Source organism: Paraburkholderia lebeckiae, from assembly GCF_014201005.1.
Taxonomy (GTDB): domain Bacteria; phylum Pseudomonadota; class Gammaproteobacteria; order Burkholderiales; family Burkholderiaceae; genus Paraburkholderia; species Paraburkholderia tuberum.
Genome location: NZ_JACHDK010000016.1, coordinates 56,289 through 113,471, shown reverse-complemented (window position 1 = coordinate 113,471; position 57,183 = coordinate 56,289). Strand labels below are relative to the sequence as shown.

At 65.3% G+C, this 57,183-nt stretch carries 48 protein-coding genes (1 of these 48 cut by a window edge); 26 read left to right on the top strand and 22 right to left on the bottom strand.

Annotation, left to right across the window (positions count from 1 at the left end):
* The first annotated feature begins 158 nt into the window (after positions 1–158).
* Complete coding sequence (locus HDG39_RS25505) at positions 159–1,016, top strand: FecR family protein (RefSeq protein WP_260328254.1); 858 nt, start codon at positions 159–161, stop codon at positions 1,014–1,016.
* A gap of 3 nt (positions 1,017–1,019) precedes the next feature.
* On the opposite strand, the gene HDG39_RS25500 is transcribed toward HDG39_RS25505, so the two are convergent.
* Entirely contained in the window at positions 1,020–1,952 is a 933-nt protein-coding gene (locus tag HDG39_RS25500) for a recombination-associated protein RdgC (protein WP_184009663.1), read from the bottom strand.
* A 295-nt stretch (positions 1,953–2,247) separates the two neighbouring features.
* Here HDG39_RS25500 and HDG39_RS25495 point away from each other — a divergent pair, with 295 nt between their 5' ends.
* Positions 2,248–2,574, top strand: coding sequence for a hypothetical protein (locus tag HDG39_RS25495; protein ID WP_184009661.1), 327 nt, complete (start codon positions 2,248–2,250; stop codon positions 2,572–2,574).
* Positions 2,575–2,616: 42 nt separating this feature from the next.
* Here the strand turns inward: HDG39_RS25495 and HDG39_RS25490 are convergent, their stop codons facing one another.
* Positions 2,617–3,462: a glycosyltransferase family 2 protein gene (locus tag HDG39_RS25490; protein WP_184009659.1), complete on the bottom strand. Its 846-nt coding sequence runs from the start codon at positions 3,460–3,462 to the stop codon at positions 2,617–2,619.
* Positions 3,463–3,753: 291 nt separating this feature from the next.
* Between HDG39_RS25490 and HDG39_RS25485 the strand changes: the two genes are divergently transcribed.
* A complete protein-coding gene (locus HDG39_RS25485; protein WP_184009657.1) occupies positions 3,754–5,043 on the top strand; it encodes an O-antigen ligase family protein in 1,290 nt (429 codons plus the stop codon).
* Between the two features lie 57 nt (positions 5,044–5,100).
* Here the strand turns inward: HDG39_RS25485 and HDG39_RS25480 are convergent, their stop codons facing one another.
* Positions 5,101–6,207 (bottom strand): glycosyltransferase family 4 protein, encoded by a 1,107-nt coding sequence (locus HDG39_RS25480; RefSeq protein ID WP_184009655.1) that lies wholly within the window; start codon positions 6,205–6,207, stop codon positions 5,101–5,103.
* Positions 6,208–6,388: 181 nt separating this feature from the next.
* Here HDG39_RS25480 and HDG39_RS25475 point away from each other — a divergent pair, with 181 nt between their 5' ends.
* On the top strand, positions 6,389–7,405 hold the full coding sequence (locus HDG39_RS25475; protein ID WP_184009653.1) for a glycosyltransferase family 2 protein: 1,017 nt from the start codon (positions 6,389–6,391) through the stop codon (positions 7,403–7,405).
* A gap of 43 nt (positions 7,406–7,448) precedes the next feature.
* On the opposite strand, the gene HDG39_RS25470 is transcribed toward HDG39_RS25475, so the two are convergent.
* Both HDG39_RS25470 and msbA read right to left on the bottom strand, forming a co-directional pair.
* Entirely contained in the window at positions 7,449–8,501 is a 1,053-nt protein-coding gene (locus tag HDG39_RS25470; protein ID WP_184009651.1) for a glycosyltransferase family 2 protein, read from the bottom strand.
* A 176-nt stretch (positions 8,502–8,677) separates the two neighbouring features.
* Complete coding sequence (msbA, locus tag HDG39_RS25465; protein WP_184009649.1) at positions 8,678–10,471, bottom strand: lipid A export permease/ATP-binding protein MsbA; 1,794 nt, start codon at positions 10,469–10,471, stop codon at positions 8,678–8,680.
* Between the two features lie 241 nt (positions 10,472–10,712).
* Between msbA and HDG39_RS25460 the strand changes: the two genes are divergently transcribed.
* Entirely contained in the window at positions 10,713–11,474 is a 762-nt protein-coding gene (locus tag HDG39_RS25460; RefSeq protein WP_184009647.1) for a glycosyltransferase family 2 protein, read from the top strand.
* 48 nt (positions 11,475–11,522) lie between these two features.
* Here HDG39_RS25460 and dnaE read toward each other — a convergent pair whose 3' ends face one another.
* Positions 11,523–15,089, bottom strand: a complete 3,567-nt coding sequence (gene dnaE, locus HDG39_RS25455) for a DNA polymerase III subunit alpha (RefSeq protein ID WP_184009646.1) — start codon at positions 15,087–15,089, stop codon at positions 11,523–11,525.
* 303 nt (positions 15,090–15,392) lie between these two features.
* Between dnaE and HDG39_RS25450 the strand changes: the two genes are divergently transcribed.
* Together HDG39_RS25450 and gluQRS are read left to right on the top strand one after the other, a co-directional pair.
* Positions 15,393–16,256, top strand: a complete 864-nt coding sequence (locus HDG39_RS25450; RefSeq protein WP_184009644.1) for a sulfurtransferase — start codon at positions 15,393–15,395, stop codon at positions 16,254–16,256.
* 52 nt (positions 16,257–16,308) lie between these two features.
* Positions 16,309–17,199, top strand: a complete 891-nt coding sequence (gluQRS, locus tag HDG39_RS25445) for a tRNA glutamyl-Q(34) synthetase GluQRS (RefSeq protein WP_184009642.1) — start codon at positions 16,309–16,311, stop codon at positions 17,197–17,199.
* 107 nt (positions 17,200–17,306) lie between these two features.
* On the opposite strand, the gene HDG39_RS25440 is transcribed toward gluQRS, so the two are convergent.
* The 6 genes from HDG39_RS25440 to purT form a co-directional block, all read right to left on the bottom strand.
* Positions 17,307–18,773, bottom strand: a complete 1,467-nt coding sequence (locus tag HDG39_RS25440; RefSeq protein WP_184009640.1) for a DEAD/DEAH box helicase — start codon at positions 18,771–18,773, stop codon at positions 17,307–17,309.
* Positions 18,774–19,155: 382 nt separating this feature from the next.
* Entirely contained in the window at positions 19,156–20,592 is a 1,437-nt protein-coding gene (locus HDG39_RS25435; protein WP_184009638.1) for an aldehyde dehydrogenase family protein, read from the bottom strand.
* Between the two features lie 32 nt (positions 20,593–20,624).
* On the bottom strand, positions 20,625–22,277 hold the full coding sequence (locus tag HDG39_RS25430) for an acetolactate synthase large subunit (RefSeq protein WP_184009636.1): 1,653 nt from the start codon (positions 22,275–22,277) through the stop codon (positions 20,625–20,627).
* Positions 22,278–22,534: 257 nt separating this feature from the next.
* A complete protein-coding gene (locus HDG39_RS25425; RefSeq protein ID WP_184009634.1) occupies positions 22,535–22,918 on the bottom strand; it encodes an MliC family protein in 384 nt (127 codons plus the stop codon).
* Positions 22,919–23,043: 125 nt separating this feature from the next.
* The gene (locus HDG39_RS25420) at positions 23,044–23,256 is read right to left on the bottom strand and encodes a DUF6726 family protein (RefSeq protein ID WP_184009632.1); all 213 of its coding nucleotides are present in this window, start codon (positions 23,254–23,256) and stop codon (positions 23,044–23,046) included.
* A 107-nt stretch (positions 23,257–23,363) separates the two neighbouring features.
* Positions 23,364–24,578 carry a formate-dependent phosphoribosylglycinamide formyltransferase gene (gene purT, locus HDG39_RS25415; protein ID WP_184009630.1) on the bottom strand — a complete coding sequence of 405 codons (1,215 nt, stop codon included), beginning with the start codon at positions 24,576–24,578 and terminating at the stop codon, positions 23,364–23,366.
* A gap of 247 nt (positions 24,579–24,825) precedes the next feature.
* Between purT and HDG39_RS25410 the strand changes: the two genes are divergently transcribed.
* Together HDG39_RS25410 and HDG39_RS25405 are read left to right on the top strand one after the other, a co-directional pair.
* Positions 24,826–25,362 (top strand): META domain-containing protein, encoded by a 537-nt coding sequence (locus HDG39_RS25410; protein WP_184009628.1) that lies wholly within the window; start codon positions 24,826–24,828, stop codon positions 25,360–25,362.
* Between the two features lie 112 nt (positions 25,363–25,474).
* A complete protein-coding gene (locus tag HDG39_RS25405; RefSeq protein ID WP_184009626.1) occupies positions 25,475–29,539 on the top strand; it encodes a DNA translocase FtsK in 4,065 nt (1,354 codons plus the stop codon).
* Between the two features lie 104 nt (positions 29,540–29,643).
* On the opposite strand, the gene HDG39_RS25400 is transcribed toward HDG39_RS25405, so the two are convergent.
* The gene (locus tag HDG39_RS25400; RefSeq protein WP_260328253.1) at positions 29,644–31,035 is read right to left on the bottom strand and encodes a lactonase family protein; all 1,392 of its coding nucleotides are present in this window, start codon (positions 31,033–31,035) and stop codon (positions 29,644–29,646) included.
* Between the two features lie 267 nt (positions 31,036–31,302).
* Between HDG39_RS25400 and HDG39_RS25395 the strand changes: the two genes are divergently transcribed.
* The gene (locus tag HDG39_RS25395; protein WP_013088853.1) at positions 31,303–31,455 is read left to right on the top strand and encodes a DUF3096 domain-containing protein; all 153 of its coding nucleotides are present in this window, start codon (positions 31,303–31,305) and stop codon (positions 31,453–31,455) included.
* A 316-nt stretch (positions 31,456–31,771) separates the two neighbouring features.
* Here HDG39_RS25395 and HDG39_RS25390 read toward each other — a convergent pair whose 3' ends face one another.
* Positions 31,772–32,017 carry a hypothetical protein gene (locus HDG39_RS25390; RefSeq protein WP_184009621.1) on the bottom strand — a complete coding sequence of 82 codons (246 nt, stop codon included), beginning with the start codon at positions 32,015–32,017 and terminating at the stop codon, positions 31,772–31,774.
* Positions 32,018–32,261: 244 nt separating this feature from the next.
* Between HDG39_RS25390 and HDG39_RS25385 the strand changes: the two genes are divergently transcribed.
* Entirely contained in the window at positions 32,262–34,151 is a 1,890-nt protein-coding gene (locus HDG39_RS25385) for a glycoside hydrolase family 15 protein (protein ID WP_018419894.1), read from the top strand.
* A gap of 179 nt (positions 34,152–34,330) precedes the next feature.
* Positions 34,331–35,608: a polyhydroxyalkanoate depolymerase gene (locus tag HDG39_RS25380; protein ID WP_018419893.1), complete on the top strand. Its 1,278-nt coding sequence runs from the start codon at positions 34,331–34,333 to the stop codon at positions 35,606–35,608.
* A gap of 124 nt (positions 35,609–35,732) precedes the next feature.
* Here the strand turns inward: HDG39_RS25380 and HDG39_RS25375 are convergent, their stop codons facing one another.
* On the bottom strand, positions 35,733–36,365 hold the full coding sequence (locus HDG39_RS25375; protein WP_013088849.1) for a TetR/AcrR family transcriptional regulator: 633 nt from the start codon (positions 36,363–36,365) through the stop codon (positions 35,733–35,735).
* Between the two features lie 240 nt (positions 36,366–36,605).
* Between HDG39_RS25375 and rsxB the strand changes: the two genes are divergently transcribed.
* The 3 genes from rsxB (at position 36,606) to HDG39_RS25360 (ending at position 38,778) form a co-directional block, all read left to right on the top strand.
* The gene (gene rsxB, locus HDG39_RS25370) at positions 36,606–37,511 is read left to right on the top strand and encodes an electron transport complex subunit RsxB (protein WP_184009619.1); all 906 of its coding nucleotides are present in this window, start codon (positions 36,606–36,608) and stop codon (positions 37,509–37,511) included.
* 43 nt (positions 37,512–37,554) lie between these two features.
* Positions 37,555–38,199 (top strand): endonuclease III, encoded by a 645-nt coding sequence (nth, locus tag HDG39_RS25365; protein ID WP_018419891.1) that lies wholly within the window; start codon positions 37,555–37,557, stop codon positions 38,197–38,199.
* Positions 38,200–38,343: 144 nt separating this feature from the next.
* Positions 38,344–38,778: a DUF1841 family protein gene (locus HDG39_RS25360; RefSeq protein ID WP_018419890.1), complete on the top strand. Its 435-nt coding sequence runs from the start codon at positions 38,344–38,346 to the stop codon at positions 38,776–38,778.
* A gap of 126 nt (positions 38,779–38,904) precedes the next feature.
* On the opposite strand, the gene HDG39_RS25355 is transcribed toward HDG39_RS25360, so the two are convergent.
* Positions 38,905–39,285 (bottom strand): c-type cytochrome, encoded by a 381-nt coding sequence (locus tag HDG39_RS25355; RefSeq protein WP_184009617.1) that lies wholly within the window; start codon positions 39,283–39,285, stop codon positions 38,905–38,907.
* Positions 39,286–39,331: 46 nt separating this feature from the next.
* On the bottom strand, positions 39,332–39,700 hold the full coding sequence (locus HDG39_RS25350) for a c-type cytochrome (protein WP_184009615.1): 369 nt from the start codon (positions 39,698–39,700) through the stop codon (positions 39,332–39,334).
* A gap of 316 nt (positions 39,701–40,016) precedes the next feature.
* Between HDG39_RS25350 and HDG39_RS25345 the strand changes: the two genes are divergently transcribed.
* The 5 genes from HDG39_RS25345 (at position 40,017) to HDG39_RS25325 (ending at position 45,183) form a co-directional block, all read left to right on the top strand.
* Positions 40,017–40,859, top strand: coding sequence for an AAA family ATPase (locus tag HDG39_RS25345; protein ID WP_018419887.1), 843 nt, complete (start codon positions 40,017–40,019; stop codon positions 40,857–40,859).
* Positions 40,860–40,887: 28 nt separating this feature from the next.
* On the top strand, positions 40,888–42,063 hold the full coding sequence (locus tag HDG39_RS25340) for a vWA domain-containing protein (RefSeq protein ID WP_184009613.1): 1,176 nt from the start codon (positions 40,888–40,890) through the stop codon (positions 42,061–42,063).
* A 61-nt stretch (positions 42,064–42,124) separates the two neighbouring features.
* Positions 42,125–43,342, top strand: coding sequence for a benzoate/H(+) symporter BenE family transporter (locus tag HDG39_RS25335; protein ID WP_184009611.1), 1,218 nt, complete (start codon positions 42,125–42,127; stop codon positions 43,340–43,342).
* Between the two features lie 214 nt (positions 43,343–43,556).
* Entirely contained in the window at positions 43,557–44,510 is a 954-nt protein-coding gene (gene tal / locus HDG39_RS25330) for a transaldolase (RefSeq protein ID WP_184009609.1), read from the top strand.
* 253 nt (positions 44,511–44,763) lie between these two features.
* Entirely contained in the window at positions 44,764–45,183 is a 420-nt protein-coding gene (locus HDG39_RS25325; RefSeq protein ID WP_184009607.1) for a VOC family protein, read from the top strand.
* A gap of 31 nt (positions 45,184–45,214) precedes the next feature.
* On the opposite strand, the gene HDG39_RS25320 is transcribed toward HDG39_RS25325, so the two are convergent.
* The 4 genes from HDG39_RS25320 to HDG39_RS25305 all read right to left on the bottom strand — a co-directional run bounded on the left by HDG39_RS25320 (position 45,215) and on the right by HDG39_RS25305 (position 49,488).
* The gene (locus HDG39_RS25320; protein ID WP_184009605.1) at positions 45,215–46,285 is read right to left on the bottom strand and encodes an FUSC family protein; all 1,071 of its coding nucleotides are present in this window, start codon (positions 46,283–46,285) and stop codon (positions 45,215–45,217) included.
* A 135-nt stretch (positions 46,286–46,420) separates the two neighbouring features.
* The gene (gene mctP, locus HDG39_RS25315) at positions 46,421–47,971 is read right to left on the bottom strand and encodes a monocarboxylate uptake permease MctP (RefSeq protein ID WP_184009603.1); all 1,551 of its coding nucleotides are present in this window, start codon (positions 47,969–47,971) and stop codon (positions 46,421–46,423) included.
* Positions 47,968–48,210, bottom strand: a complete 243-nt coding sequence (locus HDG39_RS25310) for a DUF3311 domain-containing protein (RefSeq protein WP_184009602.1) — start codon at positions 48,208–48,210, stop codon at positions 47,968–47,970. The genes mctP and HDG39_RS25310 overlap by 4 nt, the downstream gene beginning before the upstream one ends.
* A 342-nt stretch (positions 48,211–48,552) precedes the next feature.
* Entirely contained in the window at positions 48,553–49,488 is a 936-nt protein-coding gene (locus HDG39_RS25305) for a class I SAM-dependent methyltransferase (protein ID WP_184009600.1), read from the bottom strand.
* 428 nt (positions 49,489–49,916) lie between these two features.
* Between HDG39_RS25305 and HDG39_RS25300 the strand changes: the two genes are divergently transcribed.
* The 3 genes from HDG39_RS25300 (at position 49,917) to HDG39_RS25290 (ending at position 52,727) form a co-directional block, all read left to right on the top strand.
* Positions 49,917–51,167 (top strand): cyclic nucleotide-binding domain-containing protein, encoded by a 1,251-nt coding sequence (locus HDG39_RS25300; RefSeq protein WP_184009598.1) that lies wholly within the window; start codon positions 49,917–49,919, stop codon positions 51,165–51,167.
* A 64-nt stretch (positions 51,168–51,231) separates the two neighbouring features.
* Positions 51,232–51,996, top strand: a complete 765-nt coding sequence (locus HDG39_RS25295) for a flagellar motor protein (protein ID WP_184009596.1) — start codon at positions 51,232–51,234, stop codon at positions 51,994–51,996.
* 44 nt (positions 51,997–52,040) lie between these two features.
* Complete coding sequence (locus tag HDG39_RS25290; RefSeq protein ID WP_184009594.1) at positions 52,041–52,727, top strand: OmpA family protein; 687 nt, start codon at positions 52,041–52,043, stop codon at positions 52,725–52,727.
* A 90-nt stretch (positions 52,728–52,817) separates the two neighbouring features.
* Here the strand turns inward: HDG39_RS25290 and HDG39_RS25285 are convergent, their stop codons facing one another.
* The gene (locus HDG39_RS25285; RefSeq protein ID WP_184009592.1) at positions 52,818–55,058 is read right to left on the bottom strand and encodes an NADP-dependent isocitrate dehydrogenase; all 2,241 of its coding nucleotides are present in this window, start codon (positions 55,056–55,058) and stop codon (positions 52,818–52,820) included.
* A gap of 413 nt (positions 55,059–55,471) precedes the next feature.
* Between HDG39_RS25285 and HDG39_RS25280 the strand changes: the two genes are divergently transcribed.
* The 3 genes from HDG39_RS25280 to HDG39_RS25270 form a co-directional block, all read left to right on the top strand.
* The gene (locus HDG39_RS25280) at positions 55,472–56,299 is read left to right on the top strand and encodes an AraC family transcriptional regulator (protein ID WP_184009590.1); all 828 of its coding nucleotides are present in this window, start codon (positions 55,472–55,474) and stop codon (positions 56,297–56,299) included.
* A gap of 81 nt (positions 56,300–56,380) precedes the next feature.
* A complete protein-coding gene (locus tag HDG39_RS25275) occupies positions 56,381–56,782 on the top strand; it encodes a cupin domain-containing protein (protein ID WP_184009588.1) in 402 nt (133 codons plus the stop codon).
* A protein-coding gene (locus HDG39_RS25270; protein WP_260328252.1) for a GNAT family N-acetyltransferase crosses the window boundary here: on the top strand, positions 56,773–57,183 show its 5' portion. The gene runs 84 nt beyond the window's last position; 411 of the gene's 495 nt are visible here — the first part of the coding sequence; the start codon lies at positions 56,773–56,775; its stop codon lies off the right edge, out of view. Before HDG39_RS25275 ends, HDG39_RS25270 begins: the two co-directional genes overlap by 10 nt.

Here is a 57,183-nt window from a genome sequence, read left to right as displayed (position 1 = left end):
CGCTCAGAATAAGGTATTGAGTCAATTCGATGTGAACTCGATCTGAATATGCGCCGCGAATCATTATTAACAGAATAGAAATTGTCAAATCCTGATCTCCTAAATTCAATTTAAATCACATTTGTCAAATGCGTCCGGAGTACCGCATCTTTAACCAAATGCTTCGGCGAGCGCAGCAATTACGGCGCGAAACCGGCGCCGCGCCCGCGGACGTCGGCCCCGCGCTACGCGAAGACGCGGATGCTGCCGGCGTGTCGCAGGGACGGCGGCGCGCGCTGAAAACGCTCTGGGGGCTTGCGATCGCCGCGCCCGCGGGCTGGCTCGCGAGCCGCTTGCCGTGGCAGATGTGGACCGCCGAATTCCGCACCGCGACTGGCGAACTGGACGACGTGCTTCTGGCGGACGGCACTCAGATCACGCTGGGCAGCGCGAGCGCGATCAACGCCGCGTTCGAGGCGAACGTTCGGCGCGTCGATCTGCTCGGAGGGGAAATCATGGTGCGGCCCGTGAGCGATGTTGGCGGCGCACTGGGCACCCGAACGACTCATGCGCCTTTGCTCGTGCAGACGGCCGAAGGCGTCGTCGAAGCGCGCGGCGCGCAGTTCAGCGTGAGGCAGCGGGATGGTTTCACACGCGTGGCCGCGTTTCGCGGCGACGCGTTGGTGAGGCCGGCATCAGGCGCGGCGCTGTTGCTGACGCAAGGCCAACGGTGCACGCTGACACGCTTCGGCGTCGCGGCGCCGCAAGCGCTCGACCCGCGCGAGGCGATGTGGACGCGTGGCCTGCTCTACGCGAACGACATGCGTATCGCGGATCTCGTCGACGAACTCGCGCGCTATCACGCCGGCGTATTGCGCTATGCCGACGACGTCGCCGATCTACGCGTGTCGGGCATCTATCAGCTCACCGATACCGACGCGACGCTCGCGCTGCTGCAGCGGACCCACCCGATCCGCTTGCGCTCGATCACGCCTTACTGGACCCTCGTCGAAGCGCTCGACAGCGCGAGAATCTGACGCTCAGGCCGCGACGGCCTGCGGCAACGCGAACCCTTGCTCGCCCTGCTCGCCGCCCAGCGCATCGAGCAGATCGCGCAGCATGCGGTCGAGCTCGGCCGTCATCAGCGCGACGTCGGAATCGAAGCGCTCGTCGTCGTTCTGCGCGGTCGGGTCGCTCGCTTCCTTGAGCACGTCGAGCGCCGCGACGCGCTTGATCGTCAGCGACGGCGTCAGCACGAACGACACGCGATCGTTCCACGTCATCGCAAGCCGCATGCATTGCTTGCCCGCCTCGATGTGGCGGCGCATGTCTTCGGCGTCCAGCGTATGCCCGACATAGCGCACCGTCGCGTTGCCCTCGGCGGGCGAACGCAGCTCGGTGTCCTGATCGAGCGTGAAACCCGCCGGCGCGTCGCCGTCGAGCAGCCAGCCGGTCATCGCCGCGACCGGCGACTGCGCGACGCGCACCGTCATCAGCGGCAACCGGTCGATCGACTTGACGAGCAGACCGCGCACATCGTCGGCGATCGCCTGCGACGCCGCGTCGATCACGAGCCAGCCATTCGTGCAATCGATCCACACGCGCGTATCGCGGCGGATGCTGAACGCGCGCGGCCGCAGCTCGTCGGTGACCTGCTCCTTCAGGTCGCGCATCTGCTTGCGGCCCGGCTTGAAGCCCTGCTGCTCCTCGAGCTCGGCAGCGCGCTCGCGTGTGACCTGGGTGACCACCGACGCGGGCAGCAGCTTCTTCTCGGCACGGAACGTCAACAGCATCTGACCGTTCATTGCGTAGACGAGCGAGTCGCCGTCGCGCGGCGGCGCCCAGCCTTGGGACTGCATTTCGACGCTCTGGCCGGGCGCGAACGCGTACGGCGCGAGCCACTTCTGCATCTGTTCGGGGTTAACGGACCACGGCGCGGGCAGACGGTGCAGCTGAAGGTTTTTGAACCACATGAGCGAAGTCGGATTTAGCCAAAGCGCAGCATTTTATCCGACGAGAACCAGCCGGGGCGTTCTGGCGGACGCAATCCCGCAGACCGCCTATTTTCAAAAATAAACCGTAAATCCTTCCAACTGCAGGCCGATTATCAAACCTCGCCGATGTCAGCCGAATGCGCTTCATCAACTTGCTTCTCAAGAGCGCCTCCATAGTCGAAGCCGTCATGGTTTGGCCGTAGCCGGCCTCCCGCGCGTTTTGGCGCCAAATCACCTAGACTTTTGGAAAGGACAGATCCAGACGGAGGCGGTCATGGCCGACCAAACCGCAAGCTGGCAGACGGTGCAATACGAGGGCTTCGAGATACACGTGTCAGCGGTCGCGAAGGACCCGCCCGACCCGGCGCATGCCGCCGATGCGGCAGCGCAAAACATCCGCTACACGTATCTAGGCTATGTGTGCCATCCGGGCGCCAACCCCCAGCTTCCCGGCCATGCGGTGCCGTTTCATGCGGACGGCGAGGAGAGCTTCGCGAGCCTCGACGACGCGCTCTACGAAGCGGTGCACGTGGGACGCAGCATCATCGACGGCACGCATCCGGATCTGACGGTGCTGCCGCTCGTGACGGGCGGCGTTTGACACACGCAGCGCGTCAAGCAGCCGTTTTCGGCTCGCCGCCCGTCAGCCCAACGCGCGCTTGATGCGCGACTTCAGCAGCGCACGGCGCAGCCGGCCGGTGCGCTCGGGCTCGCTGACCGCGAGCGCGCCGTCGATGGCGGTGCCGCGGCGCAGGTAATAGCGGTCGAAGGTCGCCTGTGTCATCCCCCACTTGTTGAGGAACTGGCGACGCCCGTCGTTCTTCACGATCTTGCCGGTGCTCTTCTGCTGGAAGTGGTAGACGAGACTGTCGCCGACGCCGACGAACACGCGGCAGCCCGCGTCCCACAGCTTCATCGAGAAATCGTTGTCGCTGCTCATGCCGGGGCTCAGTTCGCTGCTGTAGCCGCCCACCTTGAACCACCAGTCCCGATGCACGAGCGTCGGCGGCCACGTCGCACCGCGCCAGTCGGCGCGCACGAGACCGGGCGCGGCGGCGACCAGCTCGTCGGCGCGAAACGCCTGCGCATCGCGGCCGAAGTCGCGCACGACCACGCACGGATTGCCCGAATCGACCGGCTCGATCATCGTGCCCGACAACATGAACCGGTTGTCGGCCGGCATCTGCGCGAGACGCTTGACGAGCGCGTCGTCCCAGCCGGGGCAGCAGTACATGTCGTCGTTCATGTAGACGATGTAGTCCTGCGTCGCGCGCGCCGCCGCGATATTGACCGCGTGGCAGATGCCGATATTGCCGGGCGACGCCGTGTGCTCGATGCCCTCGTCGCGCACCCACGCGAGCGTGCCGTCCGAACCGTCGTTCACGTGCACGATGAGCTGGTGCGCATGCGTTGAATGACGGCGCAGGCTTTTGATCACGAGGCGCAGATAAGGCAGGTTGTTCCAGGTCGGGATGATGATTGAGAACATCGAGTCGGTCCGTTGAGCTGGGCGCGGGGCGCGGCATGCGCCGCGCGCCGGCCATGAATGTCGCGCGATTGTACCGCCCCCTCCCGCTCGCACGACAGACGCCGCCCGCCGCCGCCCCGCCGCATACCGCGGGCCAGCGCAACCTCACCGCGTGCGGCAGCAAGCATTTCGCAAGGAAGCGCATGGTTATAATCCGGGTCGCTCCACCGTCTTGAAAAACTCAAATGGTCCGGCGCCCCCTGCATTTTTCACCACCGGAACGGTAGTGTTTCATCGATAACACGTAGATCTATGATTTTTGCTTCCAGTCTGGTCTGGCTCACGTCGGCTCTGCTGTTTCTCGCGCCCGCGGTCAATCTGATGTGGCGCGGCGGCACCGGCTACTGCTTTTTCGCGCTCGTCGCGCTCGCGCTCGGCGCGGCCATCGTCAACCGGCGCATGCCGGGCTATTTCTCCGCGTTGCGGACCTACCGCTGGTTCACGATCGGCATGCTCGCGTTCGTCGTCGGGATCGGCGCGCAGCAGTTGGTGCTCGGCTACTGGCTGCCACGCGAATTCGACTCGGTCGCGCGCTTCGTGCTCGCGCTGCTGGTGTTCCTGCTGCTGCGCCAATTGCCGTCGCGCAACCTGCGCATGATCGGCTGGGGCTGCGCGGCCGGCGCGCTCGCGGTCGGCGCATGGGCGTTCATCGATCAGCCGCCCGGCGGCTGGACCGACGCGAACCGCCTGAACAACTCATACACGAACGCGATTCCGTTCGGCGATACCGCGCTGCTGCTCGCGTTCCTGTCGGTGTTCACGCTCGGCTGGGACAATCCGCGCGACTGGCGCGTGCTCGTGCCGCGCGTGCTCGCGCTGGTGTCGGGCGGCTATGCGTCGTTTCTGTCTGGCTCGCGCGGCGGCTGGGTCGCGGTGCCGGTATTCGTCGTGCTGCTCGGCATGCAGTACCGCTGGTTCACCCAGAAGAAGCGCCTGCTGATCGCGACGCTCGTCATCGTGATCGGTGCGGGCGGGCTGCTGTCGACCGAACGGGTTCAGAAGCGCTTCGCCGAAGTGCCGAACGATGTCTCGATGATGCATAAGGGCGAGGACTTCACGGCCACCGGTCTGCGCCTGCAACTGTGGAACGCGTCACGGATGATCTTCGAGCGGCATCCGGTGTGGGGCATCGGCAAGGGCCATCTGGTCGACGAGCTCGGCGTGATGGCGAAGCGCGGCGAAGTGAAGGCCGAGATCGTCAACGAACGCGCGCATAGCGACTTCTTTTCGACACTCGCCGAGATGGGCGCGGTCGGCGTGATCTGTCTGCTGCTGTTCTACTACGGCATGACGGTGTACTTCTGGCGACACCGGCACGCGACCGATCCGACGATTCGCGCCGCGTCGTATTCGGGTCTCGCGGTCGCGACGAGCACGGTGATCTTCGGGCTCACGATCGACGTGCTGGTGCCGATCATGGTGACGGTACTGCTCGCGCTGCTGGTGGCGACGCTGCTGGCGGTGATCGATGCACGCAAGCGCGAGTTGCGAAGCGAAGCGCGGACCACGCCGGCGCCAGCCGCGGTCGTGCGCGAGACGTAGCCGCGCGATTGATTTTGACTTGAGGACAAGCGGCGACCCGAGCGCGGAGCGCCACCCTCATCCTCGCGTGAACACCTCGTAAAGCGCCGCGACGTGCGCGTCGACGCTCGGGTCGTACACGAAGCTGTCGCGCGGCGTCGCGATGCGCGCGGCGCCGCTCTTCACGCGCCCGACCGCCTGCTCGATCGCGCGCTCGAAACTGCCCGCGGTCTGCCGCGAGAACTCGATCTTCGCTGCGCCGGTCACCGTCTCCGCCGAGCCGACGTTGTCGGCGATCACGAGCGGCGTGCCGCACATCACCGACTCCACGCCGACGAGCCCGAACGGCTCGTACGCCGACGCGACGACCGTGAAATCGGCGGCCGCGAACAGTTTCTCGATCTCCTTGCTGTAACCCGCGTAACGAATTGTGTCGCCGGTTTTCGGCACCGGACGTCCCGCGACCACGAGGCAGACCGGCAGCGTGGTGCGCGAGAAAAACGCTTCGAGCAGCGGATAGCCCTTGCGCTCGTGACTCGTCGACGAGAACACGAACATCACGCGATCGTCGGGCACGCCGAGCTGGCGGCGCACGGCCGCGCGCGCGGCGGCGTCGAGCGGCCTGAAGCGTTCGGTATCGACGGGCGGATAGAGCACGTCGATGCGCGCGGCCGGCACGTCATAAAAACGCTGCAACTCGCGGCTCATCAATTGCGAATGCGCGACGATCGAGCGCGCCCGCGTGTAGACGCGCCGCTCGAGCTCGGTCTGCCATTCGTCGCTGCTGCGCGGCGCGCGGCCCGCGGCTTCGAGCGAACCCGGATGCGTGCCGCCGCACAACGCGACGTCGGCATGCGTCGAGTGATTGATCGAGAACACGCACGCCGGACGATGCCGCTTCAAACGCTGCTTCAGACGCCAGTCGAACGCGAGGTTGCGCAGCTTGCGCGGCGCCCAGCGTACGTCGAGCGGCTGCGCATCGATCCACGCGGCCTCGGGCAGCGCGCGGTCGATCTCGCGCGCGAACAGCGTCGGGCGCAAACCCATGCGATGCAGGCCGGCGATCACGTCGCGCGTGTAACGCTCGGCGCCACCGCTGTTCTTCAGCGCCTGGGCGGTCAGCGCGATGTCGGTGAGGGGACGGCGGTTCGGGTCGAGGGCTGCGTCGCGGGTTGGCTCTGACAAGGATCGGTCTCGGTGAGGCGCACGCGCGGGCGAGGCCGTGGGTGCGAAGTTTCGGGGCAGCGGCAATTGTAAAGGATGGCTTTCGCCGGGCTCAGCTCGGGGTGCCCGAGTTTGCCGCGTGCGTCGCGCGGCGCGGCCGTCAGCGGCTAGAATCTAGGCCAATCGCCTTCGTCCCGACTCCATGACCGATAGTCCGCCGTCCGCCGCAACCGCCGACACCACCCGCCCGCTCGTCTCGATGCTGGTGATCGCCTACAACCAGGCAGAGCAGATCGGCGACGCCGTGCGCAGCGTGCTCGCGCAAACCTACGAGCCGCTCGAAATCATCGTCTCCGACGACGCGTCCCGCGACGCCACCTACCCCGCGATCGAAGCGGCGCTCGCCGGCTACGCGGGCCCGCATCGCGTGATCGCACGGCGCAATGCCGTGAACCAGGGCATCAGCGCGCACCTGTCGCAACTCGCGCAGCTCGCGCACGGCGAACTGCTGTTCGTCGCCGCCGGCGACGACATGTCGGCGCCCGAGCGCTGCGAGCGCGTCGTCGATTGCTGGCTCGCGCACGGGCGCCGCCCCGACCTGATCGCCACCGATCTCGCCGACATGGACGAAGCGGGTCACGTGCACGAGCGCGTGAGCCCGACCGAGCTCGATCGCTATCGCAGCTTCGACGACTGGCTCGTCGAACGTCCGTGGCTGATCGGCGCCGCGCATACGTGGTCGCGACGCCTGATCGAGCGCTTCGGGCCGATGCTGCCGGGCGCCGCGGCCGAGGATCAGATCATGGTGCTGCGCGCGATCCTGTCGGGCGGCGCGATCAGTCTGCGCGAGCCGCTGGTGCGCTATCGGCGCGGCGGACTTTCGCGCAAGCGCCGCTTCCAGTCGGTCGACGAGCTGATCGCGCGGATGCGGCAAAGCAATCGCTACGGGCTCGCGGAGCTCGCGCAACTGCAGCGCGACGCTCAGATCGCCGGCGTCGGTGAACGCATGCGCGCGGCGATGGCGCCGAAGCTCGCGCGCGAGCAGTTCATCCACGCGATGTTCGAAGCGGGCAGCCTCGGCGAACGCCTCCGGCTCGCGACGCGCAGCGCTGGCGTGAAGCTCGGCCTGCGGATTCGGATGTTCCTGTATGCGAGTTGCCCGATGGTCTACGCGCCGGGCATCTGGATCAAGCGGGTCGTGCGGGGCAGAAAGGCCTGAAGACGACGATAGGGTCTCGCGGTGCCTGGCGACGCCACATGGGTCACGAAAGTCCGCGCGACGCACCCCGCCGCTGCCGCAAGCGCCGCGCGAGACTCGGCCTTCGCACCTCGACGCCGAAGCTCAGCACGCTCGCGCGCAAGCGCCGCAGCATCTTCACCGAGCGCACGAAGGTCTCGCCGGTGTGGCTGATCATCACGAACTCGAATGCGCCGCGCCAGCTCGCGACACCGCGCGAAAAGGCATACATGTCGTGACGCGCATCGACGGGCAGCTCGGCGCCGAAGCGTCGCGCAAACACCCGCACCTGATCCGCGATGGCTTCGATCTGCCGCCGCCGACTCGCGCCGCGCCGTCGTGCCGCCCCGGCGCCGCATTCGTCGCGCGCCGCGCCGCGCTCATTGGTCGCGCGCGCGCCTACCGCGTTGCCGTCATGCTGCCGATACTTCAGATGTGGCGCCGCGACGTGGCGAATCTCGCCGAACGACGCGACCACCATCGCGAGCCACCAATCGTGCATCACGATGCCGGGCGGGAACGGCAGCGCGCGTTCGAGCGTCGCGCGATTGACGAGCATCGCGCAGCCGGGCACATGGTTGCTCAGCAGAAAATCGCGCAGTCGCGTCGCGCAGCGCGACTTCGCGGTGATATCGAACAGCGAGCGCGACAAACAGCACAGCGTCGAGTCGACGAGCTCGATGTCGCAGAACGCGAGCGCCGGCGTCGCGGCGCCGCCCCCCGCGCTTTCCACGCGGCGCAGCTCGCGCATCAGATCGGTGACTTTCTCGGGCGCCCAGACGTCGTCCTGGTCGGCGAGCGCGATGTAGTCGCCGCGGCAGCCGGCGAGCGCGCGCTCGAAATTGCCGACGATGCCGGCCCGCGTACCATCGCCGACGAGCCGCACCGGCACGCGTCCCGTATAGGACGCGAGCAGTTCGCGGGTGCCGTCGCTGGAGGCGTCGTCGGATACCACGACTTCGAGATGGGGCCAGCTCTGCGCTTCGAGCGAAGCCAGCAGCTCGGGCAGATAAGTGCGGCCGTTGTATGTTGCGAGCGCGATGGAGACGAGCGGCTTGTTCGGATCTTCGTGAGACATGGGCAGTCGATTTCCGCGAGGCGGACCGTGATTGCCCGCCAGCATTCGATTAGCGCCGAAAAAGCGCAATAACTTGAGACTTAAACACAACACCGGCCCAGAAAATGGGCTGGATCGGCGAATCAGCGGCGGGGCCGCGACAAAGCGCCCGCGCCCGCCGTTCGCAATGTGCCGGATCAAACCGGGCTTTGCTGGAACTGGATGCGATGCAGATGCGCGTACAAGCCGTCGTGCTCGAGCAGCTCGCGATGGCTACCGCGCTCGACGATCCGCCCCGCTTCCATCACCAGGATGCGGTCGGCGCGCTCGATCGTCGACAGGCGGTGCGCGATCACGAGCGTGGTGCGGCCTTTCATCAGCGTTTCGAGCGCCGCCTGCACGTGGCGCTCGGACTCGGAGTCGAGCGCCGACGTCGCTTCGTCGAGAATCAGGATCGGCGCGTCCTTGTAGATCGCGCGCGCGATCGCGAGACGCTGGCGCTGCCCGCCCGAGAGCATCATGCCGTTGTCGCCGACGAGCGTCTCGATGCCCTGCGGCATTGCCTGCACGGTGTCCCACAGGTTCGCCGCGCGCAACGCCGCCTTGACCTTCTCCGCATCGACCTCCTGACCGTACGCAACGTTGTGCGCGATGGTGTCGTTGAACAGCACGACGTCCTGGCTCACCATCGCGATCTGGCTGCGCAGCGCGTGCAGGTCGTACTCGGGCAGCGCGACGCCGTCGACCAGAATCGCGCCGCCGGTCGGATCGAAGAAGCGCGGCAACAGGTTCACGAGCGTGGTCTTGCCGCTGCCCGACGGACCCGCGAGCGCGACCATCTCGCCAGGCGCGACCTTGAACGACACCTGGTGGAGCGTGTGACGGTTTTGCGTGGAGTTCGTGCCGTAGGTGAACGACGCGTCGCGGAACTCGACCTCGCCGCGCGCGCGAGCGAGCGGCTTGCCGCCGCCTTTCGGCTCGGCGGGCTCGTCGATCAGGCCGAAGATCAGCTCGGCCGCGGTCATGCCGCGCTGCAACGGCTGGTTCACGTCCATCAGATGCTTGAGCGGCGAGATGATCAGGAGCATCGACGTGACGAACGCGACGAAGCCGCCGACCGTCGTCTGATCCGACGACGACTGCACCACCGCGATCGTGATCACGACCGCGAGCGCGATCGACGCGAGGAACTGAGTCAACGGCTGCGCGAGGCCGCCGGAGACCGTCATGCGCATCGCGTAGCCGCGCAGGCGCCGGCTCATTTCGGTGAAGCGGTCCGTCTCGTACTGCTCGCCGTTGTGCACCTTGACGACCTTGTAGCCGCCCACCGTCTCCTCGACGATGTACGACAGCTCATTGGTGAGCAGCTGATGCTCGCGGTTCAGGCGCCGCAGCCGGCGATTGATCTTGCCGACCAGCCAGCCGATGCCCGGCAGCAGCACCGCGACGATCAACGTCAGGCGCCAGTTCAGATAAAACAGATAGCCGAGCAGGAAGATCACCGTCAGCGAGTCGCGCACGAGCGTGACCATCACGCTCAGCAGCACGTTCAGGATCTGGTTGACCTCGAAGACGATCGCGTTGATCACCGTGCTTGCGGTTTCGCGCTGGAAGAACGCGACGCTCGTGTGGATCATGCGGTCGAACATCTTCAGACGCAGCTCGAGCAGGATCTTGTTCGACACGTACGCGAGCAGATAGCCGGACGCGTACTGCGACACGCCGCGAATCAGCGCGAGGCCGATCACCGCGGCTGGCACGAGCCACTTGGTCTTGTCGACTGCGTGCGAGCCGAAGCCCTTGTCGAGCAGCGGCTTGAGCAGCGCGGGAATGGCGGCGTCGGTGCCGGCGCTCACCGCCATCGCGATGATCGCGCCGACCACGACCCACAGCAGCGGCTTGATGAAAGGCCACAGGCGCCGCAGGACGACGGCCGGCGACGACGCATCGCCTGAACCCATGGGTTTGCTTAACGTTGGCTTTGCGCTCAAGGAATCCTCTGGAAATGCGGAACAGCGAGCACGCGGCGCATAATTGGGCGGCCGCGTGAAATATCAAAAAAGAGCATTGTAATCGGTTGCAGATGACGGCCGGCGCTCGGCGCGCGACAGCATGCGCGCAACACCTGGCGGATCGGCGCTGTGGTGTGGGGCCGGATGAGATGTGTATACTCGCTGCTCGATTGCCGGGTCGCGACCCGCTCCGTCACTTCGTCCTCCACGCAACTCAGGTATGCAAGAAATCACTCTTGGCGTTGCCATCATCACCCGTAACGCGGCGGCGCGGCTGGCCGAATGCCTGCAGGCCGTGGCCTTTGCCGACCAGATCGTCGTGATCGACGGTGGTAGCACCGACGGCACCGCCGACATCGCTCGCGCGCACGGCGCTCGCGTCATCGAACAGACGGACTGGCCGGGCTTCGGCCCGCAAAAGAACCGCGCGGTCGATGCCCTGACGACAAGCTGGATCCTGTCGCTCGACGCCGACGAAATCGTCACGCCGGAACTGGCCGCATCGATTCGCGCGACGCTCGCCGCGCCCGCCGCCGACGTCTATGCGGTGGACCGTCTGTCGAGTTTCTGCGGTCACTGGGTCCATCACAGCGGCTGGTATCCGGACTGGATTCCGCGCCTCTTCAAACGCGGCACCGCGCGCTTCTCCGACGACCTCGTGCACGAGCGCCTCGTGTTCGACACGCCCGCGCAACGCCTGACCGGCAAGCTGATGCACTACTCGTACGAGGACTACGAGGGCGTGCTGCGCAAGCTCGACGCGTATTCGACGGCCGGCGCAAGGCAGCGTTACGAGGCCGGGCAGAAAGGCGGCATTCGACTCGCGCTCGGGCGCGGCCTGTGGGCGTTCGTGCGGACTTATTTGCTGCGGCGCGGCTTTCTGGATGGCGGTGCCGGGCTGATGATCGCGCTGTTCAATGCGGAGACGGTGTACTACCGGTTTCTGAAGCTGGCGCGCCTGGAAAAAACGGGCGGGCGCTAAGGCCAGCCGATACACGCGGCACCGGCCCATCCATACCGCGGACCTCGCTCAATACACGATTTCGATCGAGCTTCCCGCAAACTCGCCGCGCAGCGCGGCGAGCAGTTCATCGGTCGGCTTCACGCGCCACGCGTCGCCCAGACGCATTTCGCCTTGCGCATGCTCGCTGCGATAAACGACCTGCACCGCGAGCCCGTTCGGAATCTGCACCGCTTGACGCTGACGGCCGCCGTCGCCGCCGAAGCCGCCACGCCCACCGCCATTGCCGCGCGCCGCGGCCGCCGGCGCGGCTGTGGCGGACGGCTCGTCCTTGCCGGCGGTGTGCGCTTCGAGCACCCGGCGCAAGGCCTGCGCGTCCGCGTTGCCGTTCATCTGCACCTTCAGCGAGTCCGCGTAACGGCAGCGCGCGCGGCCGAGATCCATCACCGTTTCGACCGTGAAGCGGATGCCGCCCGTGAACGCGTCGTTGCGCGCCTGGCCCTGCACGACCAGCAGCTCGTCTTCCTTGAACAACTGCTTGTGCTCTTCGAAGACCTCGTTGAACACCGTCACTTCGCACTGGCCGGTGCCGTCGTCGAGCAGCGCGATCAGCATCTTGCCGCGCTGGGTCAGCTGCGTGCGCAGCGACACGATCACGCCCGCGACCAGCTTGTCGCGCCCTTCCTTCAGTTCGCCGATCTTCTGGCGCACGAAGCGACGCACTTCGTCCTTGTATGCATCGAACAGATGGCCCGACAGGTAGAAACCGAGCGCGGCCTTCTCTTCCTGCAGCTTGCGCTTTTCCGGCCACTCCGGTTCGTCGACGAGTTCGTGGCCTTGCGACGGCGCGTCGCCCATGTCGAACAGGCCGGCCTGCAGCGCATTGGCCGCCGCCTGCTCGGCCGCTTCCATCGCGAGCGACACCGACGCGATCAGCTGCGCGCGGTTCGGATGCAGCGTGTCGAACGCGCCGGCGCGAATCAGCGCCTCGATCGTGCGACGATTGACGATGCGCCGATCGACGCGGTTGCAGAAATCGAAGATGTCGATGAAGCGGCCTTCCTCGCGCGCGCGCAGGATTTCTTCGATCGCGTTCTGGCCGCTGCCCTTGATCGCGCCGAGACCGTAGCGGATCGTGCGTGAGCGCTTGCCGTCGGCTTCGGCGACCGGCTCGAAGCGATACGCGGACAGGTTCACGTCCGGCGGCAGCACGGCCATCTTGTTCGCGAGGCAGTCTTCGAACAGGATCTTGACCTTGTCCGTGTCGTCCATCGCGAGCGACATGTTGGCCGCCATGAATTCGGCCGGATGGTGCGCCTTCAGCCACGCGGTGTAGTACGCAAGCAGCGCGTAGGCGGCCGCGTGCGACTTGTTGAAGCCGTAGCCCGCGAACTTCTCCATCAGGTCGAAGATTTCGTCGGACTTCTCGCGCGTGAGGCCATTGGTGGCCGCGCCTTCCGCGAAAATTTCGCGGTGCTTGGCCATTTCCTCGGGCTTTTTCTTACCCATCGCGCGACGCAGCAGGTCGGCGCCGCCCAGCGAGTAGCCGCCGATGATCTGCGCCATCTGCATCACCTGCTCCTGGTAGACCATGATGCCGTAGGTCTCTTTCAGAACAGGTTCGACGCGCGGGTCCGGATATTCCACCACCTCGCGGCCGTGCTTACGCGCACAGAAGCTCGGGATCAGGTCCATCGGACCCGGGCGGTACAGCGCGACGAGCGCGATGATGTCTTCGAAGCGGTCGGGCTGGGCGTCCTTCAGCATGCCCTGCATGCCGCGGCTTTCCAGCTGGAACACGGCGACCGTATTCGCCTTCTTCAGGATCGAGAACGACGCCGGGTCGTCGAGCGGCACCTGGGCGAGCGACCAGTCCTGCTTCGACGGATCGAGGCGGCGAATGTAGCGCTCGGCCCAATCCAGAATGGTCAGCGTGGTCAGGCCCAGAAAGTCGAACTTCACGAGGCCGACTGCTTCGACGTCGTCCTTGTCGTACTGGCTGACGACGCCGCTTTCGTCGCCCTGCGTGTACAAGGGGCAGAAATCGGTCAGCTTGCCCGGCGCGATCAGCACGCCGCCCGCGTGCATGCCGACGTTACGCGTCAAGCCTTCGACGCGCTGCGCGAGTTCGAGCAGCTGGTGCACTTCGTCTTCGTTGTCGAAGCGCTCCTGCAACAGTGGCTCCTCCTTCATCGCGTCGGCGATCGTCACGTGCTTGCCCGGCTTGAACGGGATCAACTTCGCGATGCCGTCCGTGAACATGTAGCCGAGATCGAGCACGCGGCCGATGTCGCGCACCGCCGCCTTCGCCGCCATCGTGCCGAACGTCGCGATCTGCGACACCGCGTTCGCCCCGTATTTCTCCTTCACGTACTGGATCACGCGATCGCGGCCGTGCTGGCAGAAGTCGATATCGAAGTCGGGCATCGACACCCGCTCCGGATTCAGGAAACGCTCGAACAGCAGGTTATAGCGCAGCGGATCGAGATCGGTCACGCCGAGCGCATAGGCGACCAGCGAACCCGCGCCCGAACCCCGGCCCGGACCGACCGGCACGCCGTTGTTCTTGGCCCAGTTGATAAAGTCCGCGACGATCAGGAAGTAGCCCGGAAAGCCCATCTTGATGATCGTGCCGCACTCGAATTCGAGGCGCTGGTAGTACGTCGGGCGTTGCGCGTCGCGCTCGGCCTCGTCCGGATACAACTGTTCGAGCCGCTTTTCCAGGCCCTCTTTCGACAGTTGCACCAGGTAGTCGTCGAGCGACATGCCGTCGGGCGTCGGAAAGAGCGGCAGCTTCGGCTTGCCGAGTTCGAGCGTCAGATTGCAGCGCCTGGCGATCTGCACCGTGTTCGCCAGCGCCGAAGGAATGTCCGCGAACAGCGTGGCCATTTCCTGTTGCGTGCGGAAATACTGCTCGGCCGTGAAGCGCTTCTGACGACGCGGATTCGCGAGAATGTCGCCTTCGGAAATACACACGCGCGCTTCGTGCGCTGTGAAGTCGTCCGGCGTCATGAACTGCATCGGGTGCGTCGCGACGACCGGCAGTTTCAGCGATGCCGCGAGCGCGACCGCCTGCTGCACGTACTGCTCGCCGCCAGGCTGGCCGTAGCGCTGCAGCTCGATATAGAAGCCGCCTGGGAACACCTTCGCCCAATGCTGCGCGTGGCGCTTCGCCGCCTCTTCGTTGCCGGCCGCCAGCGCGAGACCGATGTCGCCCTGCTGCGCGCCCGACAGCGCGAGCAGCCCTTCGCCCAGACCGGATTCGAGCCAGCCGGCTTCGATTTCCGCGCGGCCGCGATACTGGTTCGTCAGCGAGGCCTTGCTGAGCAATTCGCAGAGGTTCAGGTAACCGCGGCGGTCCTTGACCAGCAGCAGCAGACGGGAAGGCTTGTCGCGGTCGTCAGGATTGGTGATCCAGACGTCGCAGCCGGCAATGGGTTTGATCCCTTTGCCACGCGCTTCCTGGTAGAAACGGACGAGGCCGAACGCATTGCCGAGGTCGGTAAGCGCGAGCGCGCCCTGACCGTCTTTGGCCGCCGCCGCGACGATGTCGTCGAGACGCACGATGCCGTCGGCAATCGAGAATTCGGAGTGAACGCGGAGATGAACGAAGCGGGGATCTGACATGGGCGACATTGTAACTCCACCCTTCCGCGGTTTTCAGCTCAAAACGGCGCGTTGGCGATCCGGCCAGGACGAGGTCGGAGCGAGCGCTGTTTGCGCTGGCGCAACTCGTTAGCCATGCGGCCAGGTCGGGGAAAATGCCGGGTTGAGGGATAATAGAGGTTTCGCCTCTCTCGACGTGGCCATTTAACCGGCACACGCGCGGCAAACGCGCGCGAACCCGCGCGTCAAACCCCGGGTCTCATACGGGGCGCAACAGCGGCGGCACATCCCGCCGCCCCTCGCCACGCCGGCCATCTTTACCGCAGAACACACATGAGTATCGTCAATCTCGCCGCGTATCAATTCGCGACCATCGAAGACACCGCCGCCTGGCGCCCGTTCGTCACCGAACGCTGCAATGCGCTCGGCCTGCGCGGCACCATCCTGCTCGCGCCGGAAGGCATCAACCTGTTCATCGCCGGCACGCGCGAGAACACCGACGCATTCATCGACTACATCCGCCACGACGCGCTGTTCGAAGGCAAGTTCGCGAATCTGCAGTTCAAGGAAAGCCTGTCGGACAAGCAGCCCTTCACGCGCATGCTGGTCAAGCTCAAGCGCGAAATCATCACGATGAAAAAGCCGGCGATCCGCCCCGAGCTCGGCCGCGCACCGTTCGTCGACGCGCCGACGCTGAAGAGCTGGCTCGACCGCGGTCACGACGACGAAGGCCGTCCGGTCGTGATGCTCGACACGCGCAACGCGTTCGAAGTCGACGTCGGCACGTTCGAGAACGCGCTCGACTATCGGATCACGAAGTTCAGCGAATTCCCCGGGGTAATCGAGAGCAACCGTGCCGATCTCGAAGGCAAGACGGTGGTGTCGTTCTGCACGGGCGGCATCCGCTGCGAGAAGGCCGCGATCCATATGAAGGAGGTCGGCATCGAGAACGTGTACCAGCTCGAAGGCGGCATCCTCAAATACTTCGAGGAAGTGGGCGGCGCGCATTATCACGGCGACTGCTTCGTGTTCGACTACCGCACCGCGCTGAATCCGCAACTCGAACCGACCGCGACCGCGCAATGCTTCGGCTGCCGCGCGGTGGTCACGCCCGAGCAACAGCAATCGCCGATGTACGTCGCGGGCAAGACCTGTCCGGCGTGCCATCCGGACAGCAAGGCCGCGTGCGCCGCCTAATGACAGCCGGGGTGCCCCGCGACGCGGGCGCCTCGCCTGTCGTCCCCAAACCATGACCTATCGCGGACGCTTCGCGCCGTCGCCGACCGGCCCGCTGCATTTCGGCTCGCTGGTCAGCGCGCTCGCGAGCTGGCTCGACGCGCGCGCGCAGCGCGGCGCGTGGCTCGTGCGGGTCGAAGATATCGACGGACCGCGCACGGTGCCGGGTGCCGCCGAAGACATCCTCGCGACCCTCGAACGCTTCGGCATGCGCGCGGACGAAACGCCGGTCTGGCAAAGCCAGCGCATGGCGCGCTATCAGCACGCGCTGGAGCAGTTGAAATCGACCGGTCTCGTCTATCCGTGCGGCTGCACGCGCAAGGAAATCGCCGATTCGCTGCTGCACGCGCACGCGCGCAACACTACACTCGCCTACCCCGGCACCTGCCGCACGGGTCTGCATGGCAAGCCGGCGCGCGCGTGGCGCCTGCGCGTGCCCGACGGCGAGCCCGCCGTGATCACGTTCGACGACCGCTGGCAGGGTCCGCAGACGCAAAATCTCGCGACCGAGGTCGGCGATTTCGTGCTGCGCCGCGCGGACGATCAGTGGGCATATCAGCTGGCGGTGGTGGTGGACGATGCGGACGCGGGCATCACGCACATCGTGCGCGGCGCGGATCTGATGGATTCGACGGCGCGGCAGATTTATCTGCAGCGTTGTCTGGGTGTGGCAACGCCCGAGTATCTGCATGTGCCGGTCGTCACGAACGAGCACGGCGAGAAACTGAGCAAGCAGAGCGGCGCGACCGCGCTCGATAGCGACAAGCCGCTCGAAGCACTAGCCGCGGCGGCACGGCATCTGGGACTGAAGTTGGGAAGCGAGCCGCCCACGACGCTGGAGCAGTTCTACAGCGCCGCGACCGCGGCCTGGGCAAAACGGATGAACATTCGCGCATCCAGATGATGCGCACGCGTGAAGCCTGCTGCGTTTTCCGAGACTTCGAACCGCGCGGCCCCACCATTTTTACGCTCGAGGCGTTGCATCCCGAGCTCTGAACGCGACAGCCCGTCTTACGACGACGAAGGCGTCTTCCTCGGCATTCCGAAGCCACCGAGCAACGCTGCCAGTTGCCGCTTCGGCGCCGTCTTTTGCGGCGCGGAGTTCGACGCGGCCGTCTCCTCGATCTTGAGCACCGATGCCGGCGACGGCTCGTACGGCTTCAGGAAGAAATCGTCGACCGGTTGCGCGCGATGATGATGCGGACGGTCATACGAACCCGACGCCCCGCCCGTGCGACGGCGGCTGCGCTCGTCGCGCGATTCGCTGCGCTCGCGGCGCGGCGGACGGTCCTCGTGATGATGGCGCACCGGCGCCTCGACGGTCAGGCGCTGCAAGTCGAGCGGACGCTTGATCAGCTTCTCGATGTCGGCCAGTTGCTTGCGCTCGTTCGGGCTGCACAGCGACAGCGCGTCGCCCGATGCGCCCGCGCGGCCCGTGCGGCCGATCCGGTGCACGTAGTCTTCGGCGTTGAACGGCAGGTCGAAGTTGATCACGGTCGGCAGTTCGACGATGTCGAGACCGCGCGCGGCGACGTCCGTCGCGACGAGAGCCTCGACTTCGCCGCGCTTGAACGCATCGAGCGCCTGCATGCGCTCACTCTGCGTGCGGTCGCCGTGAATCGCGGTCGCGACCACGCCGTCGCGTTCGAGGCTGCGCGCGAGCCGGCTCGCGCCGATCTTGCTGTTGCAGAACACGAGCACCTGCTTCAGGCCGCGCTCGCGGATCAGTTGCACGACCGCGCCGGTCTTGTCGCCCTCGGCGACTTCGTAGACGATCTGCGTGACATTGGTCGCGGTCGAGTTGCTGCGCGCCACTTCGATGGTCTGCGGGTTGCGCAGATACGTCGCGGCGAGCTTCTTGATTTCGCCCGAGAACGTCGCGGAGAACAGCAGCGTCTGGCGCTCTTTCGGCAGCAGGTTCAGGATGCGCTGCAGGTCGGGCAGGAAGCCCATATCGAGCATGCGGTCGGCTTCGTCGAGCACGAGCATCTGCACCTGGCCCAGGTTCGCGGTTTTCTGCTGCACGTGATCGAGCAGACGCCCTGGCGTCGCGATCAGGATTTCGACGCCGCGGCGCAACTGGTCCGACTGCGGATTCATGTCGACGCCACCGAACACGACCGCGCTGCGCAGCGCCGTGTGCTTCGCGTACGCCTGCACATTCGCGGCGACCTGGTCGGCGAGTTCGCGGGTCGGCGTGAGGATCAGCGCGCGGACCGGATGGCGCGCCGGCGACGCGCTCGTACTGGCCTGCGGCAGCAGGCGCTGGATGATCGGCAGCGAGAAGCTCGCGGTCTTGCCGGTGCCGGTCTGCGCGGCGCCCATCACGTCACGGCCCGCCAGCACGACCGGGATCGCCTGAGCCTGGATCGGCGTGGGCGACGTATAGCCCGATTCCTTGACGGCTTTCAGGATGTCGGGCGCGAGGCCGAATTGATCAAAAGTCTCGGTACTGGGCGTGACGGCGGTGTCGGACATGGTGGCTTTCGCTAAAAAGGCGCGTGGCGCGATGCGCGCGGCAGCGGTCGGGACCGCGGAGGGCATCATGATGAAGGCGGAGCCACGTCGTTCCGCGCGAGACCCGTCTGAGTTCGGTTAATGCGGCCGGCTCCGGCTGGCGGAAACACCCGCCGAAAGCCGAGCATTGTAGCACTTCAGCAAAAACGCTCGTGACGGCTGGCTGACCGGCGGCTCGCGGCCGTTGCTTCGGTCGCAGCGTAGTGCGCACAGACGACAGTGGCGTGACAGCCTGGCGCTTTGGCGCGCGGCGGGCGGCGCGCGGCGTTTGTCAGCCGTCCCCGCGCCCGCACTGGCCCCAATTGCGAACGGTCGCCCGCCCCCGCTCACGTTAGATCGCCTCTCACCACGTCTCGCGCATCACCATCAGCCGCATCTCGGTCATGTCCTCGATCGCGTAGCGCACGCCCTCGCGCCCGAGCCCCGAATCCTTGACGCCGCCATACGGCATGTTGTCGACGCGGAACGACGGCACATCGTTGATCACGACGCCGCCCACTTCGAGCGCATCCCACGCGCGATGCGCATGCGCGAGCGAATCGGTGAACACACCGGCCTGCAGGCCGAAGTCGCTGTCGTTGACCTGCGCGAGCGCCGCCTCGAAATCGTCGAAGCGCTCGAGTATCGCAACCGGCCCGAACGCCTCCTTGCGATACAGATCGGTGTCGCGCTTCACGCCTTCCAGCAGCGTCGCCTCGAACATCGCGCCGTCGACCTTGCCGCCCGCGACGATCTGCGCGCCCGCTTGCACCGCCCCCTCCATCCAGCCGGCGAGCCGTTTCGCTTCCGATTCGGAGATCATCGGCCCGACGAAGGTCTTCTCGTTCTTCGGATCGCCCATCACGAGCGACTTCGTCTTCGCGATCAGCTTCTCGCGCAGCGCGTCGTAGACGCTCGTGTGCGCGAGAATCCGCTGCACGCCGATGCAGCTCTGCCCCGACTGATAGAACGCGCCGAACGCGAGCCGGTCGACCACGTAGTCGAGCTTGCCGCCCTGGTCAGCGTCGACGATCGCCGCCGCGTTGCCGCCCAGCTCCAGAATCACCTTCTTCTTGCCGGCTTTGCGCTTCAACTCCCAGCCGACCGCGGGCGACCCGGTGAACGACAGCAGCTTGAAGCGCTCGTCGGTCGTGAACAGGTCGGCGCCGTCGCGGTGCGCGGGCAAAATCGAGAACGCGCCCTTCGGCAGATCGGTCTCCGCGAGAATTTCGCCCATGATCAGCGCACCGACCGGCGTGCGGCTCGCCGGCTTCAGCACGAACGGCACGCCCGCCGCGATCGCCGGCGCGACCTTGTGCGCGGTCAGGTTCAACGGAAAATTGAACGGCGAGATGAACGAGCACGGCCCGATCGGCACGCGCTTCACATAGCCGTGATACCCGTTCGCACGCGGCGAAATCTGCAGATTGACGATCTCGCCGTCGATACGCACGCTCTCTTCCGCGGCGACCTTGAACGTGTCGATCAGACGCGTGACTTCGCCCTTCGAATCGTTGATCGGCTTGCCCGCCTCGATGCACAGCGCGAGCGCGAGTTCGTCGTAGCGCTCGCGAAAGCGCTTCACGCAGTGCTCGAGCACCGCCTGGCGCTTGAACGGCGGGTACGCTCGCATGGCCGGCATCGCATCGACCGCGAGGCCGATCGCCTTGTCGATCGCGGCCGCGTCGGCCATCGCGACGCGGGTGGCGACTTCGCCGCTGAATTTGTCGGTGACTTCGAGATCGGTGTTGGCCGCCACAGGCTCGTTGGCGAGGTAGTACGGATAGGTTGTCTGCAACATGTCGCACTCTCCTTGATTCGATGCACGCAAGCTCAAAGCCGCGCGGACAGCCGCTTGATCTCGCGATTGAGCACGCGCTCGTTGTCCGAATAGTCGATCGGCAGGTCGATCACGTGCACGCCCGGCGTCGCGAAGCACTCGCGCAACAGCGGCGCGAACTGCTCGGCCGCCTCGATCCGATGACCCTGCGCGCCATAACTTTGTGCATAGGCGACGAAATCGGGGTTCGCAAGCGTCATGCCGTAGTCCGGGAAGTTCATGTTCTCCTGCTTCCAGCGGATCATGCCGAACGCGTCGTCGCGCAGAATCAGGATCACCAGATCGAGCTTCAGCCGCACCGCCGTTTCGAGTTCCTGCGAATTCATCATGAAGCCGCCGTCGCCGCACACGGCGATCACCTTGCGCTCCGGATGCACGATCTTGCTCGCGATCGCCGACGGCAGCCCCGCGCCCATCGACGCCAGCGCGTTGTCGAGCAGCAGCGAATTCGGCTCGTGCGCGCGGTAGTAGCGCGCGAACCAGATCTTGTACATGCCGTTATCCAGACACACGATGCCGTCGACCGGCGTGGTCTCGTACACGTCGTTGACGATCCGCACCGGGTACATCGGAAAGCGGTCGTCGTGCTGGCCCTTCACCAGGTGCGCCTCGAAGTGCTCCTTGATCTCCTTGAAACGCGTGAAGTCCCAATGCTCCTGACGCGTCTTCAGGCTCTCCTTCAGTTGCCACACCGCGTTCGCGATATCGCCGACCACTTCGATCTGCGGGAAATACACCGGATCGACTTCGGCGCCGAGGAAGTTCACGTGGATCACGGTCTTCTCGCCCGCCTCGCCGCTGCGCATGAAAAACGGCGGCTTTTCGATCACGTCGTGACCGACGTTGATGATGCAGTCGGCGTGCTCGATCGCGCGGTGCACGAAGTCGCCGTCCGAGAGCGTCGCGTTGCCGAGCCACATCGGATGCGATTCGTCGATCACCCCCTTGCCCATCTGCGTGGTGAAAAAGGGAATGCCGATCTGGTCGACGAACTCGCGCAGCATCTTGGTCGTGGTCTTGCGGTTGCCGCCCGCGCCGATCATCAGCAGCGGATGCTTCGCGGCTGTGATCGCCTCGACCGCGCGCGCGACTGCCTTCTCCTCGGCGACCGGGCGGCGGCTGTAGCTCTTCGGAATCGGCTTGCCATCGCCCTCCTCGTGCGCAACGTCCTCGGGCAATTCGAGGTGCGTGGCGCCCGGGCGTTCCTCCTCGGCGCGGCGCACCGCCTCGCGCACCGTCGCCGGAATATTGCCGATCGACACGATCTGCCGTGTGTACTTGGTGAGCGGCTCCATCATCCGCACCACGTCGACGATCTGGAAGTGCCCCTGCTTGCTCGACTTGATCGGCTTCTGGCCCGTGACCATCAGCATCGGCATCCCGCCTAGCTGCGCGTAGGCGGCCGCGGTCACGAAGTTGGTCGCGCCGGGGCCGAGCGTCGCCAGACATACTCCCGTGCGGCCGGTGAGCCGCCCGTAGGTGGCGGCCATGAAGCCGGCCGCCTGCTCGTGGCGCGTGAGGATCAGACGGATTTTCGAGCGGCGCAGCGACTCGAGCAGATCGAGATTTTCTTCACCGGGGATGCCAAACACATACTCGACACCTTCGGCTTCCAGCGATTTGACGAACAGGTCCGATGCTTTCATTGAGGGTCTCGCTTGATGACTCGGGGAACGGACAATCGAAGACGACAACGACGGCTGCGCGCGAAACACCGCTCCGCGCGCGCGGCATGGCAAACGGCATGGCGAACGCCATGCCGGACAGCTTACTACTCGAACGGAAACGATGCGCGCGAGCGGACGAGGCCGCGCGGGGGGACAGGAAGCCAGGCGCGAGAAGAAGCAGGCGGCGGTAGGGATGAAGCCGCCGCATGAGGTGCATGTGTCCGCCGATCAGCAAATCAGCGAATCACGGTCACGCAGTCGGAGAGAATCGGCGGCGTGTTCTCGCCGCTCGTCAGGTCGTACAGGTTGGCGCGCGGACCCTTGGTCCACCACGTATAGCTGCCAGCCTGGTACTTCGCACCGGACGCCGAGATCGTGTTGACGAACAGCATCGACGTGCCTTTCACCGGCAGCACGGCGAAGCTCTGGCCGTTCTGCGCGTTCCAGTAGGTGACTTGCAGGATCTTGCCGGTCGCGCAGGTGTATTTGCGCGTCTGGTGGTTCTTGCCCTCGAAGTGCTTGAACTGCAACGGCGCGGCCGATGCGCCGCCGGAAGATGCCGCCAGCCAGGCCACCGTCGATGCTGCTGTCGTGAGGATTGCAACACGCCATGTCTTCATCGAACACCTCGATTGTTGCGGGGGTCAGGCAGGGAGGGCGACGCCGGCCGCGACGCCGGTCATAGCCGAGTCACGGCCGAGTCACAGGCAGCTCATGGGCGATTCACGGACAGCTCAACGACGCTTCAAGGATCGATCACGTCGGCACACGCATCGGTCGGCGCAGCGGCGACGTGGCCGACCACCGGCACGATCTTCAGTCCCGCTGAAGCGATCCGGCACGGCGCGGCCGCGAGCCCGCAGCCGCTGATGCCGGCGCACAGCGCGAACGCCACGGCGAGTGTGCCGACCCGGCGAAGCGCGCCGCGCCATGGATTGCTGCGCGATTCAAGCGTCATACGATCCTCTACTCCGATCTCTTTGCTTCGATAAGCCGGAAACAAATGCGGCGGGCTCTTTCGTGTGCGTCCCGCACACTTTTGCACCGCGCCTCGCCGCCTGCCCGCTAGTTCGCCGACACCGGCCGCACCGCGGCCGCCGCCTGGCTGGCACGCGAGCGCGCTTGCTCGATGTTCTCGCCGGTCGCCAGCGCGACGCCCATGCGACGTTTGACGAAGCTTTCCGGCTTTCCGAACAGGCGCAGATCCGCATTGGGCACCGCAAGCGCGGCCGCGACGCCTTCGAACGCGATGCCGGCCTCGTCGCGACCGCCGTAGATCACCGCCGACGCGCCCGGCGCACGCGGCGACGTATCGACCGGCAGGCCGAGGATCGCGCGCGCATGCAGTTCGAACTCCGAGAAGCGCTGCGAGCACAGCGTGACGAGCCCCGTGTCATGCGGACGCGGGCTGACTTCCGAAAACCATACGTCGTCGCCGCGCACGAAAAGTTCCACGCCAAAGAGGCCGCGGCCGCCGAGCGCCGCCGTCACCTTGTGCGCGATCTCGCGCGAACGCTCGAGCGCGAGCGGGCTCATCGGCTGCGGCTGCCACGATTCGACATAGTCGCCCGCGACCTGCACGTGGCCGATCGGATCGCAGAAATACGTGCCGACCGCGCCGCTCGCCGGGTCGATCGCGCGCACGGTGAGCTGCGTGATCTCATATTCGAAGTCGATGAAACCCTCGACGATCACGCGCCCGAAATTCACGCGGCCGCCCGCCATCGCGTACTGCCAGGCGGGTTCGACGTCGGCGTCGCTGCGCAGCACCGACTGCCCCTTGCCCGACGACGACATCACCGGCTTCACGACGCACGGATAGCCGACCTTCGCGATGCCCGCGCGCAGCTCGTCGAGCGAATCGGCGAATGCGTACGGCGAGGTCGGGAGACCAAGCTCTTCCGCGGCGAGGCGGCGGATGCCTTCGCGGTTCATCGTCAATTGGGTGGCACGCGCGGTCGGGATCACCTCGGCGAGCGCCTCGGCTTCGATCGCGGCGAGCTCGTCGGTGGCGATCGCCTCGATTTCGGGGACGATCAGATGCGGGCGCTCCTGCTCAACCAGCGCGCGCAGCGCGGCGCGGTCGGTCATGTCGATCACGTGCGCGCGATGCGCGACCTGATGGCCCGGCGCGTTCGGGTAACGGTCGACCGCGATCACTTCGACGCCCAGCCGTTGCAGCGCGATGATCACTTCCTTGCCGAGCTCGCCGGCGCCGAGCAGCATCACGCGCGTCGCGGATTCAGAAAGGGGGGTGCCGATCCGTTGGCCGATCTGCATGGGAACTCCAGATAAAAGTCGGGATGAGGGTGGGATTGGATAGACCGCGATGTTAACATGCGGGCCCCTTGCCGCGCGGCGCTCAGGGTGCGCTTTGGGTGCGCTCGCGAGGCCGTGGCGGTCGAGCGGAACCGTGCCGCCGCGTCGACGTTCGCAGCTGCGATCACGTCACCGCGAGCATCGCTCGCGCACGACAAGCTTAGTACGTTACCCTTACGCCTTCGCCAGTTTGAACAGGAACGACGCCATGCTCATCCGCTCCCGCCCGCGACGTCTTGCGCGCTTTACTCCGTGCCTGCGCACGGCCGTCGCCGCGTTGAGCATCGCCGCGCTGCTCGGTGCCTGCGCGATGCCGAAGCATCCGGACGCGTCGGCGGCGCCGCCCGATCCGTTCAATCCCGCCGCCGCGCAACTGCTCGACGACACCAGCTGGGTGCTGAGCTCGTGGAAGAACGCCGACGGCACGGCGCGCGCGGTGCCGTCGGAGGATCAGAAGCCGCTCACGCTGACGTTGTCGACCGAAGGCGGCCGGCGTCACGCGAGCGGCTTTTCCGGCTGCAACCGCTTCATGGGTTCGTACATCCTGAAGGACGGCAAGCTGAGCTTCGGTTCCCTCGCCGGCACACGCATGGCGTGCGTCTCGCCGGGCGGCGACATCGAGAAGCCGTTCCTCGACGCGCTCGAACGCATCGATCGCACCGGCGTGCAGATGCGAGCGCCGCAGCAAATGCAGCTGATCCTCGACAACGGCGACACCCTGATGTTCGATCGCAGCGACAAGTGATGCGAGTTTGCGCCGCGTTCGGGATTCGCGCCGGCCTTCGAAGCCGCGCGCTGCGCCGTTTAAACTCGACGGATTGCGCTTGCGCGCGCTCCGTCATTCGTAGATGTCTGGTATGCACACGGTAGTTTTCGGCTGGTTCGGCGGGTCGGCCGTCTGGTTCATTCCTCTTTTGTGGCGCCTCGTGAAGTCGATGCTGCCGGGCGGCGCGGGTCTGCGCGGCCCCGGCACGATCCGGCTGTGGCTCGGCTTCGTCTGCGTGCTGATCGCGAGTTGCACGCTCGAGGGCTCGCTGATCGGCATCGCCGGCATCAATGGTTTCGGTCATGCGCTCGCCGCGGGGCTTGGACATCTGCTCGGCCATGTCGGCACGCCGCTCGCGGCGCTCGCGCTGCTCGTGATCAGCCTGCCGTGGCTCGTCGACTTCCGCTGGAGCGACGTCGCCGTTTGGGCCGACGGCGCGTTCGGCCTTGGTCTGTCGCGGGGACTCGCGAAGCGCGACGAGGATGCGCGCCGCCACCGCAGCGTCGACGACGGCGCGCCGTCGCATGTGTCGCCCGCTACAAACATGATGGCGCCGCGCAATAGCAAGGGTCGCTACGCGCGGCCGACTGTGTGGCGTCCGCCCGCGAGCGGGCGCGGCGCGGGCTCCGCCGCTGCTGCCGGCAACGCGGCGGCTGGCATCGCGGGTAGCAAGGACGCTTCCGCACGTGGCGTCGGCGCAAGCTGGCGAGCCGATGCGGCCGCTGACGCGGCGCGCGGGCCGGTCAAGCAGACCGAGCCGGTGTTACGCACGGGGTCGAGCGCGTCGCCGCGCGCGGCAATGTCGACGGCAACGCAGGCGCTGCATGCGGGCAAGGCTGCGGACAGATCCGCCGCACCATTCGTGCCGACCGAGCCCGTCCCGCCGGCCGGCTGGCTGCGCACGACGGAGCCGCGCGCGGCGACGGCGGCGGCATCGCTGGGTGCGGCGGGTGCATCGGCCGCATCGGGTATGTCTGCTCGTGATGGCGCTGCGCAGGCCGGGCGGCGCTCGGTCGGAGATCAGCGTGCGGCCGCGTCGTTCGGCTCCAGTGCCGCGTTGGCGGCGACGGCCGCCAACGCGGCCGGCGTGTCGGCGCGAGCGGCACAGGCAATGGCGGGCCGCGCCGCCGCGTCGGGCGCCGGTATAGGCATGGCGGCGGGATCGATGAATGCCGCGGGCCGCGCAAGCCGCCCGTCGTCGCTGCCACGTCCGGACGACGGCAGCGCGCCGCTCAATCGCGGCGCGACTCCGCGTCAACCGTTCCCGGCCGCTTCGCGCGCCAACGGTGTGACCTTGCCGTCGACCGTGCGCCGGCCTACACCGAACTTCACTGGAACGACGACGAACGCGTCGACGGTCGCGCCGCCCGCGAGCGTCGAGGAAACGCTGCGCACCATCGCGGAAAACGCCGCGCGCTGGACCGACATGGCCGGCGTGAGCCTGGCGCGCAGCCGTGGCACCGATGGCGCGAAGATTGGCGATGCAGAGCGTGCGTCGACGACGTTCGATGTGGCACCGCCGCAGCGGGACGTGCTGCCTGTCGAAAACGGCGAGACGGTTGCGGCGCCGCAGGCGCAGAGCGTGGGGAGTTCGGCGCGGATGGTGTCGCCGGCGCAGTCGCAGCAAGAAGCCGCACCAGTCGAGTTGCCGGCTGAGCGTCCGGTGGCCGAGTCCGAGAGGTCGGTCGAGGGCGGCAACGAAGCGGTTGCGCAATGGCCGACCGAACCGCCCGTCATTCATGCGCCGCTTACGGCTGCGCCGCAGACGACGACTGCAATCGAGTCGGTGACCGAGGTGGCTGCGGCGGCTGTCGAATCCGCGGTTGTCGAGCCATCGGCATCCGCTGTGGCTGAGCCTGCCGCCACGGAACCCGCCGCAAGCGCGCCGCAACATGAGCCGCCGACGGCGACGCCATTCGAGCGCTTCGCAGCCGGCCTACGGGACGATGCTTCGCAAGAAGACGCACCGGCGGTCCACAACGATTCGACGCAAACGGCATCAAACACCAGCGTCCCGGCATCGCAGAGGGAGGAATCCGCGCGAACCGTCGCACCGGTCACCGCCGACACCGCGACGCCTTTGCAAGCGCTGGCTCCGGCAGCCGAAATCGTCATCGACAAGACGCTCGTGCCTTGGGAGAGCAAGCTCGGCCCCGCCGCGGCTCAACGCGCGGCCGCATCGGCGGACTCGCCGCAGACGGAGGCCGCCGCGCCGTCGAGCGCAAGCGTGCCGCCGTGGTCCGGCGCGGCGGTCTCGGAGCTCGCGAGCGAAAGTGCGCAGTCAAGTGAGCCCGCGACGTCGCACGCCCCTGCCCTGCTCGCTGTGAACGAGCCCGCAAACGACTCGCCGTCGTCGACTTCGACGAGTGCGGCGAACCTCGCTATGCCGGCAACCGCACCGGCCGTGGTCTCGAACGTAGTCCGTTTCCCGGGCTTCGCCGCGCCGGCGACCGGCATCGAGCCTTCGGTCGGCGCAAGCGCAACGCCTGTCGCGAACGCGCCGGCCGTCGAATCGTCGCCCACGTCGTCGCCCACTTCGTCGTCTTCACCCGCGCTAACACCGCAACCGCAGGTCCAATCCGCCGAGCAACCCACTGCCGAGCCCGCCGCCCGCCCGCCGCTGCCCGGCCACGCGCCGGTCAACGGCTTCGAGTTCCATGCGCCGGCCGCATCGATGGTCGAACTGCCGACGCTCGATCTGCTCGCCCCCGCCGATGCCGACATCGAACCGATCCCGGACGAAAAGCTCCGCGAAACCGGCCAGCTGATCGAGCAGCGCCTGCAGGAATTCAAGGTGCCGGTGACGGTGGTCGGCGCATCGGCGGGTCCGGTCATCACACGCTTCGAAGTCGAACCGGCGCTCGGCGTGCGCGGCAGCCAGATCGTCGGTCTGATGAAGGACCTATCGCGCGGTCTCGGTCTCACGTCGATCCGCGTGGTCGAAACGATTCCAGGCAAGACCTGCATGGGCCTCGAACTGCCGAACGCGAAGCGCCAAACGATCCGCCTCTCGGAAATTCTCGAGGCGAGCGTCTACCAGAACTCGCACTCGCAACTCACGCTTGCGATGGGCAAGGACATCACCGGCCATCCAGTCATCGCCGATCTCGCGAAGGCGCCGCACATGCTGGTGGCCGGCACGACCGGCTCGGGCAAATCGGTCGCGATCAACGCGATGATCTGCTCGCTGCTGTTCAAGGCGACGCCAGAAGAAGTGCGCCTGATCATGATCGACCCGAAGATGCTCGAACTTTCGGTCTACGAAGGCATTCCGCATCTGCTCGCGCCGGTCGTCACCGACATGAAGCTCGCGGCCAACGCGCTGAACTGGTGCGTCGGCGAAATGGAAAAGCGCTACCGGCTGATGTCGGCCGTCGGCGTGCGCAATCTCGCCGGCTTCAACCAGAAGATCCGCGACACCGAGGCGAAGGGCAAGAAGCTCGGCAACCCGTTCTCGCTGACGCCCGACGCACCCGAGCCGCTGGCGCCGCTACCGCTGATCGTCGTCGTGATCGACGAGCTCGCCGACCTGATGATGGTCGCCGGCAAGAAGATCGAGGAGCTGATCGCGCGGCTCGCGCAGAAGGCGCGCGCGGCCGGCATCCACCTGATCCTCGCGACGCAGCGGCCGTCCGTCGACGTCATCACCGGTCTCATCAAGGCGAACATTCCGACGCGCGTCGCGTTCCAGGTGTCGTCGAAGATCGACTCGCGCACGATTCTCGACCAGATGGGCGCCGAGTCGCTGCTCGGCCAGGGCGACATGCTGTTCCTGCCGCCGGGCACCGGCTACCCGCAGCGCGTGCACGGCGCGTTCGTCGCCGACGAGGAAGTGCATGCGATCGTCGAATATCTGAAGCAGTTCGGCGAGCCGCAATACGAGGAAGGCATTCTCGACGGCCCGGCCGCCGATGGCGGCGCGGCCCAGGACCTGTTCGGCGAAGCGCCGGATGCGGAAGCCGATCCGCTGTACGACGAAGCGGTCGCGTTCGTCGTACGCACGCGGCGCGCGTCGATCTCGTCGGTGCAGCGGCAGTTGCGCATCGGCTATAACCGCGCGGCGCGGCTCGTCGAGCAGATGGAGACGGCCGGCCTCGTGTCGGCGATGAGCATCAACGGCAGCCGCGAAGTGCTGGCGCCGGGGCCGGCCGAATGAGCGCACGGTGAATCGCTAACCGGGTCGGCGATGATCCGGAAGAAAAAACGGACAGCCTCACGATGTGAGCTGTCCGTTTTTCATTTACCCGCGCGTGCCGCGCATCACGACGGTGATACCAGCTTGAAGTCGACTGGCGAGCCGAGGTCGAAATGCTGCTTCGGATTCGGATCGAGCAGCCCCGTCTGCGGATCGCGCTTGAACACATAGACCGTGTCGCTCAGCTGATTGCCGACGATCAGCCAGTTGCCGGTCGGATCGATGGCGAACTCGCGCGGCGATTTGCCGAGGCTCGACTGCCGGCCGATCTGCTTCAGGTGTCCAGTGGCGGGATCGACCGAGAAGATCACGATCTCGTTCGCGTCGCCGCGATTGGATGCATACACGAAGCGTCCGTCCGGCGACATATGAATCGCCGCGGCGCCCACCTTCCCCTTGAAGTCAGGCTCGCTCAATGGCAGCGTCTGCACGAGCTTCAGCCTGCCGTCGTGGTAGTCGAACGTGCTGACGGTCGCCGCGAGTTCGCTCGTCAGATACGCGTGCTTGCCGTCCGCGCCAAAGATCAGATGGCGCGGACCCGTGCCGGCCTTCTGCTGCGTGTAGCCCCAGTCCGTCGCGATGAATGGGCCCGCGCCGGCGCTGCTCTGCGGCGCGTAGCGGTACGAGTACAGCTTGTCGGCGCCGAGGTCCTGCGCGAACAGATAGCGGCCGTCAGGCGAGAACACGGTCGAATGCACGTGCGAGTTGTCCTGCCGCCCTTTCACCGGACCGCCGCCCTCATGATGCACGGTCTGCACCGAGGTGCCGACCTCGCCGTTCGCCTGCAGCGGAAACACCGCGAAACTGCCGCCCGGATCGGGCGCGACCGAATAGTTCGCGGTCAGCAGATACTTGCCGTCCGCCGAGATGCTCAGATAGCACGGATCATTGCCGTCCGACGACACCTTGTTCAGAAACGTCAGCTGCCCGCGCGCGGCATCGAAGCCGAACGCGCTGATGCCGCCGCGCTGCGTGGCCGGGCCGTTGTCACCGGGCAGTTCGTTCACCGAATAGACGAAGCGGCGGTCGCGGCTCACGACCAGAAACGACGGATTGACCGTCTGCGCGACCGACACCTGGGTCGCCGCGCCGGTCTTCGTATCGAAGCGAAAGACGTAGATGCCCTCGCTCCTGCCGCTGGTGTAAGTACCGACCAGCATCGTATAGACGCCGTCCGCGGGGACCGGGCCAGAATCTTGCGCATACGCGTGCGAAGCAACAATCGAAACCATGAGCGCGAAACCTTTTATTATCGAACGGGCGGCCCGCAACGGCGCTGGCCGCGTTGCGCGCCGGGCGGTGCTTTCCGCCGTGCAATCCGCGGCAGATGAAGCGGCGCGGTCAGCGCCAAGCGGACGGGAACCCTGAAAGGCAACACTGGCAAGAGCAGAAGTAAAAACGGAAGTCGGAACTGGGCGCACGGCAATACGCCCGACGGCACGGCGACTGTGAAGCATGAGACCTCCTCGACGTCGATTGTCTGGTGCGGGCTCGCGTATGAGCCGGGGTACGAGCGGTTGTAACGGTGTCTGGTCTGCCGCGCCGCGAATCGAGCGTCGTTCCACGTTGTTGTTGTCGAAGTCAGTATAAAAGCGTTGGGTCGGATCATGCAGCGAATCCACCGCTGCGGCACGGTCTGCGCCGGCGGTTTTGGTCCCGCGCGGCGGGACGTTTTTCAATCGTTTTCTCAATCGCGCATCACGCGTCTCAACCACGGAGTCTCCATGAACGTCACTCTCAGCCTGGGCCCGCTCGTTTCGCTGATCGCCGGCATCCTGATCCTGATCATGCCGCGCCTGTTGAACTACATCGTCGCGCTTTATCTGATCATCATCGGCATCATCGGGATCTTCGGCGTGGGCTCGTCGCATCTGTGAGCGACAGGCGCCGCGACGCCGGGCGTGAGATTTGCGTCCGGTACCGAGGTGGTTTCGCACGAAGGGAAGGTTCGATGGGTGCCAGTGCCACTCGCCCGTGTGAGAGCGCGGCAAATGTCACGCCGTGACATATGCGGGAAGCGGGCATCGCGCGCAAAGATGGACGCGCGCGACCGCCCGCGCCACGCGATCGACCGGACGCGACCCAGCGTGAAGATACGGATAGGAGCTGCAAAGGCGCGCTGCGAAGGGATGCGGCGAATGGGCCGGCGCGGATACGCCAGGAACCTGCGCTACGAACGCTCGGCCCTACCGCTCAACCGTTCGCCAGCTGTTCGAGCCGCAGGCGCCCCTGCAACGACAGCGCGCCGACCGCATAATGATCGGCATCCTGCTGATAGCGCCGGAAGCAGGCCCGCTCGACCAGGAAGGAGGCGGCAGCCAGCAAGCCGTTGCGGCTCAGGCCGAGCCGGCCATGATCGAGCGGCAGCATGGAGTCGCCGGCAAGCTGGCTGGCGGCCGAGAGAATCGTGATGCAATCGGATTTCGAAGGGTTCAGCATGGCTTTCGTCCTCGGAAACGGCGTCTGCATGCGCCATGAGCAAGGCCGATTCGCAGTCCGGCAGCTCGCCGGACATCGGCATGAAAGTTGATTGTATGCATGGATTTGACAATTTTCCAACCCGCGTTTTGCCGCACTGTGCGGTGAACCAAACACTGCCGAACGTGGTCCGGTAATAACACCCACTCGAAGCGCGGCTGCTGTCGCCGTCCGTAATAACGACTCGTTTTCCGACACGCTTTCCATGCCTGCATACATCGAAGACTACGCACTCATCGGCGATGGCCATACCGCCGCGCTCATCTCCCGCGAGGGTTCCGTCGACTGGCTCTGCTGGCCGCGCTTCGACTCGGGCGCCTGCTTCGCCGCGCTGCTCGGCACGCCCGACAACGGCCGTTGGCTGCTCGCCCCCGCCACCGAGGGCGAGCACGCCGCGCCGACCATCACGCGGCGCTATCGAGGCGAAACGCTGATCCTCGAAACCGACTTCGAAACGCCCGACGGCGCCGTCACGCTGATCGATTTCATGCCGCCCGGCAACGGCTGGTCCGAGCTGATCCGCATCGTCGTCGGCAAGCGCGGCACCGTGCGCATGAAGATGGAACTCGTGCTGCGCTTCGACTACGGCTTCTCGATTCCGTGGGTCGACAAGCTCAAGCACGACAGCGGCATCAAGGCGATCGTCGGCCCCGACAACGCGGTGCTGCGCACGCCGGTCGAGCTGCACGGCGAAGACATGAAGACCGTCGCGGAATTCACGGTAACCGAGGGCGAGCGCGTGCCGTTCTCGCTCGCGTACGCGGCGTCGCATCTGCGCATTCCGCCCGCGCGCGATCCGCACACGTCGCTCGCGCGCACCGAGAACCACTGGCTCGAATGGGCGGCGCGCGGCACCGTCGAAGGACGCTGGGCCGGGCCGATCCGCCGCTCGCTGATCACGCTGCGCGCGCTCGCCTACGAGCCGACCGGCGGCATCGTCGCGGCGCCCACCACCTCGCTGCCCGAGCGGCTCGGCGGCACGCGCAACTGGGACTACCGCTACTGCTGGCTGCGCGACGCGACCATCACGCTGCTCGCGATGATGCGCGGCGGCTACTACGACGAAGCGCGCGCCTGGCGCAGCTGGCTCGGCCGCGTGATGGCGGGCGCGCCCGACCAGTTGCAGATCATGTACGGCATCGGCGGCGAGCGACGCCTGCCCGAATCCGAAATCGACTGGCTGCCCGGCTACGAGGGCGCGAAACCGGTGCGCATCGGCAACAACGCGGTCGGGCAGCGTCAGCTCGACGTCTACGGGGAGGTGATGAACGCGCTGCATCTCGCGCGCGTCGGCGGCCTGCAGGCGGACGTCACCGCGTGGAGCGTGCAGCGCGCGATGCTGGAGCACCTGACGAAGATCTGGCGCGAACCCGACGAAGGCATCTGGGAGACGCGCGGCGGCCCCGAGCATTTCACGTTCTCGAAGGTGATGGCGTGGGTCGCGTTCGACCGCGCGATCCGCTCGGCCGAAATGTTCAAGCTCGACGGCCCCCTCGACGAATGGCGCGCGACGCGCGACACGATCCACGCCGAGGTCTGTGAGAAGGCATGGAATCCGGAGCTCAACGCGTTCTCACAGTACTATGGCAGCGATCAGCTCGACGCGAGCGTGCTGCTGATGCCGCTGGTCGCGTTCCTGCCGCCGCAGGATCCGCGCATCAAGGGCACGGTCGAGGCGATCGAGCGGGACCTGATGCACGGCGGCTTCGTGCTGCGCTACCGCACCACGGAATACGACGACGGCTTGCCACCGGGGGAAGGCACCTTTCTTGCGTGTTCGTTCTGGATGGTGGATAACCTTGCGCTGCAGGGGCGCGTGCAGGAAGCAACCGAGATGTACGAGCGGCTGCTCGCGCTGTGCAACGACGTCGGCCTGCTGTCCGAGGAGTACGACCCGGTCGATAAACGTCTCGTCGGCAATTTTCCGCAGGCGTTCTCCCACGTGGCGCTCGTGCACACCGGACTGAACCTGATGAAGCATGAGCAGGAGATGGCGCAGGCGACCGGCCATCCGGCGCATAACGGCATCCGCGCGACGGAGCTTGAGGTTCAGGCAAGCCCTGATAGCGGCGGAGCAGCATCGCCGTTAGCATGATGCCGTGACAATTTGCGTACACTGAATGCGAATATTGTTGCATTGCACAAATTTGCCTTGTTCGATATCATCGATCTGTCTGTCGGCCGACAATAATGTGCCTACAACCACAATGGCCCGCCGCAACGCCTCACGCGTGTTTGCGAAGCCCCATGCGAACCGCTTAAAACGGAGCAAACATGCTCTATCAATTTCATGAATTCCAACGGGCGATGTTGAGCCCCCTCACTGCCTGGGCTCAGGCCGCATCGAAATCATTTGCGAATCCGGCCAGTCCGCTAGCCTATGTGCCGGGCGCCACGCGCCTTTCCGCCGGCTACGAACTGCTTTACCGGCTCGGCAAGGACTACGAAAAGCCCGAGTTCAATATTCACCAGATTGTCAAAGACGGCCATAACATTCCGATCGTCGAGCAGACGTTCATCGAAAAGCCGTTCTGCCGTCTGATGCGCTTCAAGCGCTTCGCGGACGACAGCGAAGCTGTCAGCCAATTGAAAGACGAACCGGTCGTGCTCGTCTGCGCACCGTTGTCAGGACACCACGCCACACTGCTACGCGATACCGTGCGCACGTTGCTGCAAGACCACAAGGTCTACATCACCGACTGGCTCGACGCGCGCATGGTGCCGCTAGAAGCCGGCTGGTTCGGTCTGAACGACTACATCGCGTATATCCAGGAATTCATTCGCCATATCGGCGCGAAGAATCTGCACGTGATCTCGGTGTGCCAGCCGACCGTGCCGGTGCTCGCCGCCATTTCGCTGATGGCGAGCCGCGGCGAGGACACGCCGCGCACGATGACGATGATGGGCGGCCCGATCGACGCACGAAAGAGCCCGACCTCGGTCAATTCGCTGGCCACGCAGCACTCGTACGAGTGGTTCGAGAACAACGTGATCTTCACGGTGCCGCCGAACTATCCGGGCGCGGGCCGCAAGGTCTATCCCGGCTTCCTGCAGCACACCGGTTTCGTCGCGATGAATCCGGAGCGTCACGCGGCGTCGCACTGGGATTTCTACCAGAGCCTGTTGCGCGGCGACGAGGACGACGCCGAAGCGCACCGCCGCTTCTACGACGAGTACAACGCGGTGCTCGACATGGATGCCGACTATTACCTCGACACGATCCGCGTCGTGTTCCAGGAATTCCGTCTTGCCGAGGGCACGTGGGTCGTCAACGGCGAACCGGTGCGGCCGCAGGACATCACGACGACCGCGCTGTTTACGATCGAAGGTGAACTCGACGACATTTCCGGCGACGGCCAGACTTACGCGGCGCACGACTTGTGCAGCGGCATTCCGGCGAAGAGCAAGCGTCACTTCACTGCGGAGAAATGCGGCCACTACGGCATTTTCTCGGGCCGCCGCTGGCGCACGATCATTTACCCGCAATTGCGCGACTTCATTCTCGAGCACAACAAGGCAGCAAAGACGGCGAAAGAAAAAGTCGAAGCCTGAGCATTAAACTTGCATTAGCATATAAAAAGCCAACGGTCCCGTTCGAGGCCGTTGGCTTTTTTATCGCGCTTTGTTCGTGATACTGATTTTTTGCCGCGGCCCGTGATCACCGCCGCATTGCCCGTTACTTTCTCAACAAATACGCGAGCAGCAGCTCTGTATTCATCTGAATCACCTCGCTGCGTTCGGCGGCGCTGCTGAAATCGCGGCCGAGCGTCGCCTCGAGCGTGAAACGGTTCGACACGATGTAGTAGCCCATGCCCGAGAGCGTCACGTAAAAGCGCAGCGGGTCGATGTTCGTGCGAAACAGCCCCGCGCGCTGCCCACGTTCTAGAATGCCGCCGAGCGTGGCGACGATCGGCGAAATCATTTCGCGTATGCGCGTGGACTTCTGCATATAGCGTGCTTCATGCAGATTCTCGTTGTTGATGAGCCTCAACAACTCGGGATGATCGCGGTAGTAGTCCCACACGAAATGCGCGAGACGCGTCACCGCCTCGACGGGCGCGATTCCGTTGAGTTCGAGCGTGCGTTCCGCTTCGTTGAGCGCGCTGAACGCGTGCTCGAGTACCGCGGTGAATAGCTGCTCCTTGCTACCGAAGTAGTAATAGAGCATTCGTTCATTGGTTTCCGCGCGACGAGCGATCTGATCGACCCGCGCGCCGAACAGCCCTCCATTTGCAAACTCTTCCGCCGCCGCGAGCAAGATGCGGCGCCTCGTGCCTTCAGGATCTCTTTTGATTTTCGGCTGATTCATGGTGGCATCGTCTTCGTGAGCCGCGTTCTCCGGATCGCGCCGCCGGCCTCTCCTCGAGCCTTTTTGTGGCGGCGTTTAGCGGGCGCGTCGTGGTTGGGAAACACACCCTTTTCTGCGGTCTTTCGAATGAAGCGCTTCGATTATGGCACATGGATTGCGAATGGCAATCCGGGAAATCGGCGATAATGTGCTATTTAGTTCAGGTCGTGCGATCGCACGACAAGCTCCCGCGCCGTAACCGTGACAGACGTCAAAACACTCGCGGATCGCATCGAAGATCTGCTGCCCCAAACGCAATGCACGAAGTGCGGTTATCCCGCATGCCGTCCGTATGCCGAAGCCATCGCCAATGGCGAGGCGAACTATAACCAGTGCCCGCCCGGCGGCGCCGAGGGCATCGCGCGCCTCGCTGCGCTGCTCGGCAAACCGGTGATTCCGCTCAATTCGGCCAATGGCGTCGAACGTCCGCGTCCGTTGGCGGTTATCGACGAACAGGTGTGCATCGGCTGCACGCTGTGCATGCAGGCGTGTCCGGTCGACGCGATAGTTGGCGCACCGAAACAGATGCACACCGTGGTCGCCGAGCTATGCACCGGCTGCGACCTATGCGTGCCGCCCTGCCCGGTCGACTGCATCACGATGCTCCCCGTGACCGGCGAGGCCACCGGCTGGGATGCATGGAGCCAGAGCGACGCGGACGCCGCGCGGGCGCGTCATAACCGCCACGAGACCCGTCTCGCGCGCGAGCGCGACGCCGCCGAAGCGCGTGCTGCGGCGCGGCGAGCCGCAAGCGCGCCGGCGGCTGCGCCGGACGCGGTTGCGGCAAGCGGCGCGGCAGTGTCGTCCGAGGCCCCCGCCGCCCCGATTGCGGACGACGCGGAAGCGAAGAAACGCGCGATCATCCAGGCCGCGCTCGAACGCGCGCGCAAGAAGAAGGAAGACTTGGCCGCGAAAGGCGAGGGACCGCTGAACACCGAGAACGTCAGCGCCGACGTGCAGGCACAGATCGACGCCGCCGAAGCGCGCCGCCGCCGTCTCGGTGTTGCCAGCGGCGGCGACACGCGCGGCTCGGAGCAGCAGTCCGACGAGTCAAATGAGTCAAACGAATCCAATCCGCCGTCCAACTCGCCGCCAACCGCGCGCTGACCACACCGACGCAACCCGGCCCACTCACACGGACCCGCTCCGCATGAACGCGAACAAACGCCGCGCGATCTATGAAACGCTTCAGAGCCTCAATCCGCATCCGACCACCGAACTCGAGTACACGACGCCGTTCGAACTGCTGATCGCGGTGCTGTTGTCGGCGCAAGCGACCGACGTGTCGGTCAACAAGGCGATGCGCAGGTTGTTTCCGGTCGCGAACACGCCGCAGAAGGTGTTCGACCTCGGCGAGGAAGGTGTCGCGAGCTATATCAAGACGATCGGTCTGTATCGCACGAAGGCGAAGAACGTGATCGCGACCTGCCGCATGCTGCTCGACCAGTACGGCGGCGAGGTGCCAGAGGATCGCGAGGCACTCGAAGGGCTGCCCGGGGTCGGCCGCAAAACGGCCAATGTGATCCTGAACACTGCATTCGGCCATCCGACCATCGCGGTCGACACGCACATTTTCCGCGTTGCCAACCGCACCGGCCTCGCGCCCGGCAAGGACGTTCGCGCGGTCGAAGCGGCACTCGAAAAATTCACGCCCGCCGAATTCAGGCAGGATGCGCACCACTGGCTGATCCTGCATGGACGCTACGTGTGCAAGGCGCGCCGCCCCGAATGCTGGCATTGTGCGATCGAGCCGCTGTGCGAGTTCCGGCCGAAGACTCCGCCACCCGATCTATAGGGCCGGCCCAGCTCGAAACCCGAGGCCGTGCAGCGCGCCTGCAGCCCACGGGGCCGCCGCGTAAAATAATGCCTTACGCGCAGCGCGCATTGCGGACATGCACCGTCGCGCTCCGCGCCCTCACTCCCACGCACCGGTTCCACGATGTTCAATCCCAGCCGCGACGAAGTTCGCCTCTTTTTCACCGACACCTGGCGCAAACAGCGCCAGGGCGAGATTTTGACGCCGCTCGAGGCGATCGCCGCCGACTGGATCGTCGAGCATCCCGAATATCACGCCGATCTCGCCGATGGTCCCGCCGCCCAGGCGCAGGACTATTCGCCGGAGCGCGGCCAGACCAATCCGTTCCTGCACCTGTCGATGCACCTGGCGATCTCCGAGCAGTTGTCGATCGATCAGCCGCCCGGCATTCGAGCCGCGCATGAGCGGCTCGCCGCGCGCCTCGGTTCGACGCACGAGGCGCAGCACGCGATCATGGACTGCCTCGGCGAAACTATCTGGGAAGCGCAGCGCACCGGCACGCCGCCGGACACGGACGCGTACCTGCAGCGCATCGAACGGCGCGCGACGCGCGACTGAGGCGACTGGAAACTCTGGCGCGGCACCACGCCAGCACGCCGAGGTACGACGCCCTCAAAGCAAAACACCCCGCCAAGGCGGGGTGTTTTGCTTTTGAAGCTTCGGCGCGAAACCGGCGCCCGACGCTTACTTTTTCTGCACGAGGTCGCCTTTCAGCGATTCGACGTAGGCGGCGATGTCCTTCATGTCGCCTAGCGACAGGCTCTGCACCTGTGCCTGCATGATCGCGTTGTTGCGGCCGAGGTGTGGATTGCCAGTACCCATCTGGTACTGACGCAGCGCCCAGAACACATAGTCGGCGTGCTGACCGGCCAGCTTCGGATACTCCGGGCTCACCGGCTTGTTCAGGTTGGGACCGTGGCAGGCCGCGCAGTTGTGGCTGTCGGCGAGCACCTTACCGTTGCCGGCGTCGGCCGCGTGTGCTGCGTTCGCTGCGGCCAGACCGATGACCGCCGCCGCGCCGACCGCCTTGAATACCGTGTGGAGTGCCTGTTGGGGCTTGATCATGAAATCTCCTATCCCGCGAATTGGATGTGCTGGTGACCGACGCCGATCACTTGTCGGGATTGTTTTTCGAAGCGGCAGTTTGCGCTGCGTAGTACGCGGCGACATCGGCAATGTCCTGATCCGAGAGCGTCACCGCGATCGCGTGCATCGTGTCGAAATGGCGGTCGCCCTTCTTGTAGGCGCGCAGCGCGTTTTCGAGGTACGCCTGATTCTGGCCACCGAGCATCGGCACGCGGAAAACCTCTGGATAAGCCGTGCGGTATTCAGGGATGCCGTGGCAGCCGATACACATCGCGACCTTGTCCTGGCCCGCCTTGGCATTGCCTACGACATCCGCTGCCTGCGCATTGGCCGCATACCCCGCGAGCACCGACAGCGCTGCGATCACGACGTGTTTGCCGACGAATTTATTCATAGATGTAACCTGGCTTGAGGGGAAACGGGTGCCCACAAAGGCAGCGGTTCGCGCCGTTCTTCTTGTAGGGTAGCCACGCAGGCCAAAAAAATCGGGCTAATTGTACCGCGACGCCGCGCCGAACGTCCACCGGACACGGGGGCCACGCAACGCCCGCCGGGACGGGCGCCACGCCATGACCGCGGCGGCTTCGCAACGACGCCACAGCGGCACCGCCGCCGCGTCACTGCGCGGCTGACACCATACGTGAGCCGGTTTCAGGCCAACAGGGCTTCTGACTTATACTGGGTTTTTTCCCGCACAAGAGCATCTCGTCATGCGTTTCGAAGGCTCATCGCAGTACGTCGCCACCGACGACCTCAAGCTCGCGGTCAACGCCGCGATGACGCTCAAGCGTCCGCTGCTGATCAAGGGGGAACCCGGCACTGGCAAGACCATGCTCGCCGAGGAAGTCGCCGCCGCGCTCGGCATGCCGCTCTTGCAATGGCACATCAAGTCGACCACCAAGGCACAGCAGGGGTTGTACGAATACGACGCGGTGTCGCGTCTGCGCGATTCGCAGCTCGGTGACGAGCGCGTGAAGGACATCCGCAACTACATCGTCAAGGGCGTGCTGTGGCAGGCGTTCGAATCGGACGAGCAGAGCGTGCTGCTGATCGACGAGATCGACAAGGCCGACATCGAATTCCCCAACGACCTGCTGCGCGAACTCGACCGCATGGAGTTCTACGTGTACGAGACGCGCGAGCTGGTGCGCGCGAAGCATCGCCCGCTCGTGATCATCACGTCGAACAACGAGAAGGAGTTGCCCGACGCGTTCCTGCGCCGCTGCTTCTTCCACTACATCCGGTTTCCGGATGCGACGACGATGCAGCAGATCGTCGACGTGCACTACCCGGGCATCAAGAAGGATCTGCTCGCCGCGGCGTTGCAGAGCTTCTTCGAGCTGCGCAACGTCGCGGGACTGAAGAAGAAGCCGTCCACCTCCGAACTGCTCGACTGGCTCAAGCTGCTGCTCGCCGAAGACATTCCCCCCGAAGCACTGCGCTCGGCCGATCAGAAGCAGATCGTGCCGCCGCTGCACGGCGCGCTGCTGAAGAACGAACAGGACGTGAGCCTGTTCGAGCGGCTGCTGTTCATGAACCGCAACAACCGTTGAGCGGGCGCCGCGCCGCAGGACATCCAGCATGCTGATCGACTTTTTCTACTCGCTGCGCGCCGCCAGACTGCCAGTCTCGGTGAAGGAATACCTGACGCTGCTCGAAGCGCTGAAGGCCAACGTGATCGCGCCGTCGCTCGACGAGTTCTACTACCTCTCGCGCATCACGCTCGTGAAGGACGAGCAGTACTTCGACAAGTTCGACCAGGCGTTCGGCGCCTTTTTCAACGGTGTGGCGGCGACCTCGGAGCTCGCGTTCGAGATTCCGCCCGACTGGCTGAAAAAGAAGCTGCAACGCGATCTGTCGGCCGAGGAAAAGGCGCAGATCGAGGCGATGGGCGGCATCGACAAGCTGATGGAGCGCCTGAAGGAACTGTTCGACGAGCAGAAAGAGCGCCACGAGGGCGGCAACAAGTGGATCGGGACGGGCGGCACGTCGCCGTTCGGTCACGGCGGCTATAACCCCGAAAGCGTGCGCATCGGCGACGACGCGGCCGGCAATCGCACGGCCGTCAAGGTATGGGAAGCGCGCGCGTATCGCGACTACGACGACCAGGTCGAAATCGGCACGCGCAACATCAAGGTCGCGCTGCGACGGTTGCGCCGTTTCGCCCGCGAAGGCGCCGCGGAAGAACTCGACCTGCCCGACACGATCCGCAGCACCGCTGCGAACGCCGGCTGGCTCGATCTGAAGATGGTGCCCGAGCGGCACAACAACGTGAAGGTGCTGATGCTGCTCGACGTCGGCGGCTCGATGGACGATCACGTGAAGCGCACAGAGGAGCTGTTCTCCGCCGCGAAGGCCGAGTTCAAGCACCTCGAGTTCTACTACTTCCACAACTGCGTGTACGACTTCCTGTGGAAGCACAACCGCCGCCGCCATGCCGAGCGCACACCGACGTGGGACGTGCTGCACAAGTTCACGCCCGACTACAAGCTGATCTTCGTCGGCGACGCGACGATGAGCCCGTACGAAGTGTTGCAGCCCGGCGGCTCGGTCGAGTACAACAACGCGGAGGCCGGCGCGGTGTGGTTGCGCCGTCTCGCCGACCACTTCCCACACTTCGCGTGGCTGAACCCGGAGCCGGAAGCGCTGTGGCCGTACCGGCAGTCGGTCAGCGCGATCCGCGAAGTGCTGGGCCACCGCATGTATCCGCTGACGCTCGCGGGCCTCGAGACGGCCATGCGGGTGCTGAGCAAGTAACGCCCGCCGTTCCAGAATCCACGTCCCGTCGCTCTAACTTCCACAACAAGAAAGCCTTCGCATGAGTTCGTCCCCGTCGCCCCAGCTGTCCGCCGCCACGCTGCAGAGGCGCTTCAATCCGCTCGCCGATACGTCGCTGTCGACGATCGTCGCCGGCTTCGTCGCGGCGATGACCGGCTACACGAGCTCGCTCGTGCTGATGTTCCAGGCGGGCCAGGCCGCGCATCTGAGCGACGCGCAGATTTCGTCGTGGATCTGGGCGCTGTCGATCGGCATGGGCCTCTGCACGATCGGCCTGTCGCTGCGCTTTCGCGCGCCGATCGTGATCGCGTGGTCGACGCCGGGCGCGGCGCTGCTGGTGTCGTCGCTGCCGCATGTCGGGTATGCGCAGGCGATCGGCGCATTCATCTTCTGCGCGGCGCTGCTGACGCTGGTCGGCGTCACCGGCTGGTTCGATGCGCTGATGAAGCGGATTCCGTCCGGCCTCGCGGCAGCGCTGCTCGCGGGCATCCTGTTCGAGATCGGCATCGAGATTTTCCGCGCCGCGCAGTACCAGACCGCGCTCGTGCTGACGATGTTCTTCACCTACCTGATCGTCAAACGGTTCGTGCCGCGCTATGCGATTCCGACCACGCTCGTGGCAGGCACCGCAGCCGCCGGCGGCCTCGGGCTGCTCGACTTCAGCCACTTTCACGTCGCGCTCGCGCATCCGGTGCTGACGCTGCCGTCGTTTTCGGTGGCGGCTTGCGTGAGCATCGGCATTCCGCTGTTCGTCGTCGCGATGGCCTCGCAGAACGTGCCGGGCATCGCGGTGCTGCGCGCCGACGGCTATACGACCCCGTCCGCGCCGCTGATCGCGACGACCGGCGTCGCATCGCTGCTGCTCGCGCCGTTTGGCTCGCACGGCATCAATCTTGCGGCGATAACGGCGGCGATCTGCACCGGCCCTGAAGCGCACGAAAACCCCGCCAGGCGCTACACAGCGGCCGTATGGGGCGGCATTTTCTATCTGCTCGCGGGGGTGTTCGGCGCGACGATCGCCGCGCTGTTCGCGGCGTTCCCGAAGGAACTGGTCGTCTCCGTCGCGGCGCTCGCGCTGTTCGGCTCGATCATGAGCGGGCTCGCCAATGCGATGCAGGATACGAGGCAGCGGGAGGCGGCGCTCGTCACGTTCATGGTGACCGCCTCGGGACTCACGCTGCTGTCGATCGGCTCGGCGTTCTGGGGGCTCGTCGCCGGCGTGGTGACGCAAGTCGTGCTGAACGCGCGGCGCGTGTGAACGGATCGCCGCGCCCGGCTGTCCATACCCGGTGTTCATACCGTCCTCGGCGATCCGCCATAGAATAGATGTATCCGGCAGCGTTTCCCAAGCCATCGTGGGACGCGCTGCGTCTTGACCCGCGGCCGCCGGCGCCGGCTGATTCCTCCTGCCGGCGCGGCGGCGTCCTCATTTCTCCTGAACCATGGCGCACACGCGCCCTGAAGGCCCGAACATGACAACCGCACTCGACCAACTCAAGCAATACACCACCGTGGTGGCCGACACCGGCGACTTCCAGCAGCTCGCGCAGTACAAGCCGCGCGATGCGACCACCAATCCGTCGCTGATTCTGAAGGCCGTGCAGAAGGACGACTACCGGCCGCTGCTCGAAAAGACCGTGAAGGCGCATGCGTCGAAGCCGCCCGGCGCGATCATCGACCAGTTGCTGATCGCCTTCGGCACCGAAATCCTGAAGATCATCCCGGGGCGGGTGTCGACCGAAGTCGACGCGCGCCTGTCGTTCGACGTCGAAGGCTCGATCGCGAAAGGCCGCGAGCTGATCGCGCTGTACAAGGAACACGGCATCGAGCGCGACCGCGTGCTGATCAAGCTCGCGTCGACGTGGGAAGGCGTGCGCGCGGCCGAGGTGCTGCAGAAGGAAGGGATCCACTGCAACATGACGCTGCTGTTCTCGCTCGTGCAGGCCGCCGCCGCCGCGGAAGCTGGCGCGCAGCTGATCTCGCCGTTCGTCGGCCGCATCTACGACTGGTACAAGAAGAACGCCGGCAGCGCGTGGGACGAAGCGAAAGACGGCGGCGCCAACGATCCGGGCGTCAAGTCGGTGCGCCGCATCTACGCGTACTACAAGAAGTTCGGCTACAAGACCGAGGTGATGGGCGCGAGCTTTCGCACGACCTCGCAGATTCTGGAACTGGCCGGCTGCGATCTGTTGACGATCAGCCCCGACCTGCTGCAGAAACTGCACGAGAGCACCGACAAGGTCGAGCGCAAGCTGTCGGCGGAGACATCGCACGACGCGGACATCGAGCGCGTGCCGGTCGACGAGAAGTCGTTCCGCTTCCTCCTCAACGACGAAGCGATGGCAACCGAGAAGCTCTCCGAAGGCATCCGCACGTTCGCCGCGGACGCGGTGAAGCTGGAAAAGCTGATCGACACGCTGCGCTGAGGCGCCGGAGGCGCGGGCGTGGCAGGCTGAGTGACGCTCACGCTCGCTGCGCGGCTCCGCGCGAATGCCATCCATGACAGGCGGCGCTGGACCTCACGGTTCGGCGCCGCTTTTCGTTTACGCTGCGTCGCCGCTGGCGACATAGCGTCACAATCGACGCGCCGCCACCGACTACAATCGACTTCACGCCTCTCCCCGCCGCCGCTGGCGAGGAACGACGGCGCCCGCCCAACGCCTGACCATGGAGACGATCATGTACGTTCAGCCCTATGTGTTCTTCAACGGCCGTTGCCAGGAAGCGCTCGATTACTACACCGACAAGCTCGGCGCCGAGGTGACCTTCAAGATGCTGTTCAAGGAAGCGCCGCCGGACGCGCACAATCCGCCACGCCCCGAACTCGCCGACAAGATCATGCACGCGAGCGTGCAGCTGGGCTCGAGCACGTGGATGGCTTCCGACGGCAACTGCGATCCGGCGGCCGGCCCGTTCAATGGCTTCAGTCTGTCGCTGACCGTCGATGACGACGCGTCGGCGGAAAAATGCTTCAACGCGCTTGCCGATGGCGGCCAGGTCGTAATGCCGTTCCAGCAAACGTTCTGGAGCAAGGGCTTCGGAATGGTGGTGGACCGCTTCGGCATGACGTGGATGGTCACGCTGCCGCCGCAAGTTTGAGGCTTGGCGGCAGGCCCGCCAGCGCTAGCACCTACCCGCCACGCGTCGCCCGCTCGTGCCGCTCGATGTTCCAGTTCGGCTCGGTCTCCAGCAATAGCGCGCGCAACCGGTCTACCTGCTCCGCGAGCCGCTGACCGAGCCAGTACGGCCCTTGCCAGTCGGGCGGCAACGCGGTGGCCACGTCGCCGTGCCCCTTCGCGAGCGGCGCCGCGGCCGGAATGCCAAAGCGCGACGGACGGCCAAAACGCAGCCCGCGCGCGGTGGACAACAGGATCGCCCGCACGGCGCGCACCTCGGCACCGCAATGCGCTGCATAGGTGGTGCGCGCGGCGGCATCGGCGTTCATCAGCGGCCCAGTGGCAAGCAGTTCCAGCGAGCTGAGCACCGAGCGATGCAGCCGCTGGATCTCCTCGAGCCTCGTCTGCGGCACGTCGATTTCCTTCGCGACCGACGGCATCAGCGAGCGCAGTTGCACGAGCCGCTTGTTGATCCGCAGAAAGCGCTTGACCTGCTCCTCCTCGGTGATCGTTTCGCCGTCGAGCAGCCGCGCGTAGATGCCCGCGCATTCGCGCAGATTGGCGGCGAGGCCGTAGCGCCACGAATACGTCGCGTGCAGCGGAAACGCGAACGAAAACGCCAGCGCGATGACGATACCGATCAGCACATTCAGCGTGCGCCACAGGCCGACGTCGATCAGATTGTCGCCGTGGCCCGCGACGATGCACATCGTGATGGCGGTCAGGAGACCGATATAGCCGGACGAGCCAATCGCGAACCACGCGCAGATCGACGCGATGATCGCCTCCAGCACATAGGTGAGCGGCAGCGAACCGATGAAGTGCTGTTGCACGATCAGCAGGAGCCCGATCGATGCGCCGAGCAGCGTGCCGGCCGCGCGTTCGGCCGCTTTCTTGCGGATATTGCCGTGATGCTGCAAGCCGCCGATCACGACCAGCAGCGTCACCGACGACCAGATGCCGTGCGGAATATCGATGCCGGTCGTCGCGAGAATCGACACCAGCATCGCGAGGCCGACGCGCAGGCTATGCAGCACCTTGGCGTGCCGGTAGCGGTAGTACGGCGACGTGACCGCGCGCACCATCCGGCTGAGCGGCGCGCGGCGAACGCGTGAAAGGACGGTTCCGCTATCCTGCCCTGGAGTGCCCCGCAAACACAAACGCCCGCCAACTTCCGTCGGCGGGCGTTGCGTGTTTCAAAACGTGATTTGCAGCTGGAATCAGCCTTCGACGATGTCCAGGTAGTCCTCCGGACGCGTACGGTCCGCGGCGCGCTGCATGCCCACCGCGCGCACGATCAGGCTCACGACGACCGACACCACGAGGTTCACGACCAGCGACCACACGGCCGCATAGCCCGGAATCGCCATGCCGAACAGATGGATCGTGAAGATCGAGCTCGCGAGGTTCAACGAAATCGCCATCCACGTGCCGGTCGCGATACCTGCCGCCCAGCCGAGCAACAGACCCCGGTAGTCGAGCACGCGCGTGTAGAGACCCAGCACGATCGCCGGCAGCGTCTGGATGATCCAGATCCCGCCGAGCAGTTGCAACTGGATCGCGTACGTGAGCGGCAGACCGAGAATGAACGCCACCGCGCCGACCTTGACGATCAGCGACACCAGCTTCGCGACGTTGGTCTCCTGCTCGTGCGTCATGTTGCGGTTGACGAACTCCTTGTGCACGTTGCGCGTATACAGGTTCGCCGCCGCGATCGACATGATCGCCGCCGGCACCAGCGCGCCGATACCGATCGCCGCGAACGCGACGCCGACGAACCACGACGGGAAGAAGTGCAGGAACAGCGCCGGCACTGCGAAGTTCGGGCCGAAGGCCTTGAAGTACGGCGCGAACTCCGGCATGTCCTTCACGCCGGCCGCGAGCGCCATGAAGCCGAGCAGCGCGAGCAGGCCGAGCACCAGCGAATACGCCGGCAGCAACGCCATGTTGCGGCGGATCGTGTTGCCCGACTTCGACGACAGCACCGCGGTGATCGAGTGCGGATACAGGAACAGCGCGAGCGCCGAACCCACCGCGAGCGTCGCGTACGCGCTATAGCCGTTCAGGCTCGACACGTCCGGCGACTTCAGCAGCAGCTTGGCCGGCGGGACCGCGCCGAAGATATGGCCGAAGCCGCCCAGCTGCGGCGGAATCACGATGATCGCGGCGAAGATCGTCACGTAGATCAGGATGTCCTTAACGACCGCGATCATGGCCGGCGCGCGCAGGCCCGACGTGTACGTGTAGGCCGCGAGGATCGCGAATGCGATGATCAGCGGCAGATCGCCGACGAAGCCGGTCGTGTCGAACCCGAGCGCGCCGATCACCACTTCGATACCGACCAGTTGCAGCGCGATGTACGGCATCGTCGCGACGATGCCGGTCACCGCGACGGCGAGCGCGAGCATGCGGCTGCCGTAGCGGGCCGACACGAAGTCCGCCGAGGTCACGTAGCCGTGCCGCTTCGCGACGCTCCACAGCTTCGGGAACACGACGAACGCGAACGGATAGATCAGGATCGTGTACGGCAGCGCGAAGAAGCCCGTTGCGCCCGCACCGAACACGAGCGCCGGCACCGCGATGAACGTGTAGGCGGTGTACAGGTCGCCGCCGAGCAGGAACCACGTGACGATCGTGCCGAAGCGCCGGCCGCCGAGACCCCACTCTTCGAGATGCGCGAGATCGCCACGCCGCCAGTGGGCCGCGACGAAGCCGAGAATCGTGACGCCGATGAAAAACAGAACGAAGACGAAGGTTGCAATGGGGTTCATCGTTGCGCGCCCCCGTTCGGGCGACCCGTATAGCGGGACTTGGTCTTCGAATAGACGAACGCGGTGATCACCGCGCTGATCAGTACCCACAGCAGCTGATACCAGTAGAAGAACGGGAAATCGAACAGCTGCGGCTCGATCCGGTTGTAGGACGGCACCCAGATCATCGCGATCCACGGTAGCAGCAATAGCCAGAGCCAGTGCTTGCTGGCTTTCTTCACGTCGGCATCGTGAACCATGACGTCTCCTGTTTCCTATTTAGAATTTATCTGCCCGCGGTCGACGGGAGGTGGGACTCAGCGGGTGGTCGTCCCGCGGTCAGCCACGGGCTCCCCGAAAGCTTCGAAAGAGTATAGGAGTGGCGAACGCCCGGTCAAGCAGGGACGACCCGAGGCGCGTCGGCGTCCAGCAACGCGACGAAGCGCCAACGATGCAGGCTGGATGACGTTGCAGCGCAGACGTGAAAAAAATACCGGAAGCAAAGCGGCCGTGCCGACCGATACGCCGGCACGACCGCTTCATTCTCCGTGCGCTGATCAGAGCTCAGCGCTCAGCGCTTCAGCGAAGTGGGATGGCGTCGCTCAGATCGCAAACGATGCGCCCGTCTGCCCCGTCGATTCGCGCAGGCCCTTGATCCATTTGCGCGCCGGCAAGCCGAGCTCGGCTTCGATCAGCTTCGCGCGCGCCTCTAGCGTGGTGAACGGCACGTCGAGCGCGGGGCCCGAGAACGCGATCGCGATACGGTTGCCGTCGTGCACTTCGGGCAGCGCGACGACGCGACCGTCGAAGGCTTCGTTCAGACGCTTCATGTTGCGCACGAAGCTCGGATGATCGCCGAACAGATTCACCGTGACGATGCCCGCGTCGGTCAGACACGCACGTGCCGCACGGTAAAAGCCGACGCTGTCGAGCACTGGGCCGCGCGCGGTCGCGTCGTAGACGTCGATCTGCAGCGCGCCGATGGTGCCGTGGTTCGCGCTCTCGTTGACGAAGTCCCACGCGTCGGTTTCATGCACGGTCAGACGCGCGTCGTCGGGCGGCAGTTCGAACATCGTGCGCGCGGCCACGACGACCGCCGGATTCAGTTCGACGGCCTCGACCTTCGCGCTCTTCAGGAAGCGGTGCGCGAACTTGGTCAGCGACGCGGCGCCGAGCCCGAGCTGCACGATGCGCTTCGGCGTTTCGAGGAATAGCAGCCAGGCCATCATCTGCTGCGCGTATTCGAGTTCGATGTGATCGGGCTTGCGCAGACGCATCGCGCCTTGCACCCATTCCGTGCCGAAATGCAGGTAGCGCACGCCGCCCTCTTCGGAGAACGTCACCGGGGCGAAGCGCGGCTTGCGCGGCGCTTCGATTTGCGGCGCGTCGTGTGCGTCGTGCTCGACGGTGCCGCTCGCGTTGCGCGTGGATTTGGGCGCCTTTTTGTGGGCCATTTTCTGTTTTCCGCCGATGGCTTGGGCGTCGCGGTCACGGAAAGCGCGCGCCTCGGCCGAAGCGCGCTTGATCAGATTCGTCATGTAGGGATGTCGCGCAACAGGCGCAATATTTTTGGTCGAACGAGAGCATAGCATTCGCTGCGACTCGCTCATTCAAATCAACCGCTCACAAACTGCTTTCAACGAACTCACAACACGCCCACGACGAAGCCGAATTTAGTTCGGCATCCTCGAAGAACCAAAAATTTTTGCGACCGCTGGATCGCGACCAACCTGCGCCATTACGCCACGCGCAAACGATTCACGTGGCGCTTTATCGCCGTTTTCCGTCACCAGCCGCAGCTTGCAGCGCATTTCCTCCCGGTGCGGCCCTCTCCCGCCGGTTAAAGAGTCCCCTGCCCAATGTCGTAAACGGGCGTACGAGGAATGACTGTCGACGCGATGCGATGCATCGCATCGCATTGCGTCGCACGGCCGCCACTACAAATCAGCGCTGCAGGGGAATTACTTTGAATCGTCAACAGTCCTGGACGCGCACAGCAGCGCCCGGCGAGATCATCTATTCCGAGGGCTACTCGGGTGAGCTTGTGGTCTTTCTGATCACGGAAGGCAAGGTCGAACTTTCCACTCGCTGCGACGACAAGAAGGTCGTCGTCGCGACGCTGGGCCGTGGCGAATTCTTCGGCGAGGCCGCGTTGCTCGCTGCCGAGCCACGCAGCAACACGGCGAAGGCGCTGACCTTCTGTCAACTGACCGTCGTGCCGGCCGGCATGCTCGACGACGAGATCGAGCGCGTGTCGCCGTTGCTGCGTCATATCACGCGCACGCTGATTCGTCGCGTAAAGCGCAAGGACGATCTGCTTGCGACCTACACCCACGCCGACTTTCTGCCGGGCGTACTGTCGTACGCGCACGTGCTGACGCTGATGTCGAACGGCGAACGGCGCGATGGGAACGACAGCTGGGGACGCCGGCCGCTGCAATCGCATGCCGAGGAGATCTCGGTGCCGCTCGTCGAAGTGATCAAGAAGTGTCGCGCGATTGCCGGCCATTCGCGTCCGCACGTGATGGCGATGCTCAAGCGGATGGAGAAGCTCAACCTCGTTACGATCGAGGCCGCGCAGCCCGGACAGCTGACTAGCGCGTCGACCGAATACTCGGCGTATGACGGCGCGGCCGCGCGCCAGGTCGTCACGTTCGACGCCGCGCGCATCGTCGATCGCGCGCAGCAGGTCGCGGACGGCGACCTCGATATCGCGGTGAACAGCGAACTTGAGCTGATCGAGCTGACCGATCTGGAAGCGTTGATCGGTGTCGACAAGACGCTGATTCTGAACAAGTTGTCGCACGGCGAAATCGCCGACGAAGTGTTCGCGTTCCGCAAGTCGAAGGTACTGACCTATGTCGAGCAGCAAGGCGTCGCCTATTTCTCGCGACGCAATACGCACCAGAGCGGCGCGCTGAATTCGCTCGACGATCTCGCCTTCGTCGACCAGCGCACGCTGTTCGAAGCCGTCAGCGGCTTCGATACGTACGATCTCGCGAAGCTGCTCGCCAGCGTCGACGGGCAGCCAGTGGCCGAGCGCCTGCTGGCGGTGATGACCGAAGTGCGTCGCAACGAAGTGTCGTGGGTGATGCGGCGCGATATCAAGATCGATGCGATCGAAGTCGGCGACATCGAGCAACGGCTGCTCGACGCGGTGAAGACACTGAAGGCACCGGCGGCGCCGCGCGCGGCGCTGCAGGACGCCGCGCGCTAACCGGTTTGACGGCGCGCCGTCGCTCATGCGCGCAGCGTGAGCGCGGCGCCGAGCGAGGAAAAGCATGGATCTGTTGACGTTGTTTGGTGTGCTGTTCGGTGGAGCGGCAATCGTTTTTGGCTTCGCGCTCGAAGGCGGGCATTTTCCGACGCTGTTCCAGTACGAGGCGTTCGTCATCGTGCTCGGCGGCACGTTCGGCGCGGTGATGATCCAGAACACGTGGGCGCGCTTCTTCGATGCGCTGAAGCTGCTCGCTCTCGCGTTCACGCGCGCGCGACGGGTCGACCAGAACAGCCTCTCCGACCTCCTCGAATGGGGTGACCAGGCGAAGCTCAACGGTCTGCTGGCGTTCGAATCGATGGACGTCAGCGGCATTCATCCGTTCGCCAGACGCGGGCTCGAACTGCTCGCGAACGGCGTGTCGACCGCCGTGCTCGAAGATGCGCTGCAGCGCGAACTCGATGCGTACGCGCGCAACCACATGGCGGCGGCGCGCGTGTGGCAGCAGGCGGGCGGCTACGCGCCGACGTTCGGCATCCTCGGCTCGGTGCTCGGGCTGATCCAGGTCACCAATCACATTCTCGACCCGGCGCAACTCGGCTCGGGGATCGCGACGGCGTTCGTCGCGACGCTGTACGGTCTCGCGCTCGCGAATCTGGTGTTTCTGCCGCTGTACGGCAAGCTGCAGGCGCAGGTCGACAGCGAGGTGCGGTTTCGCCGCCTCTATCTCGACGGGCTGCTCGCGATTTCACGCAAGGAGTCGCCGCATACGATCGCAACGCGCCTGACGGGCGAGGTGCGCGGGCGCGCGGCGGAGTCGCTGGCCTGAGCCTGCCATCGAGCGCGTTCTCATTGGAAACGGACCAATCACTTATGCAAACGACGGCTGGTGGCAAGGGCGCGCCAGGCGGCGCGGACGATCGCGCCGAACAGGGCGGCGAAGGCACCGAGGGCGGCCGCTGGCTGATCTCGTACGCGGACCTCGTCACGACGATGATGGTGCTGTTCCTCGCGCTGTATGTGTTGCAGTTGGCGAAATCGAAGCAACTCGAACTCAGGTATCAGACGCTCGAAACGAAAACGTCGCAGCAGAGCGCGCCCGCGCCAGCAGGCGGCACGCAACAGGAGGCGCGCAAGCAGTTGAGCGCATGGCTCGATGCGCTGCGCGAGAAAGGGCTGATCACGGTGACCGACGTGCCGCACGGCGTCGAAATCGGCGTCAACGCGAAGATCCTGTTCAACGCCGGCGATGCGCGGCTGCTGCCCGATTCGTTCGATGTACTCAATCAGATCGCGCAGGGACTGCAAAAGGATGCGACGGGGAATGTGCTCGTCGAGGGGCATACCGACAGTGTGCCGATTTCGACCGCCAAGTATGCGTCCAACTGGGAGCTGTCGTCGGCTCGCGCGGGCGCAGTGGTCAGGTATCTGGTCGAGCGCGGGATCGAGCCGCATCGGTTGGCCGCGATCGGACGGGCGGACAATTTTCCGCTGGTCGCCGGCAATGACGCGGCGGCAAGAGCGGCCAACCGGCGGGTCGCGATCGTCGTGCAGTATTGAACGCGTTCGCCGGTAGCATTGGCCGCCCTTCCCTGCTACGAGCCGCCCGCCGGCGGCTCGTCTTCACATCACCTCGCTTCACGCATCACGTCATTCGACGCGTACCGCCCCAAGCGCCTCGTTCAGCGTGCGGCTCGGCCGCATCACCTCTTCGAGCTTGTTGAAGTCCGGCTTGTAATAGCCGCCGATGTCCGCCGGCGCGCCCTGCACCGACGCGAGCTCCGCCACGATCACCTGCTCGTTGGCAGTCAGCTGCGTCGCGAGCGGCGCGAACTGCGCGGCGAGCGCGGCGTCGTCCGTTTGCGCGGCCAGCTCCTGCGCCCAGTACATCGCCAGATAAAACTGGCTGCCGCGATTGTCGAGCTCGCCCGTCCTCGGGCTCGGACTGCGGTTGTTGTCGAGCAGCTTGCCGGTCGCGGTGTCGAGCGTCTTCGCGAGGATCTTCGCCCGGTTGTTGCCGGTCTTGATGCCCAGTTCTTCGAGCGACGCCGCGAGCGCGAGGAACTCGCCGAGCGAGTCCCAACGCAGATGGTTCTCTTCGACGAGCTGCTTCACATGCTTCGGCGCCGAACCACCCGCGCCGGTCTCGTACATGCCGCCGCCCGCCATCAACGGCACGATCGACAGCATCTTCGCGCTCGTGCCCAGCTCCATGATCGGGAACAGGTCGGTCAGATAATCGCGCAGGATGTTGCCGGTGACCGAGATCGTATCGAGCCCGCGCACGACGCGCTCGAGCGTGTAACGCATCGCGCGCACCTGCGACATGATCTGGATGTCGAGGCCGGTGGTGTCGTAATCCTTCAGGTAGGCCTCGACCTTCTTGATCAGCTCCGCCTCGTGCGGGCGATACGGGTCGAGCCAGAACACCGCGGGCGTGCGCGAATTGCGCACGCGCGTGACCGCGAGCTTGACCCAGTCGCGGATCGCCGCATCCTTCACCTGGCACATGCGCCAGATGTCGCCCTGCTCGACGTTCTGCGTGAGCAGCACCTCGCCGCTCGCGAGATCGACGATGCGCGCCTCGCCGTCTTCCGGCACTTCGAAGGTCTTGTCGTGCGAGCCGTATTCTTCCGCCTTCTGCGCCATCAGGCCGACGTTCGGCACGGTGCCCATCGTGACCGGATCGAACGCGCCGTTGGTCTTGCAGAAGTTGATCATCTCCTGGTAGATGCGCGCGAACGTGCTCTCCGGAATCACCGCCTTGGTGTCTTTCGGCCGACCGTCGGCGCCATACATCTTGCCGCCGAGGCGAATCATCGCCGGCATCGACGCGTCGACGATCACGTCGTTCGGCGCATGCAGGTTCGAGATGCCCTTCGCCGAATCGACCATCGCCAGTTCCGGACGATGTTCGTGGCACGCGTGCAGGTCGCGGATCACCTCCTCGCGCTGCGACTCCGGCAGCGTCAGGAGCTTCTCGTACAGATTGACGAGGCCGTTGTTGACGTTCACGCCGAGCTCGTCGAACAGCTTGCCGTGCTTCGCGAACGCGTCCTTGTAGAACACCTTCACCGCGTGGCCGAAGACGATCGGGTGCGAGATCTTCATCATCGTCGCCTTCACGTGCAGCGACAGCATCATGCCGGTCTTGCGCGCATCTTCCATCTGGTCTTCATAGAACTCCAGGAGCGCCTTCCTGCTCATGAACATGCTGTCGATGATCTCGCCGTCCTGCAGCGCGACCTTCGGCTTCAACACGATCGTCTTGCCGTTCTTCGTGACCAGTTCCATCTTCACGTCGCGCGCGCGATCCAGCGTCATCGATTTTTCGCCGTGATAGAAGTCGCCGTGCCGCATGTGCGCGACGTGCGTGCGCGACGCCATGCTCCATTCGGCCATGCTGTGCGGATGCTTGCGGGCGTAGTTCTTCACCGCGGCCGGCGCCCGACGGTCCGAGTTGCCTTCGCGCAGCACCGGGTTCACCGCGCTGCCGAGACACTTCGAGTAGCGCTGACGGATCGCCTTCTGTTCGTCGGTCTTCGGATCTTCCGGATAGTCAGGCACCTTGTAGCCCTTCGCCTGCAGTTCCCTGATCGCGCTCGTCAGTTGCGGCACCGATGCGCTGATGTTGGGCAGCTTGATGATGTTGGTGTCGGGTAACGAGGTCAGGCGACCGAGTTCCGCGAGGTTGTCGGGCACCCGCTGCGCTTCGGTCAGAAACTCGGGGAACTCACCGAGGATGCGGCCCGCGACCGAGATGTCGCTGGTCTCGACCTCGATGCCGGCCGGCCTGGTGAAGGTCCGGATGATCGGCAGGAACGCGGCCGTCGCAAGCAGCGGGGCCTCGTCGGTGAGGGTGTAGATGATGGTCGGTTGCTGGGTCGTCATTGCTAGGCTCTGGGCGGGCGGTTGAGAGGCATCTCGCAAGTGATACGGGCGGGATGCGCAAACGTCGATCAGGAAAACGACAACGCTAGGACACAAACGCTGTGCGTGGCGGATGGCGATGCGGGGCCCTGGAACGCCAAAGCGGAACGATTAAGCGAACACGGCGGACTGCGTCGCGCAGCGGGTCGCACGTTTGGATTCTGCCTCATTTTCGGGCTGCGAGGAGAATTTGGAATGTGAACAACGGGAGCACACATGGACCCGGCAGAGCAAATGACGATCGCGGTTGACTGGATACGCGAAGCCGGCGTCAGTCGCGCCATCGTGCATGCCAGGCGTGCGAACATTCGCACCGCTACAATCCTCCGATATCGATGTTCCCGCAGATCTGCCAAACCAAGCCGGAGCGTGTGATGGACGGCGATACCCGGAAAGCCCAATCCGACTGGATTTCCCGTTCGGAATCCACCCGCGGAGTCGAACGCATCGAAGCCTTTTTCCACGGCAACGCGTACTCCATGCATCGGCACGACACCTACGCGATCGGCCTGACCCTCGCGGGCGTCCAATGCTTCCATTACAGGCGCGGTTTGCGCACCAGCCTGCCCGGACAGACCATGGTCCTGCATCCCGACGAAGTGCACGACGGTCAGGCCGGCACGAACGAGGGATTTCGTTATCAGATGATTTACGTGCAGCCCGCCGCGATCCAGGAAGTCCTCGGCGGCCGCCCCCTGCCGTTCGTCGAAGGCGGCGTCACGACCGATCCGCGCCTCTTCGAAGCCACGAAGACAGCGCTGCACCAGATGCGTGGCGACGCGGAGCCGCTCGAACGTGACGACGCGCTCGCCGGTCTCGCGCTTGCGCTGGATAACGGCTCGGGCGCGCGGCAGACGCGCAGGTCCGCGGATTTCGCGGCAGCGCAGCGAGCACGGGAATATCTGCACGCATCGTGCACGCACACCGTCACGCTCGATGAACTTGCCGTCGTCAGCGGGCAGGACCGCTGGAGCCTCTCGCGCGATTTCCGAACTTTTTACGGCACCAGCCCCTATCACTACCTGGTCATGCGCCGGCTCGAAGCCGCGCGCGCGATGATGCTGCGCGGCGTTTCCCTCGTGGACGCGGCGGCGGCAGCCGGCTTCGCCGACCAGAGCCACATGACCCGACATTTTCGCCACGCATACGGAATCCCTCCCGCACGTTGGCTCGCGATGACGAGCGATCGGCGCGCCGGCTAACGCAAGCTTGCACGATCGTTCAAGACACTCGCCGGCGGCGGGACTATGCTCTGTTCCAGGTATCACCCGAATGGAGCCACCATGCACAGCGATTCCCAGCCGACACCCGAGCAACGCGGCCAATACAAGACCATCAATCTGCTCGACAAGATCAGTCAGATCGACGACCACTGGCAGCCGCGCGTCGTGGCTGAAATGAATGACTATCAGTTCAAGGTCGTAAAGATAGCCGGCGATTTCGTCTGGCATCGGCATGCCGATACCGACGAGACGTTCATCGTCCTCGCAGGCCGGTTGCGCATCGACTTCCGCGACCGCTCGATCGAACTGTTTCCCGGAGAAATGGCAGTGGTACCAAAGGGAGTCGAGCACAAGCCGTATGCCGAGTCCGAGGTGAAGCTGCTGCTCATCGAACCGCGCGGCGTCGTCAATACTGGCGATACGACCAACGAAAGAACCGCCGAAAACGACGTATGGATCTGAGAGCCGCCATGCAAACGCCGCGGCCGATCGTTCGCGAAGCCGTTTTCCCCGCCGACACGCACAACCTCGTCGCCGTGATCCGCGAGTATGTCCGCTGGCTGGATATGGATCTGTCGTACCGTGGATTCGATGCGGAAATGGACGCGTTCGAACCCGTTTATACGCTGCCATCCGGCATGTTCTTCGTCGCCGACGCCGGCGGCGAGCTCGCCGGTTGCGCGGGACTGCTTCGTCATACGGCAGACACTGCGGAAATCAAACGGCTCTATGTTCGTGAAGCATTCAGAGGGTTGTCGCTTGGCGAAACGCTGGTCACATCGGTGATCGGGAAAGCGAAGACATTGGGATTCTCGACGCTGGTTCTCGACACGGTTCCGCAAACCGGTTTTGCACAGCGCATC

What these genes read in the sequence shown, in the direction of transcription:
- tal (WP_184009609.1), top strand. Translation starts at nt 43,557, where the DNA reads ATGACAACCGCACTCGACCAACTCAAGCAATACACCACCGTGGTGGCC.
- HDG39_RS25410 (WP_184009628.1), top strand. Translation starts at nt 24,826, where the DNA reads ATGCTCATCCGCTCCCGCCCGCGACGTCTTGCGCGCTTTACTCCGTGC.
- HDG39_RS25440 (WP_184009640.1), bottom strand. Translation starts at nt 18,773, where the DNA reads ATGTCCGACACCGCCGTCACGCCCAGTACCGAGACTTTTGATCAATTC.
- gluQRS (WP_184009642.1), top strand. Translation starts at nt 16,309, where the DNA reads ATGACCTATCGCGGACGCTTCGCGCCGTCGCCGACCGGCCCGCTGCAT.
- HDG39_RS25310 (WP_184009602.1), bottom strand. Translation starts at nt 48,210, where the DNA reads ATGGTTCACGATGCCGACGTGAAGAAAGCCAGCAAGCACTGGCTCTGG.
- nth (WP_018419891.1), top strand. Translation starts at nt 37,555, where the DNA reads ATGAACGCGAACAAACGCCGCGCGATCTATGAAACGCTTCAGAGCCTC.
- HDG39_RS25395 (WP_013088853.1), top strand. Translation starts at nt 31,303, where the DNA reads ATGAACGTCACTCTCAGCCTGGGCCCGCTCGTTTCGCTGATCGCCGGC.
- HDG39_RS25345 (WP_018419887.1), top strand. Translation starts at nt 40,017, where the DNA reads ATGCGTTTCGAAGGCTCATCGCAGTACGTCGCCACCGACGACCTCAAG.
- HDG39_RS25495 (WP_184009661.1), top strand. Translation starts at nt 2,248, where the DNA reads ATGGCCGACCAAACCGCAAGCTGGCAGACGGTGCAATACGAGGGCTTC.
- HDG39_RS25335 (WP_184009611.1), top strand. Translation starts at nt 42,125, where the DNA reads ATGAGTTCGTCCCCGTCGCCCCAGCTGTCCGCCGCCACGCTGCAGAGG.
- HDG39_RS25475 (WP_184009653.1), top strand. Translation starts at nt 6,389, where the DNA reads ATGACCGATAGTCCGCCGTCCGCCGCAACCGCCGACACCACCCGCCCG.
- HDG39_RS25470 (WP_184009651.1), bottom strand. Translation starts at nt 8,501, where the DNA reads ATGTCTCACGAAGATCCGAACAAGCCGCTCGTCTCCATCGCGCTCGCA.
- HDG39_RS25295 (WP_184009596.1), top strand. Translation starts at nt 51,232, where the DNA reads ATGGATCTGTTGACGTTGTTTGGTGTGCTGTTCGGTGGAGCGGCAATC.
- HDG39_RS25320 (WP_184009605.1), bottom strand. Translation starts at nt 46,285, where the DNA reads ATGGTGCGCGCGGTCACGTCGCCGTACTACCGCTACCGGCACGCCAAG.
- HDG39_RS25425 (WP_184009634.1), bottom strand. Translation starts at nt 22,918, where the DNA reads ATGAAGACATGGCGTGTTGCAATCCTCACGACAGCAGCATCGACGGTG.
- HDG39_RS25360 (WP_018419890.1), top strand. Translation starts at nt 38,344, where the DNA reads ATGTTCAATCCCAGCCGCGACGAAGTTCGCCTCTTTTTCACCGACACC.
- HDG39_RS25390 (WP_184009621.1), bottom strand. Translation starts at nt 32,017, where the DNA reads ATGCTGAACCCTTCGAAATCCGATTGCATCACGATTCTCTCGGCCGCC.
- HDG39_RS25405 (WP_184009626.1), top strand. Translation starts at nt 25,475, where the DNA reads ATGCACACGGTAGTTTTCGGCTGGTTCGGCGGGTCGGCCGTCTGGTTC.
- HDG39_RS25485 (WP_184009657.1), top strand. Translation starts at nt 3,754, where the DNA reads ATGATTTTTGCTTCCAGTCTGGTCTGGCTCACGTCGGCTCTGCTGTTT.
- HDG39_RS25355 (WP_184009617.1), bottom strand. Translation starts at nt 39,285, where the DNA reads ATGATCAAGCCCCAACAGGCACTCCACACGGTATTCAAGGCGGTCGGC.
- HDG39_RS25375 (WP_013088849.1), bottom strand. Translation starts at nt 36,365, where the DNA reads ATGAATCAGCCGAAAATCAAAAGAGATCCTGAAGGCACGAGGCGCCGC.
- HDG39_RS25460 (WP_184009647.1), top strand. Translation starts at nt 10,713, where the DNA reads ATGCAAGAAATCACTCTTGGCGTTGCCATCATCACCCGTAACGCGGCG.
- HDG39_RS25435 (WP_184009638.1), bottom strand. Translation starts at nt 20,592, where the DNA reads ATGTTGCAGACAACCTATCCGTACTACCTCGCCAACGAGCCTGTGGCG.
- HDG39_RS25490 (WP_184009659.1), bottom strand. Translation starts at nt 3,462, where the DNA reads ATGTTCTCAATCATCATCCCGACCTGGAACAACCTGCCTTATCTGCGC.
- HDG39_RS25350 (WP_184009615.1), bottom strand. Translation starts at nt 39,700, where the DNA reads ATGAATAAATTCGTCGGCAAACACGTCGTGATCGCAGCGCTGTCGGTG.
- HDG39_RS25500 (WP_184009663.1), bottom strand. Translation starts at nt 1,952, where the DNA reads ATGTGGTTCAAAAACCTTCAGCTGCACCGTCTGCCCGCGCCGTGGTCC.
- HDG39_RS25275 (WP_184009588.1), top strand. Translation starts at nt 56,381, where the DNA reads ATGCACAGCGATTCCCAGCCGACACCCGAGCAACGCGGCCAATACAAG.
- HDG39_RS25325 (WP_184009607.1), top strand. Translation starts at nt 44,764, where the DNA reads ATGTACGTTCAGCCCTATGTGTTCTTCAACGGCCGTTGCCAGGAAGCG.
- HDG39_RS25340 (WP_184009613.1), top strand. Translation starts at nt 40,888, where the DNA reads ATGCTGATCGACTTTTTCTACTCGCTGCGCGCCGCCAGACTGCCAGTC.
- HDG39_RS25450 (WP_184009644.1), top strand. Translation starts at nt 15,393, where the DNA reads ATGAGTATCGTCAATCTCGCCGCGTATCAATTCGCGACCATCGAAGAC.
- HDG39_RS25430 (WP_184009636.1), bottom strand. Translation starts at nt 22,277, where the DNA reads ATGAAAGCATCGGACCTGTTCGTCAAATCGCTGGAAGCCGAAGGTGTC.
- dnaE (WP_184009646.1), bottom strand. Translation starts at nt 15,089, where the DNA reads ATGTCGCCCATGTCAGATCCCCGCTTCGTTCATCTCCGCGTTCACTCC.
- HDG39_RS25290 (WP_184009594.1), top strand. Translation starts at nt 52,041, where the DNA reads ATGCAAACGACGGCTGGTGGCAAGGGCGCGCCAGGCGGCGCGGACGAT.
- HDG39_RS25305 (WP_184009600.1), bottom strand. Translation starts at nt 49,488, where the DNA reads ATGACGAATCTGATCAAGCGCGCTTCGGCCGAGGCGCGCGCTTTCCGT.
- mctP (WP_184009603.1), bottom strand. Translation starts at nt 47,971, where the DNA reads ATGAACCCCATTGCAACCTTCGTCTTCGTTCTGTTTTTCATCGGCGTC.
- HDG39_RS25380 (WP_018419893.1), top strand. Translation starts at nt 34,331, where the DNA reads ATGCTCTATCAATTTCATGAATTCCAACGGGCGATGTTGAGCCCCCTC.
- HDG39_RS25505 (WP_260328254.1), top strand. Translation starts at nt 159, where the DNA reads ATGCTTCGGCGAGCGCAGCAATTACGGCGCGAAACCGGCGCCGCGCCC.
- HDG39_RS25420 (WP_184009632.1), bottom strand. Translation starts at nt 23,256, where the DNA reads ATGACGCTTGAATCGCGCAGCAATCCATGGCGCGGCGCGCTTCGCCGG.
- HDG39_RS25285 (WP_184009592.1), bottom strand. Translation starts at nt 55,058, where the DNA reads ATGACGACCCAGCAACCGACCATCATCTACACCCTCACCGACGAGGCC.
- HDG39_RS25400 (WP_260328253.1), bottom strand. Translation starts at nt 31,035, where the DNA reads ATGCTTCACAGTCGCCGTGCCGTCGGGCGTATTGCCGTGCGCCCAGTT.
- HDG39_RS25385 (WP_018419894.1), top strand. Translation starts at nt 32,262, where the DNA reads ATGCCTGCATACATCGAAGACTACGCACTCATCGGCGATGGCCATACC.
- purT (WP_184009630.1), bottom strand. Translation starts at nt 24,578, where the DNA reads ATGCAGATCGGCCAACGGATCGGCACCCCCCTTTCTGAATCCGCGACG.
- HDG39_RS25280 (WP_184009590.1), top strand. Translation starts at nt 55,472, where the DNA reads ATGGACGGCGATACCCGGAAAGCCCAATCCGACTGGATTTCCCGTTCG.